This window comes from Microbacterium sp. B35-04 (assembly GCF_010634885.1).
Lineage (GTDB): Bacteria > Actinomycetota > Actinomycetes > Actinomycetales > Microbacteriaceae > Microbacterium.
On record NZ_MWLP01000021.1, the window covers coordinates 56,989 to 107,403 of the forward strand.

The following is a 50,415-nucleotide window of genomic DNA, read 5'->3' on the forward strand; positions in this document are numbered from 1 at the left end:
TCAGGTGGTCGCCGATGGTGCGCATCGGGTTGATGCCGGCGCGCGGGTCCTGGAAGATCATCGCGGCGCCGTGCCGGCGGAGCCCCCGCAGTTGGGGGGCGGTGGCCGTCAGCACGCCCGCCCCGCCGAGCACGACGTCGCCGGTGGTGACGGCGCGCGGGGGAAGGAGCCCGAGCACGGTGCGGGCCGTGAGCGACTTGCCCGAGCCGGACTCGCCGACGAGCCCGACCGTCTCACCCGCGGCGACCGAGAGCGAGATGCCGTGAAGCAGCCGCGTGCCGTCGGCGAGGTCGAGCGTCAGATCACGGATGCCGAGCAGGGCCTCACCGTGCACCGCAGGCGCTTCGGGGATACCTGTGGCGGCCGGCTCGGCGACGGAATCGTGTGCGTTCATGCCGGGATCTCCCCTCCGATGCGGTCGGAGACCTCTTCCCCGATGATGTTGACCGCCACGACGACCACGACCACGGCGACCGCCGGCACGATCGCGGGCAGGAAGTGCCCGCCGATGAGCCCGGCCTGCGCCTCGTTGATCATCGCGCCCCAGTCGGCGGTCGGCGGCTGCACGCCGAGACCGAGGAACGACAGCGCCGCGAGCTCCGCCAGGACGTAGCCGAAGTTCAGCGTCGACTGCGCGCCGACGATCGGGGTGACGTTCGGCAGCACACGGCGCAGTGCGATCCATGGTCCGGAGAACCCCTGCACGCGGTAGGCCGCGACATACGGCCGGGTCCGCTCGGCAGCGACGAGCGACCGCGTCAGGCGTGCCACGAAAGGCGCGTACGCGATGCTCATGGCGATGACCGGCGCCACCAGGCCCTTGCCGAAGAGCGCCACGGCCATGATGGCGATGAGAAGCGACGGGAAGGCGAAGAGCACGTCGAACACGCGGCCGAGTGCGGCATCGATCCAGCCGCCGCGCCAGCCCGCGATCAGGCCGAGAAGGATGCCGAGCACGGTCGACGCGATCACCACGAGGAGCGGCCCGAGCAGCGCCGTGCGCGCACCGTAGATCAGGCGGCTGAGCGTGTCGCGTCCCAGGCTGTCGGTGCCGAGCCAGTGCGCGGCGCTCGGCCCGGCGTTGACCGCGGCGAAGTCGACGGCGTCGGGGTTGTACGGGGCGAGGAAAGGCGCGAAGATCGCGGCCAGCGTCATCGCCGCGACGACGCCCAGCGCGATCGCCAGGGTGAGGCCGGCGCGCCGCCGGCGAGGCGCTCGCAGCACACCGACGGCGAGTGTCGCGGGGCTCGTGCGCTTCGACGCTGCGCTCGGCGCGCCGGTCGCGGGCGGCGGGGTCGTGGAGGTCATCGGGCACCGGCTCCGGCAGCGGATCGAGGGTCGATCCAGGGTTCGAGGACGTCGATCACGGCGTTGACGAGCACGAACGCGGTGACGACGAGGAGGACGATCGCCTGCACGACCGGGAAGTCGAGGCGGTCGACCGACTGCACCAGCAGCGAGCCGATGCCGGCGAGGCCGAAGGCCGCTTCGACGATGGAGCTCGACACGAGAAGGCCGGCCACGAGCATCCCGCTCACCGTCAGAATCGGGCCGACGGCGTTGCGGAAGACGTGGCGACGGACCACGGTGCCGCGTCTGATGCCGCGGCTGATCGCCACCTCGACGTGCTCGCGGCCGAGCTGGTCGATCATCGACGAGCGGGTCACCTTGCCCACGAGCACGACGAACACGATCGCGAGCGCGATGGACGGCAGCACCAGGTGGTACACCGTGTCCCAGAAGCCGTCGCCCGAGCCGAACGAGGGGAACCAGCCGAGCTGCACGGCGAACACCGCGATGAGCACGATCGAGCCGACGAACGATGGGACGGCGCCGAGCACGGTGAGCCCGATCAGGATCGAGCGGTCGGCGACCCGCCCCCGCGAGAGTGCGGCGAGCGCGCCCGCGGTCAGTCCGACGACCGCGATCATCGTGCCTGCCATGACGACGAGGCCGAGCGTGACCGGCAGGCGCTCGCCGAGCACGACGGTGACGTCCTGCCGGTACTGCAGCGAGCGGCCGAGATCACCGTGCAGGAGCCCGCCCACCCACGTCAGGTACTGCTGCCACGGCGGCAGGTCGAGTCCGTACTGCGCGGTGATCTGCGCCACCGCCTCGGGGCTCGGCTTGCGCCCGCGCAGCAGGAACGCGACGGGGTCGCCCGGCACCAGGAACCGCGAGAAGAACACGAGGACGGATGCCAGGAACAGCGTGAGGAGCAGACCTCCGAGCTTGCCGGCGATCCGGCGGACGGCGGTCATGATGCGACGCCGTCCGCGAACGAGGCCAGACGGGGCCCGGCACCCAGCGCCAGGCCCCCGCTCAGGTCACCGCGAGCCAATGGTCGCCGCCCACGGGTAGTAGAGGAACGCCACCGACGGTGCCACGCCGGTCACGCGGTCGCTCAGGAACACGGTCATCGGCCCCTCGAACAGCGGCAGCCAGGGCAGCTGCTCGTTCGCGATGCGCTGCGCCTGAGCCGTGATCTCGCTGCGCTGCGCCGGGTCGTCGATCGCGACGGCCTCGTCGACGAGCGCATCGAAGTCCGGATCGCTCCAGCCGCCGTAGTTGCTGAACTCCCCCGTTCGCAGCACGCCGTACATCTCGAGAGGGTCGGGGCTCGAGAGATACCAGGAGGTGTAGAAGAGGTCGACGCCGTCGCGCGCGGCCGGGTCCGAGAACAGGGCGGTGTAGGCGCTCGGGCTCACGGTCTGGATCGTCGACTTCAGCCCGATCGCCTGCGCGGCCGCGGCCGCACCCTGCGAGATCACGGCGAAGTCGTTGCCCAGAGGTGCCGTCGCGATGACGATCTCCTCACCTGCCACGCCCGCGTCGTCGATGAGCTTCTTCGCCGCTTCGAGGTCGTACGGATACTCCTCGAGCCCGTCGAACGCGTCGTCCAACGCCGCTCCGCTCGCACCCACCCACACCGACTCGGTGGTGAGCGCGTTCGTGACCTCGCCGTAGCCCTGGACCGCGGCATCCAGGATCCCCTGCCGGTCCATCGCCAGGAGCAGGGCCTCGCGCACGCGATCGTCACCGAGCGGGCCTTCGAGATCGCTCACGATCAGACTGCCGACGGCCGTGTTGAGCCCGAAGTAGACGTCGCCCTTGCCGGAGCCCTGCAGCTGCGCGATCGCGTCGGGCGGGATCATCCAGCCGCCGTCCACCTCACCGGATTTCAGGGCGTTGACCCGGGCGTTGGGGTCGGTCATGAAGAGCACCTCGACCTCGCCCGCCCGCGCGCGCAGCGCCTCGTCCCAGTAGTCGTCGTACCGCGTCAGCGTCACCGATTCGCCGGGCTTCCAGGCGGTCAGCTCGAAGGGCCCGGTGCAGTTCACGAGGCCGGTGGAGTTGCCGTAGTCGGCGCCCTTCTCGGCCAGCGACGCGGCCGACTCGACGACGCCGGCCGAGCCGCCCATCGCGAGGTTGAACTGGGAGTCGGGCCGTGTCATCGTCACGGTCACCTCGCGCTCGCCGGTCTGCTCGATCGCGGCGACGTTCTGGTACGCCGAGTACCACGACGAGCCGACCTCCGGGTCGAGGTGGCGGCTCATCGACGTGACGACGTCGGCGGCGGCGAGCGGCGTGCCGTCGTGGAAGGTGACGCCCTCACGGATCGTATAGACCCACGTCTCGGGCGTCGGATGCTCGAACGACTCCGCGAGGCCCGGCGACAGCGTGTAGTCGGGATTGAGGCGCAGCAGCGACTCGCACACGTTCGCGAGCACCTGGTTGTCGGCGTAGTCGAACGCGTAGGCGTAGTCGAGGGAGTACGGCTCGGAATAGCTCACCCAGGTGAACGAGTCGATGTCACCGGACGGCGCAGCCGTCTGGGCGGTGAGCTCCCACTCGGGCGCGGCAGTCGCATCGGGCTCGGCCTCGGCCGGGGTGCACGCCGAGAGGACGAGCGCGCCCACGAGACCGGCGGCTGCCAGAGCGCCGAGGCGATGGACGGCGGATCGACGGGTGGTGCGTCGAGTGGGGATCATGGTGCTCCTCGGGTACGGACGTCGGTGTCGGGTGGAGAACGATCGGGGACGGCGCGTCGTCCGTCAGTGGAGGCTCGGGACGGGCGTCCCTATGGCGGGGTTGCCCAGGTCGGAGGCATCCGGGCTGTCGGCGGTCGGCGACGCCTCGTCGCGGGCGTAGACGCGCTCACCGTCGATCCACGTCGAGACGACCTGACACGCGTACAGCTCCTCGGCGGGGACGGCGAACGGGTTGGGCTCGACGACGACCAGGTTCCCGAGGTAGCCGGCGCGGACCAACCCGGTGTCGTGGTCGCGGTGGTTCACGTAGGCGGTGCCGGACGTGTACGCGGCGAGCGCCGTCGCGAGATCCAGCCGCTGGTGCGCGCCGCCCAGCGGCTCGGCATCCGACAGCGGCGCGACCCGGTTGACGGCGATGTGCACACCGGCGAGCGGATCGGCGCTCGAGACGGGCCAGTCGCTGCCGCCGGCGAGGCGTACGCCGGCGCGCCGCAGATCGCCGAACGGGTACTGACGGGATGCCGCCGACTCGGCGAGGAACGGCAGGGTCAGGTCGTCCATCTGGTCTTCGTGACATGCCCACAGTGGCTGCATGTTCGCGACCGCCCCGACCGCCGCGAAACGCGGTACATCGGTCTCGTCGATGACCTGGATGTGCGCGAGGTGGTGACGCCCGTCTGTGTCGCCGTTCGCCGCGGCCGCCGCCTCGACCGCGTCGAGCGCCTCTCGGACGGCGCGGTCGCCGAGGGCGTGGAAGTGCAGCTGGAAGCCGGCGGCATCAGCCGCGATCGCGTACTCGCGCAGCTTCTCGGCGGGGATGAACGACAGCCCGCGATTCTCGGTGTCGTGCCCGTGACCGTCGCGGTACGGCTCAAGCATCGCGGCCGTGTGGTTCTCGGCGACGCCGTCGACCATGAACTTGATGGAGGTGAGCGAGAACCGGTCCTCGCGACCGAGCTCGGCGATCTCGTCACGGAGGCGGATCATGTCCTCCAGCTGCTCGATGCCGTCGGCTCGCTCCCACCACTGCGCGCCGACGACGTGCGCCTTGAGCGTGCCCTCGGCGAGCGCGCGCCGGTAGGACGCGAGTCCGCCGGCGATTCCCGGGAAGTCGCCGACGAGCGCGTCCTGCCATCCCGTGATGCCCTGTGCGAGCAGGTCTCGCTGCGCCCGCAGCAGCCCGGCGTACGCGAGGTCCTCGGAGACGGTCGGGCGCACGGCGGCGAAGAAGTCGGAGGCGCCCTCGTGGAAGGTGCCCGCAGGAAACCCGTCCGCCTCGCGCTCGATGCGTCCGTCGGCGGGGTCGGCGGTCGCGGCATCGATGCCTGCCAGGCGCATGGCCGCGGTGTTCGCCCACGATGAATGGTGGTCGCGGCTCGCGAGCAGCACAGGCCGGTCGGGAACGATGGCGTCGAGCGCGCCCCGCAGCGGTGCGCCGCTGGCGAAGTGATCCATCGACCACCCGCCGCCGACGATCCATTCGGCATCGGGATTCTCCGCGGCGTAGCGGGCGATCGTGGCAAGGGCATCGGCGGCGTCCTCGGAGCCCGTGAGGTTGCACTGCAGCAGTTCGACGCCGCCCGACATCGGGTGGATGTGCGCGTCCTGGAAGCCCGGCGCCAGCAATGCGCCGGCGAGGTCGACGACCTCGGTGTCGGGACCGATGAGGACGGATGCCGCTTCCTCGCTGCACACCGCGGCGATGCGCCCGTCGCGCACCGCGACGGCGAGACCCGTCAGCGCCTCGCGGCTGCCCGCAGTCACGAGGTCGGAGCTGAACAGCGCGCCTCCGGTGAACACGGTGTCTGCGAACGGCGTCTGTGCGTCGTCAGGAACGGCAGCGGCCACGGGACCTCTCCTTCGTCATCGAGCGGGGTTGCTCGACGATAGACTGACGTCATCGCCGATGTCAACGCTGTTGACCACATTGATGACACCACCGGTATGCTGGGCGCGTCACGGCGTCGAGCCGCGGCTCCGTGGAACGATGGACGGCGACGGTGAAAGCGGGGATCATGGCGGCACGCAGCGGAGCGACGTCCGAGAAGTCCGGCGGCAGGCGCCTGGATCGAGCGATGATCATCGCGGCCGGGCTGGAGCTCGCCGAGACCACCGGCTCGACGACGCTCTCCATCAGGGAGCTGGGCGCCAAGCTCGGCACCGATCCGACCGCCGTCTACCGGCATTTCCGCAGCAAGGACGACCTGATGGGCGCACTGCTCGACGAGCTCACGGTGCGCAGCCTCGCCGCCGTGACCGCGCCGCCAGAAGACTGGCAGGACCGCCTGCGCCAGCTGGCATCCGCCACGCTCAACGAGCTCTCGCGCTACCCGGCCGTCGGCCAGGAGGCCATCGTGCTCACCACGCACGGGCCGGGCGAACTCGATGCGATCGAGTTCATGCTGGACGCCTTCTCACGGGCAGGCCTTGAGGATGAAGACCTCGTGCAGCATTACGCCCTGATGGCGACGCACGTCCTGTCGTCCGCCGCCGGCGTCGCGCGGGCGCGGACCGAGCGCGGCTCCCCCTCACCCTCGAGCTCCAGCCCGTGGTTCGAGGGCCCTCTGCTGGTCGACCCCGTCAACCACCCCCACATCGCGCAGATCTCGCCACAGCTGCTCGCTCTCGAGGATCGCGAGCTCTTCACCCTCGGCGTCGAGTGGATCATCCGCTCCGCCGAACGCTCCGCGATTTCCGCCTGAGCCTCGGCGGCATGCGCATCTGACCTTCTCGCGCACCGATAGTTGACGCACGTCAACCATCGGCGTATAGTTGACCCATATCAACTGTTGACCTACGTCAACCACTCTTGCGCCGCCGTCGCCGCACATCCTCGAATCAACACCAGCGAGAAGGATTCCTATGGCTACGTCCACCCCCGCGACCGGGCCGGTTGCCACTGCCTCCGCCGGCAGCACGGACCCCGCCGCCGGCAGCACGAATGCCGACGAGAAGCGCCATCACCGCCAGGTGCTGCAGGCGCTCACCGGTCTGCTGCTCGGCATGTTCGTGTCGATGCTCGCGTCGACCGTCGTCTCGACCTCGCTGCCCGTCATCGTCCACGACCTGGGCGGCGACCAGGCGGCGTTCACCTGGGTCGTCACCGCGACCCTGCTGACCACGGCCATCTCGACACCCGTCTGGGGCAAGCTCGCCGACCTCTTCAACCGCAAGCTGCTGATCCAGATCGCCATCGTGATCTTCGTGCTGGCCACCGCCGCCGCGGGCTTCTCGCAGGACCCCGGCACGCTCATCGCCTTCCGCGCCGTGCAGGGCATCGGCGCCGGCGGTCTCGCCGCGCTCAGCCAGGTCATCATGGCCGACATCATCAGCCCGCGCGAGCGCGGCCGATACATGGGCCTGTTCGGAGCGGTGATGGCCGTCGCCACCGTCGGCGGCCCGCTCCTCGGCGGCCTCATCACCGACACCATCGACTGGCGCTGGAACTTTTTCATCGCACTGCCGTTCGCCGTCGCCGCGCTCGTCATGATGCAGCGCACGCTGCACCTGCCGTCGCGTCCGAAGGTGAAGGCGCGCATCGACTACTTCGGCATCGTGCTGCTCTCGACCGCCGTGTCGCTGCTGCTCATCTGGGTCACCAACGCCGGCAAGGACTACGACTGGTGGAGCATCGAGACGATCCTCATGGTCGGCGGGGCACTCCTCGCCGCCGTGGTGTTCGTGATCGTCGAGCTGCGCTCCAAGGAGCCGCTGATCCCCCTGACGATGTTCCGCAATCGCACGTTCACGCTCGCGGTCATCGCATCGATCTCGATCGGCATCGCGATGTTCGGCACCTCGGTGTTCCTCAGCCAGTACATGCAGCTCGCCCGCGGCGCCACGCCGACCGAGGCCGGTCTGATGACCATCCCGATGATCGGCGGACTGCTGCTGGCGTCGATCGTGATCGGCGGCCTCGTCACCAAGCACGGCCACTGGAAGCCGTACCTGATCGTCGGCGGCGTGCTGCTCATCGCCGGGTCGTTCCTGCTGTCCACGATCGAGTACGACACCAACTTCGTGCTGGTCTCGCTGTACATGTTCCTGCTCGGCGCGGGCGTCGGCATGACGATGCAGAACCTCGTGCTCATCGTGCAGAACACCGCCAAGCCGAGCGAGATCGGCGTCGCGAGCTCGGGTGTCACGTTCTTCCGCAGCCTGGGCGGCACGATCGGCGTCTCGGTGATGGGAGCCGCATTGGCGACATCCGCCACCGACCTGTTCGCGCAGCGCACGGACGAGATCGGCGCGGCCATCATGACGCTCGGAGAGAAGGGCGCCGCCATCGCTGCGCAGCTCCAGTCGGGCACCATCCCGCAGGTGTCGGCGCTGCCCGAGGCGATCCGCGTGATCGTCGAGGACATCTACGCCCAGTCCATCGCCCACTCGTTCCTGATCGCCGTGCCGCTCGCAGTGATCAGCCTGATCGCGATCATCTTCCTGCCGAACCAGCCGCTCACCCGCATGACGACGAGCGAGCGCGTGCAGGCCAGCGAGGCCGACCTCGCGACCGTCTCGGTCGCCGAGGGCATGGACGCACTGACCGCCACGGCGACGGTGAAGACCCAGGCCGAGTCCTCCGCATCCGCTACGCCCGAGCAGGCGAGCCACGCGGCCGACGAGGCCCGGTCCACCCGGCGCTAGTGTCGAACACGATGACCTCCCCCGACACTCGAGCGGCGCGCACCGAAGCGGTGCGCGCCCTCGAGGCGGAGTTCGGCGAGCTGATCAACCGCTTCCGGCGGATCATCACCGAGAATGCGAACCGCGTGAGCCCGGGCATGCTGCCCGGCGCCTACAAGGTGTTCACCACGATCGTGCGCCGCGAGGGCATCACCCTCTCGGCGCTGGCGGAGGCGCTGACGGCCGACAAGGGCCAGATCAGCCGGACGGTGCGAGAGCTCGAGCAGCTCGGCCTTATCGAGCGCACCCCCGACCCCGATGACGGCCGGTCGAGCCTGCTCTCCCCCACCCGGTTCGGACTGGAGCGCCTCGCCGAAGCGCGCGCGCCGCAGGAGAGCCTGCTCGTCGATGCCCTCGAGGAGTGGCCGGTCGACGACATCCTGAATCTCACGCGCTTGCTGCACGCCCTCACCCTGGGCGAGCGCCCGGCCTCCTGAACCGGCTCGCCACCGATGTCCGCACCGGGTGCGGTCGACCCTAGGGCGCCGTCATGACGACGCCGACGAGCGACAGCAGTCGCTCGACCGCCCGCGCCTCGTACTCGGGGAGCGCCTCGTGCGGGCGGAAGAGCACGAGCTGCTTCAGTCCCTCCATCGCCGCCAGCAGCAGGGCGACCGCGCCGTCCACGTCGTGGCAGGCGATCTCGCCGGCGCCGACGGCTCGGTGCACGAGCCCGAGGAACAGCCGCTCGGTCTCGTCGAGGAACGCCGCCCAGCTTGCTCGCACGTCGGAGTCGACGATCGACTGCGCGACCACCTCTGTCGTGAAGACGCGGTTGCCCGCATCGAACAGACAGCTGTGCACCGAGAAGGCGACCGCCGCACGCAGCTGCTCGAGCGGCGTCGAGGCCGACTCTCGGACGGCCGTCATGTCAGCGCGCCACCGGGCGTAGTAGGCGCGGCATGCCGCGAGGATGACGTCCTTCTTCGACGAGTAGTGCCAGTAGAGACTTCCCTTGGTCACCCCGGCGGCCGCCGCGATGTCGTCCATGCTCACGCGGTCGATGCTGTGCACCGAGAACAGGTCCAGGGCGGCGACGGCGAGCTCCTCGGGCTTCGCGAGGCCTGCGGCGGGGGTCATGTGCTCACCCTACCCACCCATACCGGCCGGTACAGCTACCGCAGCCCGTCACGACCGGGGCGGATGCCGGCGGCCAGGCGTGTGCGCCGGCGCCGGGCATCCCGCACCGTCACACCAGTGCGGCAGGCGACGCGAGCAACGGCACGCGCTCGGTGAAGCCCACGTGGGCGATCTCCCGGCGCAGCCACGCGAGCGAGTCGGCGAGCATCGGGCCTCCCTGCCCCTCGCACTCGATGCTCAGGACGCCGTCGAACCCCCGATCGGCGAGCTGCCGCAGGATCACGCGGATGTTGTCGGCATTGACCCCGTCACCGGCGGCGACGTGGCTGATGGCGATGCCGGTCGCCCCGCCGCGCACGGCGGCGGCCAGCGACTCCGAGACGTCCTTGATGTGAACGTGGTGGATCTTGTCGAGGAAGCGGCCGGCGAACTCGACCGGGTCGTTGCCGGCGATGAACGTGTTGCCGGTGTCGAGGTTGAGTCGCAGCCACGGGCTGTCGCCGCAGAAGTCGAGCATCTCGCCAAGCGATTCGGCCCTCGTGGTGAAGTAGCCGTGCACCTCGATGGTGACGGTCACCTCATGAGCCTCTGCCACGCGGATGATCTCGCCGTAACTGCGCTTCATGAGGTCGAGCGCTTCGCGGTCCGTGAGCCCTTCGGGCTTGTGGAGCCCGTCGGTGGTCGCAACACGGGGACACCCCGCGAGCGACGCCCACGAGATCGCCTTCTGGACGTACGGGACACCGACGCTCATGCCGTCGAGGCCCGACAGTGGATATGCCGCATCGATCTGCGAGAACTCGACGCCGTAGCCCTCCATCTTGCGGCGCAGCAGCACAGGGTCCTCCAGCAGCGAGATGTGGGGGAAGTACCCGAGGCCATGGATCCAGCACGCCCCCTCGATCACCCCCGGCTCGATGTAGTGCACATCGTTCTCCTGCGCCCACACGAGCGCCTGCTCGAAGGACTTGTGGCTGGAGTTGAAGGCATCCGTGTGGAAGCCGATCCCGATCTCGGGCATGGGAACCTCTCTCTGGCAACGTTGCCGACACGAGGCGCAGACCGGTCAGTATGGTCTGTGCACAAGCAGGCGAGCGTGATCCTGCGCCTGCTCGATGATTACCATACTGGCGAGTACTGCGATTCCTCGCAAGAGGACGGACGGTTCAGATCCGGATGAAGTCGTACTCCTGGAACGCCTCGACCTCCGGCACCCACCGGTTCTCGACGAAGTCGACGTGCGACGGATGCGTGTTGTAGGCGTCGTAGGCGTCCTGGTCGGCGAACACCATCGTGAACTGATGGGTGAGCTCGCTCTTCGGGCTCACCTGGCGGTTCACGGCGAACTCGGTGACGCCGGGGATGGCGGTCAGCGTGCGCCGGCCGGTTTCCACGAACTCCCGCTCCTCCTCGGACCCGGGCGCGTGGACCAGCCGGAAGACGACGGTGTGCTCGATGGACATGTACTCCCCTGTGTGGCTGAGGACCTGTGTGGCTGAGGACCTGTGTGGTTGAGGACCTGTGTGGCTGAGAATCTATTGGTTCGAGAAGGCGGCATCGAACGAGGCGTCCGGCGCCTTCCACAGCAGCGACCGCACGAACTCGACCGCCTGCGCGGCCCCGTGCAGTCGGTCCATGCCGGCGTCCTCCCATTCGATCGAGATGGGGCCGGTGTAGCCGATCGCATCGAGCGCGCGGAACGAATCCTCCCACGGCACATCGCCGTGCCCGGTCGAGACGAAGTCCCAGCCGCGTCGCGGGTCGCCCCAGGGCAGATGCGAGCCGAGCACGCCCGCACGGCCGTTGCGCGGCCGCATCCGCGTGTCTTTGCAGTCCACGTGATAGATGCGGTCCTGGAAGTCCCAGATGAACCCCACGGGATCGATGTTCTGCCACATCATGTGCGACGGGTCCCAGTTGAAGCCGAACGCCTCGCGGTGCCCGATCGCCTCGAGGGCGCGCACCGAGCTCCAGTAGTCGTAGGCGATCTCGCCGGGGTGCACCTCGTGCGCGAAGCGCACGCCCTCCGCGTCGAAGACGTCCAGGATCGGGTTCCAGCGGGCTGCGAAATCCTCGAAGCCGCGCTCGATCACGTCCGCCGGCACCGGCGGGAACATGGCGAGGTACGGCCAGATCGACGACCCGGTGAACCCGACCACCACGTCGATCCCGAGTTTGCGCGCCACCCGCGCGGCGCGCTTCATGTCGTCGGCGGCTCGCTGTCGCACGCCCTCGGCATCGCCGTCGCCCCACACGTAGTCGCGCAGGATCGCCTGATGGCGGAAGTCGATCGGGGCATCGCACACCGCCTGACCTGCCAAGTGGTTCGAGATGGCAAAGGCCCTGAGACCGTACCGGTCGAGGATCTCCCGCCGCGAGGCGACGTACGCGTCATCCTCGTCGGCGCGCTTCAGATCCAGATGATCGCCGGATGCCGCGATCTCGAGCCCGTCGTACCCCCACGACGCCGCGAGCCGCGCCACCTCCTCGAACGGCAGGTCGGCCCATTGCCCGGTGAACAGGGTGACGGGGTGCTCGGCCATGGACTCCTCCTCGAGTCGTGCGACGGTCAGTGCTGCTGTGCCTGGAGCGCCGTGAGGTACCTGAGCGACCGCTCCGCCAGGTCGTCCTGACTCGACGCGAGCGGGCGCCAGACCGACGCGGCCACGGCGATCGTGGCGTTCTCGCCCGTGAAGCTCTCCAGCCCCAGGATGCCTTCATACCCGGCTTCGTCCAGCGCCGCCAGCGTCCCCGGCCAATCGGTGTGGTCATCGCCCACCGGTCCGCGATCGCTCCCGCACACCTGCACGTGTGCGATGCGGCCGGCGGCCGACCGGATGGCAGCCTCCGGGCGCTTCTCCTCGATGTTGAGGTGGTATGTGTCGAGCGCCAGTCCGAGTCCGCTGCCGAGCAGCGGCGCCAGCGCGTCGAGCCCTTGCTCGACGGTGTTGATCACGCTCGTCTCATAGCGGTTCAACGGCTCGACGGCGAGCGCGAGCCCAGCCGCTGCGGCCTCTTCCACCAGCGGCTCGATGTTGCGCCGCAGCTGGGCGACCACCTCGGTGCGCTCGTCGCCGGTCATGCGCCAGGTCACGCCCGTCGGGGCATAGAAGGGACCGGCGACGACGGATGCCCCCACCCGGCGCGCTGCGGCGAGGCAGGTGCGCAGGTAGGCCTGAGTGGCTGCGACGTTGCCCGCGCGATCCACGAGCGAGCGGCCGGGTCCCATCGCGCCGATCACGACGGGCCGCAGCTGCAGCGACTCGAGCAGATCACCGGTGCGGCCGGCATCCCAGTCCCCCGCGTTCTCGAGCGGGAGCTCGATCGCCCCGAAGCCCATGCGCGCGATCTTCGGCGCGAGCTCGGCCAGGGTCTCATCGGTCAGTGGCGAGGTCCACACCCACGTGTTGACGCCGATCGTGCGGTGCATACTCTCCTCTTCGTTTATTCGGTGGGCAGCGAGACCGTGTCCCACTTCCTGTCGTTCCGACGACCCGGAAAGCGGTGTCATCGGGACATGATCGGCAGGAAGTGGGACACGGAGACCCGCGGGTTACGGGATCTGGCGCTCCTGCCAGACGTCGGGGTAGCCCGGCAGGTTCTCGCCGCCGAACTTGGCGTAGTGACCGTCGGGCATGCCGTCGTTCGCCTCGAGCCACTCATCGAGCTCGCCGGCCTCGATCGGCACCTGCGGGAGCACCCACTCCTTCGGGACCTCCTCGCCGGCGAAGATCTTCTGCGCCGCCAGGAGCGGCGTGCGCCACTGGAAGTTCGAGTACACCGGTGCAAGACCGGTCAGCTCCGTCTCCTTCCACTTGCGCAGGAAGCTCATCTCGTCCTCACCGGTCATGACCGGGTAGTCCACGCCGGCGTCCTCGAACGCCTCGATGGCCGCGACGGCGCCGTCACCGGCATCCATCCAGATGCCGTGCACGTCGCCCTTGGCGAGCTCGTCGCTGATGATGCTCTTGATCTCGGCGGGGTCCGCACCGGTGAAGTAGTCCACCGCCTCGATCCCGGCCTCGTCGAACAGCTTCTCGGCCGCCGCCCAGCGGTGCTCGAGCACGTCGACGCCCGACAGGATCCTCAACGCGACGACCTTGTCACCCTCCTCGAGGTTGTCGATGAGGAACTCGGCCGTGTCGATGCCCCACGCGAAACCGCCGATGGGGTGGATGAACGTCACCGCGCAGTCGGTCTCGACACCACGGTCGAACACGACGACGGGCTTGCCCGTCTCACACGCGCGCTCGACGGCAGGGGTCATCGCCGCCGTGCTGTTCGGCGAGATGAGGAAGATGTCGCAGTTGCCCTCCGAGATGAAGTAGTCGATGTCGGCGATCTGCGTGTCATCGGAGTCCTGCGCGTCGCGGGTCTCCATCTCGCTAATGACGCCGGCCTCCTGCAGCACCTCCAGCTGCTGGTTCATGGTGATCCAGCCGGTCTGGCGCCACGGGTTCGAGATCGACGCGTTGGCGAAGCAGGCCTTCTTCGGCCCGGTGCTCGCGTACTGCGACGTGTCGACCATCTCGGCGTCGATGTGCTGCAGGTAGGGCTCGTCCTCCGGCCCTTCGGGCACGACTTCGCGCTGTGCCATCTGGGTGTCGAACAACTCCTGGTCGAACCATTCGTTCTCTGCGGGGTCGGATGCCTCCTCCGAGGATTCCGGGGCCACCACGTTCGGGTCGGTCGTACAGCCGGCCAGGGCGATGAGGCCGACGAGCGCCACCGATGTGGTGGCGATCTTCAGTGATCGTCGCATTTCTAGTCTCCTCTGGTTTCTGCGACACCCTCAGCGGCGAGGGCAGGTGATGCGGACGTTCGAGCCGCCGCGCCATCGGGCGCATCGGGCTCCTTCCCCTGGTCGGGAGAAGCGGGTGGGGTCGCGGGGCGGCGGCGTGCGCGGAACGCGACGCCCGAGTACGCGACGGCGGCGATGATGATGACGCCTTGGACGGCATCGCGCAGTGTCGCCGGCACCCCGGCGATGTTCAGCAGCAGGAACAGCGCCTCCAGCACGAAGGCTCCGGCGACGGCGGCGACGATCCAGCCCCGACCGCCACCGAGCACCACCCCGCCGAGCACCACGGCGGTGATCGCGACGAACTCGTAGCCGCGCCCGACCGAGGGGTGGACGCCGGCGTAGCCGACCAGGAGGACGGCGGTGACCGTCGCCGACAGCGACGAGATCATGAACGCCTGCGTCGTCGCCCACCAGTCGCGCGCGCCGGAGTACCGCACCGTCCGGGCGTTGTCGCCGAGCGCGATGAGCACCTTGCCCAGCGGGCGCTTGGTGATCCAGATGCCCAGTGCGAGCCAGCCGGCGAGGATGAGCACCGACCACGGCAGGAAGTCGATGACGGGGATGTCGCGGACGCCGCCGCGCCCGATCTCGCGGAAGCTGTCGGCCGGGTTGCCCGTTGCCGCGCCGCCCGTCCACCACAGCACCAGTCCGAGGAGGGCGAGCATCATGCCGAGCGTCACGATGAACGACGGCACCTTGAGCAGCGTCGTGATGATGCCGTTGATGAAGCCGATGACCAGGCCGAAGACGATCATCAGCAGCAGCACCGGCACGGTGCGCGAGTCGTCCTGACCGACCACGTTGCCGGCGATGATCACCTGGGCCGTGATCAGCGATCCCTGCGACAGATCGAACTCCCCCGCGATGATGACGAAGTACTGGCCGATCGCGACGATGGCGATCGGGGCGACCCGCTGGACGAACCGCATCAACTGCCCGGGCTCGGCGAAGTTGGGGTTCAGGATCATGACGGCGACGAGCAGGACGACGAGCAGCAGGAACACCGCGCCGCGCGGGCTCAGCAGCGTGCGAACGAACTTCATCGCAGCTCACCTCCCGGAGTCGAATCGGGCGTATCGGAACCGGAGGGGTCCGTGTGCGCCTCTGCGGCGAGGTGCGCGGATGCCGCGGCCATAGCGGGTGCCGCGGCCTCGGCGGCGGCATCCCCTCCCGTTCTCGTGCCCCCGGGTCCGAAGCGCGTACGCCGGCGAACGATCGCCCGGCGGCTGTAGACGGCGACCGCGGCGACGATGACGATGCCGCGGACGACGTCCTTGAGGAACGGGTTGACCTGCATGACGCTCATCACGTTGTCGACCACCGCGAAGATCGCGACGCCGCCGATCGTCCCCCAGATCGACCCGCGGCCGCCCATGAGGAGCGTGCCGCCGAGCACGACCGCGGCGATCGAGAGAAGCGCGTAGCCGCCCTGCTGCCCGACCGTCGGGCTGCCGACCCCGAGACGGCTCGCCAACAGCAGGCCCGCGAGTCCCGCGAACACCGAGCACAGCACGTGGGCGGCGATCAGCGGCGGCCGGGTGCGCAGGCCCGACAGGCGCGACACCTCGGGGTCGCCGCCGACGGCGAACAGATGCGCGCCGGTGCGGGTGCGATCCAGGAGGAACCACACGAGCACCGCGAGGGCGAGCATGATGATGGTCGAGACCGGAACCGGGCCGATCCCGGTGGCGCCGATCAGCTGGAACTGCGACGGCACCGAGCCGGCGCGTCCCTCGAAGCTGGTGTTGAGGACGCCCTGGAGGATGAGCCCCACGCCGAGCGTGGCAATGAACCCGTTGACCTTGAGCACCGTGACGATCAGGCCGTTGGCCAGGCCGATGCCGGCGCAGATCAGCAGGGTGAGCGCCACCGCCCAGGGGATGTTGGCCGGGTTGCCGTTCATGGTCGTGGCGCCGATGAGGCTCGCAAGGCTCACGACGTACGTGACCGACAGGTCGAGTGAGGCGCCCAGGATGACGAGCGTCTGCCCGATCGCCACGAGGCCCAGCACGCTCATTCCGGTGAGGATGTCGCGGATGTTGCCGGGGCTGAAGAAGCTGCGCCCGACGGTCGCGACGAGGATCGCGCCCACGATGATGACGACGACGAGGATGCCGAGGACGATGACCGTCTGGTCGACCCGGACGCGCTTCATCGCGCACCTCCTTCCGTCTCGATGCGCGGATCGGCGATCACGTCGTCCGGCGTCTCCTGCGATCCGGTGGCCGCGGTGAGCACCTCGTGCTCGGCCGAGCCGGCGGGAAGCTCGGCGACGAGCTCACCGTCGCGCATGACGAGGATGCGGTCGCTCATGCCGATGATCTCGGGCAGCTCGCTCGACACCATGAGCACGGCCTTGCCCTCGGCGGCGAGCGTGCGCATCAGCTCGTAGACGGCGACCTTCGCTCCGACGTCGATGCCGCGCGTGGGCTCGTCGAACAGCACGACCTGCGGGTCGGTCACGAGCCACTTCGCGAGCACGACCTTCTGCTGGTTGCCGCCTGAGAGGAAGCGCACCTCCTGGTCGAGTCCGCGGGACGACACCTCGAGAGAGCTCAGGATGCCGGGCACGGACTTGCGCGCCGCTCCGGTGCGCCGCGTGAAGACGCTGCGCACGACCAGCAGTGCGTTGTCGAGCACGGACTGCGACAGCGCGAGGCCCTGCGCCTTGCGGTCTTCGGTGACGAGAGCGAGGCCCGCCTTGACCGCCGCACGGGCGCTCTTCAGCCGCAGAGATCGGTCATCCAGGATCATGCTGCCCCGCGTGAAGGTGTCGACGCCGAAGATGCCCTCGACGAGCTCGGTGCGACCCGAACCCTGCAGGCCCGCCACGCCGACGATCTCGCCGCTGCGCAGCACCAAGCTGACGCCGTCCACGTAGGCGTTGCCGCACCCGCGCAGCTCCAGCCGCGGGGCTCCGACGCCAGTGCCCTCGACCGCGCCGGGGAAGTAGGACTGGATGGGGCGGCCGACCATGCGTCGCACCAGCTCCGCGCTCGTGAGGTCGGCGGCGTCATCCGTCGACACCAGCGCGCCGTCCTTCAGGATCGTGATCCGGTCGCAGAGGTCGAAGATCTCTTTGAGGCGGTGCGAGACGTAGACCACGGCCACGCCGCGCGCCGTCAGTCGTCGGATGATCGCGTACAGCAGCTCGACCTCGTGGTCGCTGAGCGCCGCCGTCGGCTCGTCCATCGAGATGACGCGGGCGTCGAACGACAGCGCCTTCACGATCTCGACGATCTGCTGCTCGGCGACGGTGAGGGAGCCCACGCGCGCGGCCGGGTCGATGAACGTGACGCCGAGGTCCTCGAGCAGGGCGCCGGTGCGACGCACCATCGCCTTCTTGTCGATGAAGCCCGCCCGGCGCGGCTCGCGACCGAGGAACACGTTCTGGGCGACGGTGCGCTCGGGCAGCAGGTTGAACTCCTGGAACACCGTCACGAGTCCGGCGTCCATCGCCTGGCGGGGGTGCGTGTAGGCGACCTCACGGCCCTCGAACTCCACCGTGCCGGCGTCGGCCTGATGCACGCCCGCGATGATCTTCATGAAGGTCGACTTGCCGGCGCCGTTCTCGCCGACGAGGCCGTGCACCTCACCTCGACGGACATCCATGTCGATGCCGGTCAGCACGGGCACGCCGAAGAAGCTCTTCGAGATCCCGCGCGCACGCAGCACGACGTCGGTCCCTCCCTGCGGCACCGGGGTATCGGCGAGCATGGTCTCGCTCATGAGGTCACCTCGATCCAAGACTGTGAATGGGCCGCCTCGAGGACGGCGTCGGTCAGCACGGCGGCACGCAGACCGTCGGCGAAGGTGGGGAGACCGTCCGGCGCCTGGCCGGCGATCGCGCTGTACACGTCGGCGACGAAGCCGTCGAAGGCGTCCTGGTACCCCATGGGATGCCCCGCGGGCACGCGCTGGAGCCGCGCAGCGTCGGGGTCGGCGGTGGCGGGGTCGCGCAGCATGAGGCGGGAGCCCTTGCGTGCGCCGATCCACAGCTCCTCCGGTCGCTCCTGATCGAAGCGGAGACTGCGACGGCTGCCGTGCAGCTCGATGACGAGCGCATTCTTGCGCCCCGGCGCCATCTGCGAGACGAGCAGGGTGCCGAGGGCACCGGATTCGGTCTCGATGAGGAGGGCGGCGATGTCCTCGTTGGCCACGCTCCGGCCGGCCCGCTCGTCGAACATCCGGCGCGTCCGCGCGGCGAGGCGCACGATGCGCTCGCCGGCGACGAACTCGACCAGGTCGCACAGGTGCGAGCCGATGTCGGCGAACGCGCGCGACGGACCGCCGGTCGCGGCATCCGCCCGCCAGTCGTCGTCGTTCTGCCGCAGCATCCAGTCCTGCAGGTACGAGCCGTCGAGCGTCAGCAGCGTGCCGATCCGCCCCGAGGCGACGCGCGCGCGAGCCTCACGCACCATCGGGTGGTAGCGGTACACGAACGGCACCGCCGCCACGACTCCGGCATCCTCCGCGGCGCGTGCGAGCGCCCGTGCGTCGGCGACGGTGGTCGCGAGGGGCTTCTCGCACACGACGTGCTTTCCCGCCGCGAGTGCTGCTGCCGCCAGGGGCGCGTGCGTGGCGTTGGGCGTGCAGATGTGCACGACGTCGACATCGGATGCTGCGAAGACCCCGGCCGCGTCGTCTTCGACCCGCGCGACGCCGAGCTCTCGGGCCACCGCCTCGGCGCGGCCCCGGCTCGAGGACGCGACGACTGTGAGCTGCGCACCCGCCCGCCGCGCGGCGGCGGCGTGAACGCGCCCCATGAATCCGCCGCCCACGAGCCCCGTGCGCACTGTGTCGACACCGATGTCGATGACTTCCGTAGTCATGCGGCGATCATGTCACGGGGACGTCGACTTTTGCTAGCACTTCGACAAAAGTGATCAGGTCGTGATGTTAAGTCACTGGCGCTCGCACCAGAAGCGTGTGCTTTACTGTCGCCATGGTCGACGCAGTACGCGGCAGCGGAGCCGCCGGCGGCAACGGCGCGGGCGAGATCTTCCAGATCCTCCGCGACGGCCGTGCGCGCACGAAGGCCGAGCTCGCGACACTCACCGGCCTCGCCCGCTCCACCGTTTCGAGCCGCGTCGACACCCTCCTGGCCGCCGGTCTGGTGCGGCCCGCAGGCGAAGCCGCCTCGACCGGAGGACGCCCGCCCGCCCGTGTCGCCTTCAACCCGATGGCGGGCATCGTGATCGCCGTGGACCTCGGCGCCACGCACGCCACGGTCGCACTCGCCGACCTCGCGGCGAACATCCTCACCACCAACACGCATCCGCTGGACATCGCCGACGGACCCGAGACCGTGCTCGACACGGTGATCGCCGAGGGCGCCGCGCTGCTCGAGGCACGCGGCATCGTCGCGTCGCAGGTGGTCGGCGTCGGGATCGGGGTCCCCGGCCCCGTCGAGCACTCCACGGGCCGCCCGACGAATCCGCCCATCATGCCCGGCTGGGACCGGTTCGATGTGCCGCACTACGTGCAGCGCACCTTCGACGTGCCGGTCCTCGTCGACAACGACGTGAACATCCTCGCCCTCGGCGAGCAGGCCCTCAGCTGGCCGGGGGTCGCCGACCTCATCTTCGTGAAAGTGTCGACCGGCATCGGCGCCGGCGTCATCTCGGGCGGTTCGCTGCAGCGCGGGGCCCAGGGTTCCGCAGGCGACATGGGGCACGTGCAGGTGCCCTACAGCCACGACTCCCCCCGGCCGCCGGGCGACCAGCGCGACCTGGAGGCGATCGCGAGCGGCACGGCGATCGCGGCCGACCTGCGCGCTCAGGGCATCGACGCCGCCGGAAGCTCAGACGTCGTGGCGCTCGTGCGGGCCGGCCACCCGGCGGCGATCACGGCGACACGACAGGCGGGTCGCGAGGTCGGCGAGGTCCTCGCCACGGTCGTCAACATGCTCAACCCCTCGGTGATCGTCATCGGCGGCAGCGTGGCCCGGGCGGGCGAGCACCTGCTCGCCGGCGCCCGCGAAGTCGTGTACCGGCGCTCCATTCCGCTGGCGACGCAGCATCTGGGCATCGTGCAGTCCCAGGCCGACGAGACCGCCGGCGTGCTCGGCGCGGCGATCATGGTGATGCAGCAGGTGCTCTCGCCCGAGGCCGTCGAGCGGCGGGCGCCGCGAGCCTGACACCGGCGCGCCGGCGAGCCGGCGGAGGACGGATGCCGCGTCCCGGGTCGGCGCGCGGCCAACAACGCTCGTCCGGGTGCGCGTCCGGGAGCGCGTCCGGCGGCGCGTCCTCGCGCGTGGGGTGTCGGTCGATGCGTTCGCGGCACGGTAGCACCGGCGTAACACGGGCGAGACGAACGCAGGGTTGACTGGGCTTCACCGGGTCACGTTCTGGTGCCGATGACGGCACGCCCGCGGAAGGAGTGCGTCATGAGGATCCGACCGCTGCGATCGACACCCGATGCGCCGCTCGCGCCGGTGGCTGAGCCGCCCGCCGCGATGCGGGCGGTGGTCGTGGATGGCCCGGGCGAGCCGGACGCGCTGCGCGCGGCATCCGTTCCCGTCCCCTCCCCCGTGCTCAGTGAACTGCTGGTGCGGGTGGTCGCCGCGGGGGTCAACCCGATCGACGCCAAGACGCGCGCCGGAGCGGGCGTGTCAGGCGCGATCGACGCCTACCCGGCGACGCCGGGCTACGACTTCAGCGGCATCGTGGTGAAGAGCCCGTACGAGTCGCACCCCTTCCCGCCCGGCACCGAGGTGTTCGGCATGGCGTCTTTCCCGCGTACGGGCGGCACGTACGCCGAGTACGTCGTGGCGCCGTCGCTGTCGGTCGCGCGCAAGCCCGCGGCCCTCTCGCACGTCGAGGCGGCAGGTGTGCCGCTCGCCGCGCTCACCGCCTGGGGGCTGGTCGTCGAGACCGCGCACGCGCACGAGGGCCAGCGGATGCTGATCCACGCCGGCGGCGGCGGCGTGGGCCACTTCGCCGTGCAGTTCGCCGCCTACTTCGGCGCCCACGTCACGGTCACCGCATCGGCGCGCAACGCCCCCTGGCTTCGCGAGCTCGGAGCCTCGGTCGTCATCGACTACACGACGACGAGGTTCGAAGAGGTGGTCGGCGAGGTGGATGTCGTCATCGACCTGGTCGGCAACGTCGGCGGCGACACCGGCACCCGCTCGCTGAGCGTGCTGCGACCCGGCGGGCTGTACGTGCTCGTGCCGACCGGCTCGTGGCCGGGCTACGCCGACGCCGCGGTCGACGCGGGGGTGCGCGCCACGTCGTACAAGGTCATCCCCGACGGAGGGGCGCTGGCGACCATCGCCCGGCTGCTGGACTCCGGCTCGGTGCAGGTCTACATCGAGAGCGTCTTCGAGCTCGCCGAGGCGCCCGACGCGCACCGCGCGATCGAGACCGGCCACACCCGCGGCAAGGTCGTCCTCCGCGTCAGCGACGGCTGACCCCCCCGCCCCCTCACCCCTCGCCTCCTCGCCCCTCGCCGTCGTTCCGTTGGCCGTCGTCTCGCTGAATCGGTTCACTTGCGCTGGATGTACGTCAGAACGCCCGTTCGGCGTTCGTTCAGCGCAAGTGAACTGATTCAGGCGGGCGTGAGCACACGGCGGCCCTCCGCGACGATCGTCTCGGCGATCGCGTCGAGGAGCGGAGAGCGCAGGTTCCACTGCTGCCAGTGCAGCGCGACGTCCACGGGCGCGCCGCCGAGCAGCACGAGCTCGCCCCGGTGGAGCGCGTCGTGGGACTGGAAGCGCGGCAGCATGGCCCAGCCGAGTCCGAGCCGCACAGACGTGGCGAAGTCGTTGGAGGCCGGCACGTAGTGCCGCGGCGGGTGCGCAGGATCGACGCCCTGCTGTGCGAGCCACTCGTTCTGCAGGTCGTCGCGGCGATCTAAGTCCACGAGTGGCGCGTCCGCCAGCGCCGCCCGGCGATCGCCTCCCAACCACCGCTCGACGTATGACGGCGTGGCGACGGCCTCGTAGCGCATGGCGCCGAGCACCGAGGCGCGGCATCCTGCCACCGGCGCGGCGCGTGAGGTGACCGCGCCCATCACGGTTCCCGATTCGAGCAGTCCGGCGGTGAAGTCCTGGTCGTCGCGATGCAGATCGAAGACGACGGGATGCCGCTCCCCCAGCCGTGCGAGCGGCTCGAGGAACCACGTGGCCAGCGAGTCGGCGTTGACCGCGAGCGGCACGCTGGTGAGCGCGGTCTCGCCGTCATCCGCGCCGAGCTCGGCGAGCGCGTCGTGTTCGAGCAGCGCCAGCTGCCGGGCGAGGCGGATCACCGACATGCCCGCCTCCGTCGGCCGCACCGGCTTGGAGCGCACCAGCACGAGACGCCCGAGCTGCTCCTCGAGGGTCTTGATCCGCTGGCTCACCGCCGACGGTGTGACGTGCAGGCGCCGGGCGGCCGCGTCGAGCGTGCCCTCGTCGACGACGACGGCCAGGGTCTCGGCAAGTTCGAACGGAATGCGCATCTTCAGTCTGGCTAATGGTACTGAAGATCCATGAGCTGGACTACGGAAGCCCCGGCTCGTACCGTCGAAGGGTGCTCACCCCCGTTCTGTCCGGCCTCGGCCTCGGCTTCTCGCTCATCATCGCCATCGGCGCACAGAACCTGTTCGTGCTGCGCCAGGGCCTGCGCCGTGAGCACGTGCTCGCTGTGGCTGCGATCTGCGCGATCTCGGACGCGATCCTCATCGCCCTGGGCGTCTCGGGCATCGGCCTGGTGCTGGAGGCGGTGCCGTGGCTGGTCGACGTGGTCCGCTGGGCCGGCGCACTGTTCCTGGTGACGTACGGCGTGCTGGCCGCACGGCGCGCCTGGAAGCCCACCGGCGCCGGGCTCAGCGCGTCGGACGGGCCGGATGCCGGCACCGAGATCGATCCCGAGCCCGCGCTTCGCTCGGGAGCGCCGGCCACGGCTGCCTCCCCGGGCGCCGCCGGTGGCCCCGACGCACAACCGGTGCACGGCGCGAGCGTGGGGGCGACCTCGCGTCGAGCCACTCCCGCACGCACAGCCCTGCTCTCGGTGATCCTCACCGGCCTCGCGCTCACCTGGCTCAACCCGCACGTGTACCTCGACACGGTGTTCCTGCTCGGCACGGTCGCCAGCACGCACGGCGACGCGCGCTGGCTGTTCGCCGCCGGGGCGATCGCCGCGAGCCTGATCTGGTTCTTCGGCCTCGCCTTCGGCGCGCGACTGCTGAGCCGCTGGCTGTCGACTCCCCGCGCATGGCGGATCCTCGACGGGGTGATCGCCGTCGTGATGATCGCACTGGGCGTCTCGCTCGTGCTCCCGACCGCGGGCTGATCGGGGGTCAGGCCTCGATCTGCTCCTTGCGGGCGGTCACGAGGGTGCGCACGACCTCGTCGGGCAGCGGATGCTCCGGCTGATAGCGGATCGTCCCCTTGTCCAGCCCGATCCCGGGATGCTCCGCCAGCGCGTCGGCCACCGCCGTCACCGCCGCCGGGCTGAACGGGTAGACGCCGATGTGCTTCTTGGCGCGCATGACCGACACCAGCGGCTTGCCGCGGTACACCAGCGCCGGCATCCCGTATCCGAGTCCCTGTTCGGCGTCGGGCGCGACGTCGCGGGCGATCGCGTAGATCTGCTCGATCGATGGCCGGTCTGCCGGGTCGAGTTCTGCGAGGAGGTCGTCGACGGTTCCCATTCCGGCATCCTGTCATTCCCCTCTCGCTCGCGACACCCTGCGCGCGGCACGATGGAGGCATGAGACGCGTGCACGTGACGGTTCGCGGCGAAGTGCAGGGGGTGGGCTACCGCTACACGCTGCGCATGATCGCGCGCGACGCGGGGGTTGCCGGCTGGGTGCGCAATCGCGCCGACGGCTCGGTCGAGGCCGAGCTGGAGGGCACGCCCGGGCAGGTCGACGAGGTACTCGCCTGGATGGCCGAGGGCCCGCCCGGGTCGGTCGTCGAGAGCGCGACGGTGACGGATGCTGACCCCACCGCGGAGCGCGGCTTCGAGGTGCGGCCGACCCGCTGACACGCACCCGAGGCGCGCATCCGCACGGTTTCAGTCGTCGAGCGGGTGGAGGATGCGGTCGACGAAACGACGCGTGCGCTCCTCCTGCGGGTTGGTGAAGAGCTGCCTCGGGGCACCGCGCTCGACGACCACGCCGTGGTCGAAGAACAGCACCTCATCGGCGACCTGGCGCGCGAATCCGAGCTCGTGCGTCACGATCACCATCGTCCAGCCCTCGTCTGCCAGCTCCTTGAGCACGACCAGCACCTCGCCCACGAGTTCGGGATCCAGCGCACTGGTCGGCTCGTCGAAGAGCAGCAGCTGCGGCCGCAGAGCGAGCGCGCGGACGATTCCGACCCGCTGCTGCTGACCTCCCGACAGCTGGAACGGAAAGACGTCGCGCTTCTCCGTCAGCCCGACGCGCTCGAGGAGTGCCTCGGCCCTCGCGATCGCCTCGGCCTTGGGCACACGATGGGCGTGCACCGGCCCTTCGATCACGTTCTGCAGCACGGTGCGGTGCGGGAAGAGGTTGTGGTGCTGGAAGACCATCGCCGATCGGTCGCGCAGTGCCGCTCGGTCGGCCTTCGAGACTCGCGTCGAGAAGTCCAGCGAGGGGCCGCCGTCGAAGTTCACGACGCCCGCGTCAGGTGTCTCGAGGCCGTTGAGCGAGCGCAGGACGGTGGTCTTCCCCGACCCGCTCGGGCCGATGAGCACCACGACCTCGCCACGCCTCACGGAGAAGTCGACACCGTCGAGCACGCGATTCGAGCCGAAGCTCTTCGTGAGGCCGGTGACCTCCAGCAGAGGCCGATCGTCGGCCGGCGCCGGCGGCGCAAGCGGATCGGCCGGGAACTCAGTGGGCGACATATCGGTCGAGCCTCCTCTCCACGGCGCTCTGCCCGGTCGAGAGGATCAGGCAGAAGATCCAGTAGATGAACGCGGCCTCCAGATAGATCACCATGAACTCGAACGTGAACGCAGCGATCTGCTGCGCCTCACGAAACAGCTCCGAGACCAGGATCAGCGATGCCAGTGAGCTGTCCTTCACCAGGGAGATGAAGGTGTTCGACAGGGGTGGCACCGAGACGCGCGCCGCCTGCGGAAGCACGATGCGTGCGAGCGTGCGACCGTGCGAGAAGCCCACCGTGTGCCCGGCCTCCCACTGCCCTTTGGGCACCGACAGGATCGCGGCGCGGATCACCTCGGCCGCGTATCCCCCGACGTTGAGCGAGAAGGCGATGATCGCGGCCGGCCACGGATCGATGACGATGCCGACCGACGGCAGCCCGTAGAAGATCACGAAGAGCTGCACGAGCAGCGGCGTCCCACGGATCACCGAGATGTAGAACCTGGCGATGCTCGACACGACGGGGTTCGACGACAGCCGCATGAGCGCCACTGCGAGCGCCAGCACGAGTCCGATCGCGAACGAGGCCAGCGCGAGTGGGATCGTGCCCGTCAGACCTGCCCCCAACAGCGGCAGGAACGAGTCGACGACCAGCGTCCAGGTGTTCGCGTCATCCATGGACGATCCCCTCCCCGCAGTCGGCGTGCCGTCCGGGCCGCATCCGACGGCAGGCGGCTCACGCCGGATGGCCTACTGAGTGACGTCGGCCCCGAAGTACTTGTCGCTGATCTCTGCGAGCACGCCTTCCTCACGCAGCTCGGCGAGCGCCTCATCCACCGCGTCGACGAGTGCCGTCTTGTCCTTGGTGAAGGCGAACGCGTTGTGTGCGGGGTCGTCGGTCTCAGCCGCGATCTTGAGACCGGTCGGACCCTCACTCTTCTCGTAGTCGAGGAAGGTGAGGTTGTCGTTGATCGTCGCGTCGACGCGCCCCTGCTGCAGCAGAGCGACGGCCTGAGCCCACCCCTCGACGGCTTCGACGGTGGCGCCGCTCTCCTGGGCGAGCTCGTACCAGTTGCTCTGGAGCGACTGGGCCGTGGTCTTGCCTTCGAGGTCGGCGAAGCTGGTGATCGAGTCGTCGTCCTCGAGCACGACGATCACGCCGGGCGAGACGGTGTACGGCTCGCTGAACAGGTACTTCTCCTCGCGCTCGGGGTTGATCGACACCTGATTCGCGATGACGTCGAAGCGCCCGGCGTCGAGGCCCGCGAAGATCGCATCCCACTGCGTCTCCTGGAACTCGACCTCCAGCCCGAGCTTGTCGGCGACGGCCTCGGCGATCTCGACGTCGAAGCCGACGAGCTCACCCGACTCGTCGTGGAACGTGAACGGGCGGTAGGTGCCCTCGGTGGCAACCGTCAACGTGCCCTCGGTCACGAGGCCGAGGTCGTCGCCTTCTGAGGTCGAGGCGGGATCGGCGGAGCCGCCGCTGCACGCCGTGAGAGAAAGCGCGGCGGTGGCTGTGAGAACGAGGGCGGTGAGGCGACGCGACATGAGTGGTTCCTGGGGTCGTGGCGGCGGAAGGGTGATCCGCGGGGACGTTCCAGTACAACACGGCCTGCGGCGCCCTGGGCGGCCGTGTGACGCTCCGTTGCTGGACCTGTGGGCGTCTCACCGCCGGTCCGGGCCACCCGGGAGGCCTTCCGCCAACTCTGCGAAGACCTCTGCCGCATCGTCGCTCGTCGAGAGGCCTGCAGCCTGGCCGGCCCACAGCGAGACGAGATCGCCGTCGCCGCGTCGCCCGGCCTCCGCACGGAACTGCCCGGTGAGCCAGTTCTGCGCAGGGAACGGCGCGATGACGCCCGACGTCTCGATCGTGCGCATCGCGCGGTTCGGGATGCCGCGAGCCAACCGACCGCTCATCGCCCGCGTCAGAACGGTGGCGGTGTCCTCGGCGCCCTGGATCGCTTGGCGGTGCGCGTCGGTCGCAGCCGACTGGCGCGTGCGGAGGAACGCCGAGCCGACCTGCACCCCCGCCGCGCCGAGTGCGAACGCGGCGGCGACGCCCCGGCGGTCGGCGATCCCGCCGGCCGCGATCACGGGAACTCCGACGGCGTCGACCACCTGCGGCACGAGCGCGAAGGTGCCCACGAGCGACTGCTCCGCCGGGCGAAGGAACGAGACGCGATGACCTCCCGCCTCAGCACCTGTGGCCACGATCGCGTCCACGCCCGCGGCGTCGAGCGCGACCGCCTCGGCGACGGTGGTCGCGGTGCCGATGACACGGATGCCGCGGCTGTGCGCTGCCGCCACCAGACGCTCGGACGGGACGCCGAAGACGACGCTCAGCGCCGCGGGCGCGGCATCCAGCACTGCGGTCAGCTGCGCGGCGACGTCGGGGAGGAACTCGAGCGGCGGGGCGGGGTGGGCGAGTCCCAGCTCGTCGAAGAGCGGCGCCACCGCCTCGATCGCGGGGCCGAGGTCGACCTCCGCCGGGGTGACCTCATCGCCGGTCGGCAGCCAGAGGTTGACGGCGAACGGGCGCGAGGTCGCCGAATGCAGTGCGGCGATGGTGTCGCTGATGCGGTCGGCGTCGTAGCCGTAGAGTCCGTACGAGCCGAGCCCTCCGGCATCGCTGACCGCCGCCGTCAGCTCGACCGACGACAGCCCGCCGAAAGGGCCGAGCACGATCGGCGCGTCGATCCCGAACAAGTCCTGCAGCGTCCTGGCCATGCCCCGACGCTACCCCGCCCGGCCGGGTGGCCGGGCACCTAGGGCGGCACGACGAAAGGGCGGTACGACGAAGGGGCCCCACCCGAAGGTGGAGCCCCTTGCGTGCGAATCCGACGAAGCGTCAGACGATCGCGTTGACGTCCAGCGGGATGCCGGGGCCGAACGTGGTCGACACGGCGCCCTTCTGGATGTAGCGACCCTTCGAGCTCGAGGGCTTCAGGCGCACGATCTCTTCGAGAGCGACCTTCAGGTTCTCGTCGAGCTGCTCCTCCGAGAACGACGCCTTGCCGACGACGAAGTGCACGTTGGCGTGCTTGTCGACGCGGAACTCGATCTTGCCGCCCTTGATCTCCTCCACGGCCTTGGCCGGGTTGGGGGTCACAGTGCCGGTCTTGGGGTTCGGCATGAGGCCACGGGGGCCGAGCACCTTACCCAGTCGACCGACCTGGCCCATGAGCTCGGGCGTCGAGACGGCCGCGTCGAACGCGGTCCAGCCACCGGCGACACGCTCGATGAGCTCGGCGCCGCCGACCTCGTCCGCACCCGCGGCGATCGCGGCCTCAGCGGCCGGACCGGTCGCGAACACGATGACGCGGGCGGTCTTGCCGGTGCCGTGCGGGAGGATGACGGTGCCGCGCACCATCTGGTCGGCCTTGCGGGGGTCGACCGAGAGCTTCAGCGCGACCTCGACGGTCGAGTCGAACTTGGCCGAGCCGGTCTGCTTCGCGAGCGCGACGGCTTCGGTGGGGCTGTAGAACTTGTCTGCCTCGATCTTGGCAGCAGCGGCCTTGAAGGCCTTGGACTTGGTAGCCATGTTTCCTCTTCCCCTCAGTCCTCGACCGTGATGCCCATGGAACGGGCGGTGCCGGCGATGATCTTCGAGGCGGCCTCGATGTCGTTCGCGTTCAGGTCGGGCTGCTTCGTCTCAGCGATCTGACGCACCTGCTCCTTGGTGAGCTTGGCGACCTTGACCGTGTGAGGGGTGGCCGAGCCGCGCTGGACGCCCGCAGCCTTCTTGATGAGCTCAGCGGCCGGCGGGGTCTTCAGGATGAACGTGAAGCTGCGGTCCTCGTAGACGGTGATCTCCACGGGGATGACGTTGCCGCGCTGCGACTCGGTCGCGGCGTTGTACGCCTTGCAGAACTCCATGATGTTGACGCCATGCTGACCGAGCGCGGGCCCGATCGGCGGCGCCGGGTTGGCGGCGCCGGCGTTGATCTGAAGCTTGATCAGGCCGGTCACCTTCTTCTTCGGTGCCATTCTTCTTTCCTTTCATTCGAGCGGCACTTCGACAGGCTCAGTGACCTGTGAAGCATCCGTTCTCCCGCGCACTCGGCGTTTCCGAGCAGCGGTTCCCCCGGGAGACCCGGGAAGTCTGGTGTTGTGGGTTTCGACTCGGCCGCTTCACGGCCTCGCTGAACCTTGTAGCTTCGCTACAGCTTGGTGACCTGGTCGAAGCTGAGCTCGACCGGGGTCTCGCGCTCGAAGAGCGAGACGAGAACCGTGAGCTTGCCGCTCTCGGGCTTGATCTCGCTGATCGTGCCGGGCAGGCCCGCGAACGAGCCCTCCTTGATCGTGATGGTCTCGCCGACCTCGAAGTCGACCTCGGCCGGGATGACGCGGGTCGCGGCGGCGGCGCCCTTCCTGGCCGCACCGCCCTTGGCGCCGGCGACCTCCTTGACCTCCACGAGGCTCTTCAGCATGTTGAAGGCCTCTTCGAAGCGCAGCGGCGTCGGGTTGTGGGCGTTGCCGACGAAGCCGGTGACGCCGGGCGTGTGACGCACGACCGACCAGGTGTCCTCGTTCAGGTCCATGCGCACGAGCACGTAGCCGGGGATCCGGACGCGCGTGACCATCTTGCGCTGACCGTTCTTGATCTCGACGACGTCCTCCATGGGGACCTCGATCTGGTAGATGTCGTCCTCGACCTCGAGCGTCGACTTCCGCTGCTCGATGTTGGCCTTCACCTTGCGCTCGAAGCCGGCGTAGGAGTGGATGACGTACCACTTGCCAGGGAGGGTGCGCAGCTCGGCGCGGAACGCCTCGTAGGGGTCCTCGTCCTCGTCGTCGTCCGAGCCCTCGTCGTCCGAGTCCTCGTCGGCCTCGTCCTCGAGCTCGGGAGCCTCTGCTGCGTCAGCCGGGGAGACACTCGCCTCGACCTCGTCCACGACGGCGGCTGCGGCATCCACCTCTTCGACGAAGTCCTCGTCCAGCTCGGGCTCGTCCTCGTCACCGTTCACGTCGGGACCGTCGTACGGGGTCACCTCGTCGGCGGCCTCGGCCGCACGCTCGGCGACCTCCTCCGCGAGGGAGTCGTTGATCACCTCGGCTGCTGCCTCGGTCTCTGCCGTCTCGTCAAGATTGAGAGCGTCGTTCACGATCGCGTCCGCCTCCGGGTCGTCGATGTCGATGTCGTCCAGGTCGGAGTCGTCTTCGTCATCACCGTCGTCGACGATGTGGATCGCGACGTGCTCGGCCGCTTCGACCGAGCGCTCTTCCTCGGCAAGGACGTTGCCCTCCTGGGCTTCGTCGTCCTCCGAGGACTGCTCTGCGGCGGTCGCCCAATCGGCGTCGTCGACATATCTTTCAGTCACGTGAGTTCTCTTCCGTTCCGTGCGCTGCCGGACCTGCGGTCCGCCCGTGTCGTGGCTCCTGGCGTCAAGCCGAAGCGCTCGGGGATCAGGCGGGCACTCCGAAGACGTACGTCGTGATCCACACGAACAGCACGTCCAGGCCGTAGACGAGTGCCATCATGACGACGACGAAGCCGAGCACCACCGCCGTGTACTTCAGCAGCTCCTGGCGCGTCGGGGTGACGACCTTGCGGAGCTCGGCGAAGACCTGACGAACGAACAGGGCGATACGAGCGAAGACATTGGGCTTCTTCTCGCGGGGTGCCGCCGTTCCCTCAGCGGGGACGACCTCGCCCTTCGGCTCGTCCTGAACCATCGATGCCACCTGATTACCTTCCGTGAGCCGACACGGGTCGACCACATTTTGTTATCAACGCAGGATGTGTTGCGCTGACGCGCAGGGCGGACAGGAATCGAACCTGCAACCTGCGGTTTTGGAGACCGCTGCTCTGCCAATTGAGCTACCGCCCTAGAGACCCGGAGGTCTCGTGAAGTCCGCACTCTTCACCTCTCACCGTGGTTTGAGGATCCGCGCCCGACAACGGGCACAGCGAAAGAATGCAGACTTCAACTGCACGTTCCAGTGTACGGCATGCCCGCAGGACCCGCGAACCGAGGCCACTCCCGGGCGGGGCGTCCGGGGGTCAGTACTGCTGCACGCCGTAGCGGTCCGGCTCGGGCGCACGCTCGAACGCGCGGCCCGACAGCGAGGTCGGTTCGACGCGCACATACGTGTACTTGAGCGTCGGAATCCAGGGGCGGAGCCCCAGTCCGTCCGCGCGCTCGACTTCCTCCGAGCGGTCCAGCGGATGGGCGCGACCACGGAGGATCACGCTCCAAGCGTCGGTGTCGGTGTGGTCGTCGACCTCGAAGAGCACCTCGTCGTTGACCGTGAGCTCGAACAGCTTGCTGCCTTGCGCCGTGCGGAACAGCACGCTCTCGCCGTCGACGACGTAGTTCACGGGGAAGATGTCGAGCACCTCGCCGACGTGCGTCACGAGGCGCCCCAGCTCCTGCGTGCGCAGGCGCTCCCAGCACTGCTCATCGGAGAGGGCGACGACGGGATCCGGTGTGTCTGCCATGACTCCATCCTCGCGCGCCCGGGTGTCTCGCGACACCCCCGGGAAGGCGGCATCGTGCGAAGGCGGCGCCGACAAAGCTCTCGCCGGGGCGCGGGGCTCTGACACGTTTCGTCTCGCTTCGCTCGCTCAACGACCGGGATTCGGTCGTTGAGCGAGCGAGCGCCAGCGAGCGAGACGAAACGCGCCGAGCTGACGAGGAACCTCAGACGCCGATGCGGATGAGCTTCTTGTTGACGAACTCGTCGGCGGCGAGCAGACCCATCTCGCGCGCGGTGCCGGAGCGCTTGACGCCGCCGAAGGGCAGCCCCGGCTCGTCGGCGAGCACGACGTTGACGTAGACCATGCCGGCGTCGATCTTGTCGGCGACCCGCTTCGCCTGCTCCTCGTCCGTCGTGAAGACGTACGACCCCAGGCCGTAGCTGGTGTCGTTGGCGAGCGCCACGGCGGCGTTCTCGTCGGCGACCCGGTAGACGACGCCGACGGGGCCGAAGAACTCCTCGCGGTACGCGTCCATGTCGCTCGTGACGTCGGCGAGGACCGTACCGGGGTAGAACGCGCCGTCGCGCGTGCCGCCGGTCACGAGGGTGGCGCCCTGCGACACCGCCTTGTCGACCTGCTCGGCCAGGCGCTCGGCGGCCGTGAGCGACGACAGCGGACCCAGCACGGTGTCGTCGGCGAACGGGTCGCCGACCTTCGCACCCGACATCGCCGCCGTGAACTTCTCCAGGAACGAGTCGTACAGGCCGTCGACCACGATGAAGCGCTTGGCCGCGTTGCACGACTGCCCCGTGTTGTCGAGGCGGGCGGCGACCGCGGCCTCCACCGCGCTGTCGAGATCGTCGGTCGAGAGCAGGATGAACGGGTCCGACCCGCCGAGCTCGAGCGCCACCTTCTTGAGGTTGCGCCCCGCGATCTCGGCGACTGCCGCACCGGCGCGCTCGGAGCCCGTCACGGACACGCCCTGCACCCGGCGGTCCGCGATGACGGTGGCAGCCTGGTCGTTCGTCGCGTAGACGTTCGTGTACACGCCCTCGAGCCCTGCGTCGGCATAGATCGCCGCGATCGCAGCGGCCGACTCGGGGCACTGCGGTGCGTGCTTGAGGAGGATCGTGTTGCCCACCACGATGTTGGGCGCCGCGAAGCGGGCGACCTGGTAGTACGGGAAGTTCCACGGCATGATACCCAGCAGCACGCCGAGAGGCGTGCGGCGGATGACCGCGGTGCCCTCGCCGTCGATGTCGATCGGCTGGTCGCCGGTGATCTTCTCGGCGTGGTCGGCGTAGTACTCGGTGATGTCGGCCGCGAAGTCGACCTCGCCGAGTGCTGCCTCGAGCGGCTTGCCCATCTCGCGCACGATGATCGCGGCGAGGTCGTCGCGGCGCTCACGGTGCAGGTCGGCGACCTTGCGGATGCGCGCTGCGCGCTCGGCGACCGGCTGATCGCGCCACGTGCGGTAGGCGGCATCCGCGTGCGCGATCGCGGTCTCGAGAGCCTCGTCGGTGATGGTCGGATACGTGGCCAGGGTCTCGCCCGTGGCCGGGTTGACGACGGCGTAGTCGGTCATGCTTGCACTCCGATCGGATGGATTGTGGACAGTCTGCTCGTCAGCGGCGGGCGCGTCGAAGGCTTTCGGGGGCATCGATACCGAGTGTCTCACCGCGGAAGAACGCCGGACGCTTGATCGCCCGCCAGATCATGATCACGACGCCGACCAGGATGACGGTCACCCCGAGCACGAACACCAGGCCGAGGCCGAAGATGCTCGATCCGCTGCCGTACGCCGGGTCCATCGAGTCGATGAGCGTCGTGACGAACAGCACCGCGAGGATGGCCCCGCCCACCAGCGGGAACAGGAAGGTGAAGAAGAAGCTGCGCACCGAGTCGAACCACTGCTTGCGGAAGTACCAGACGCATGCGAACGCGGTGAGGCCGTAGTAGAAGCAGATCATCATGCCGAGCGACAGGATGGTGTCGGTGAGGACGTTCTCGCTCACCACGCGCATGACGGCGTAGAACACCGACGCCACGACCGCCGAGACCACCGTCGCGTAGCCGGGGGTGAAGAACCGCGGGCTCACCCGGGCGAACTTCTTCGGCAGTGCGCCGTAGTGGCCCATCGCCAGCAGCGTCCGCGCCGGGCCGACGGCCGTCGACTGCAGCGAGGCGGCCGAGCTCGACAGCACCGCGAGCGACACGAGGAACGCCAGCGGGCCGAGGATCGGGTCGGAGAGCGCGAAGAACACGTTCGCCGAGATGTCCTCGTTCGCCAGTCCCAGCGGTCCCGTGCCGACGCCCGCGAACATGATGAGGCCGATCGAGAGCAGGAGGTACAGCGAGACCACGATGACGACGGTGAGCATCGCCGCTCGACCGGGGGTCTTCTCCGGGTTCTTGGTCTCCTCGTTCATGGTGAGGACGACGTCCCAGCCCCAGAAGATGAAGATCGAGAGCGACAGGCCGGCGGCGAACGCGCTGAACGTCGGCACCTCGAACGGGTTGAACCACGACCAGGAGAACGCGGTGGGGTCGGGCGCCTCACCGTCGACCGCCTTGATGATCGCGACGACCGCGAAGAGCACCAGCACGACGATCTGGAAGCTGACCAGGACGTACTGGAACTTCTGTGTCGTCTGCATGTCGCGGTACGAGACGAGCGTCGCGCCGAGCATGAACAGCAGGCACACGGCCACGTTGATGAAGGGGTTGAAAGCGAGGTCGGCGATGTCGGGGTTGCCCGTGAGCTGCGAGATCAGCAGGAACAGGAACTCCACAGCGATGCCGGCGAGGTTGGACAGCACGATCACGGTGGCGGCGATGAGGCCCCAGCCCGTCATCCAGCCGATCCACGGGCCGAAGGCCCGCACGCCCCACGTGAAGGAGGTGCCGGAGTCGGGCATCGCCCGGTTGAGCTCGCGGTAGCCGAACGCCGTCAGCAGCATCGGGATGAAGCCGACGAGGATGATGGCGGGCACCTGCGTGCCGACCACCGCGACCGTCGGACCGAGCGAGGCGGTGAGCGTGTAGGCCGGGGCGATCGTCGAGATGCCGATGACGACGGCACCCACGACGCCGACGGCGCCGGCGCTCAGACCCTTCTTCGACAGTCCGCGGGCGCCCGCACCCGATGCCGGTGGCGCCACGGCGCCGGTGGGCTGGGAAGTGCTCATGCGCGTCCTCCTTCTTCGGCGCCGGCGCGCGACAGTGCGCGGGCGCTCTCCCTGTCGTACGTGCGCGGCACCACGACCATCGGGACGGGAAGCTCGTGCAGCATCTTGGCCGCGGTCGAGCCGAGGAACAGGCGCCGGTGCTGCGCGAGGCGGCTGGATCCGACGACGGCGAGCTCGCCGGGCTCCCAGGCGAGATGGGCGACGGCGTCTTCGATGCTCTCGCCGCGCGCGACGACCACATCTGCGTCCAGGCCGGCGGGAAGGGCGTCGAGGGCCTTGCCCAGCACGTCGTCGGCGTGGGCGGCGCCGGCGATGCGGATCACACCGGTGTCGACGCCGGCCGGCAGGTCCACCGACACGAGCGACAGCAGCCGCAGCTGCGCGCCGGTAGCCGTGGCGATCGCGACGCTGGCATCGAGCAGCGCGCTCGCGCCGGGGCGTGTGCCGATCGCGGCGGTGACGCGGCTGACGCCGGTGATCTGCGTCCGGCGTGTGCCCTCGGGTGCGAGTGCGACGGCGACGTCGGCGGAGTGCAGCAGCTCGGTGGCGACGGTCCCCAGCCGGTGGCGGCCGCGGAGTCCGCCGTTGGCCGCGCCGACGACGACGAGGGATGCCTCGAACTCGTGCGCGGCGGCGATCAGGCCCTCGGCGAACGAGTCACCGAACCGCACGTGCGAGCTGTGGGCCACGGCATCCGGAATCGACGCCGCCGCCTCGGCGAGCCACGTCTCGGCCTGCCCCTGGAGGTAGCGGTCGTAGCTCGCGTCCGGCGGGGTGATGACGCTGCGGTCCTCCCCCGGCAGCACGAGCACCACGTCGAGCGCTGCCGACGTCGCGGCGGCGAGACGCACCCCCAGCGCGACCGCGTCGGCCCCGGCATCCGTCGCGGTGTAGCCGACGACGATGCGCGCGGTCATCGGCGCGCCGCTTCGACGATGTCGGCGGCGACCAGGCGACCCATGCGGATGGCGCCGTCGACGTGCTGGTAGCCGGCGCCGGCCATGTCGCTGCACGCGAAGTGGATCCGGCCCACGGGGGTGCGGAGGTCGGCGCCGTAGCGGGCCAGACCGCCGAGGTCGAAGCTGGCGGCGTACGCGCCGCGCGTCCACTCCTCGGCGCCCCAGTCGCTCTCGAAGTACACCAGCGGGTCCTTCGCCTCAGGGCCGTAGTAGTGCGACAGCGACTCGAGGATGCGCTCCTTGCGCTCCTCGGCGGGTACGCGGAACAGGTCGTCGGCGTTGCGGTCCGAGACGAAGCCGACGAGGGTTCCACGGTCGTCGCCGTGGTTGGTGTTGTCATACGCCTCGTGCGAGATCTCGTACGGGCTGAAGGCTGTGCCCGACAGCCCCTGCTCGCGCCAGAACGGGCGGTCGTAGACGGCGTGCACCTTGATGACGAAGCCCATCGAGATGTGCTGGTGCATCTGCTGCTTCAGACGCGGGAGGGCGGGCTGGAATTCGATCCACGGATAGAGGATCGGCGCGTGCGCCAGGATGACGAAGCGCGCACGCACCGCGAGGCCGTTGTCGGTGACGACCCGGACCCCGTCGTCGGACCAGTGCACCTCGGTGACCGGCTGGCCGAGGATGACGTCCTCGCCCAGGCGCTCGGCGAGGAGCAGCGGGACCTGCTGCAGGCCGCCGACGACGCGCTCGTCGAGGATGAAGTCGGCGTCGACGAGGTGCGAGAAGCTGCCGGCGCTGGCCGCCATGAGCAGTGCCTGCAGCGCGGAGAACGCGTACGCGGGCTTGGTGAGCATGGCCCCGGCGATGAAGAGGGCGATGTTGTCGCGCGCCTCCTGGTCGTCGGTCTGCTCCTCGAGCCACGCCTCGAACGAGATGCGGTCCAGGGCCTCGGCATCCGGGTGCTCCCACGGCTTGTCGGGGTCGACCTGCGCGACGAGCCCGTCGAGCACGTCGATGAGCCGCACGATCTCCTTCTCGGTCTCGGGCGCGACCGGGAAGATCTCGCCCGTGAACCGCTGGAGCTCGCCGTCGCGGCCGATGTAGACGGAGTCACCCTCGCGGTAGCGGCTGTAGGTCTCGAGGCCCAGTTCGGCGAGGGTCTCCTTGAGTGCGTCCTGGTCGGGCGAGACCCACTGCCCGCCGACCTCGAGCATGGCGCCGTCGATGACGTCGGTCCAGAGGCGCCCCCCGACGCGGTCGCGCGCCTCGAGGACGACGACGGAGAGGCCGGCCTTCTTCAGCTCGTTGGCGGCGGTGGTGCCGGCGGCGCCGGCGCCGACGATCACGACGTCACGGGTCAGCTCGGTCATTGGGGCTCCTTCGTCAGGTTCTGCGCCGGGGTGAGCGCAAGAGCGGGGGTGTGCAGCATCCGTGTCCCGAAATCCACCGCTCTGAGGCCCTGTTTCGGGCGAAACCGGGACATGAGGGCGAGAAATCGGGACATCGTGCCAGAGCGGGGCGGGGAAGGATGCCGCGGCCGGCGGATCTGCACCGGCCGCGGCGTCCGGAATCAGCTGTCGGCGAGCGCTGCCGCGACGACATCCAGGCCCTCGTGGAGCAGGTCGTCGGTGATCGACAGCGGCGGCAGGAAACGGATCACGTTCCCATAGGTGCCGCAGGTGAGCACGATGACGCCCTGTGCGATGGACGCCTTCGCGACCGCGGCGGTGAGCGCGGCATCCGGCTCACCCGTCGCGGGGTCGACGAATTCTGCGGCGATCATGGCGCCGTGGCCGCGCACGTCGCCGACCCGCGGGTCGGCGGCCTGCAGCTGCTGCAGGCGTCCCTTGAGGAGCGTCTCGATCTCGCGCGCCCGCTCGAGCATGCCGTCATTCTCGAACACGTCGATCGCCGCGAGCGCCGCGGCGCAGGCGATGGGGTTGCCGCCGTAGGTGCCGCCGAGGCCCCCCGCGTGGGAGGCATCCATGATCTCGGCACGGCCGGTCACGGCCGCCAGCGGCAGGCCCCCGGCGATGCCCTTGGCGGTGGTGATGAGGTCGGGGACGATGCCGAACACCTCGCTCGCGAACATGCGGCCGGTGCGGGCGAACCCGGTCTGGATCTCGTCGGCGATGAAGACCACGTTGTTGGCCCGGCACCAGTCGACCAGGGCGGGGAGATAGCCCTCGGCGGGGACGATGAACCCGCCCTCGCCCTGGATGGGCTCGATGACGACGGCAGCGAGGTTGTCGGCGCCGACCTGCTTCTCGATGACGGAGATGGCCTTCTTCGCCGCCTCGGCGCCGGTGAGCCCGTCACGGTACGGGTACGACAGGGGTGCCCGGTAGATCTCTGAGGCGAACGGCCCGAACCCGCTCTTGTACGGCATGGCCTTCGCGGTCAGCGCCATCGTGAGGTTGGTGCGGCCGTGGTAGCCGTGGTCGAACGCTACGACCGCCTGCTTGCCGGTGTACTTGCGGGCGATCTTGACGGCGTTCTCCACCGCTTCGGCTCCCGAGTTGAACAGGGCGCTCTTCTTGGCGTGGTCGCCCGGCGTGAGGCGGTTGAGGGCCTCGGCGACCGACACGTACGAGTCGTACGGCGCGATCATGAAGCACGTGTGGGTGAACTGGGCCACCTGCTCCTGCACCGCCTTGACGACCTTCGGGTGCGCGTTGCCGATCGTGGTGACGGCGATGCCCGAGCCGAGGTCGATGAGCGAGTTGCCGTCGGCATCGACGATCACCCCGCCCCCGGCGGCGACGGCGTGCACCGGTGCCGTGTGGCCGACGCCCGCGGCGACGGCATCGGCCTTGCGGTCGATCAGCTCGAGGGAGCGAGGACCGGGGATGCTGGTGACCAGGCGACGCTCCTGCGGAAGGGTCGGACCGCCGAGGGGCGTTTCGGTGACGATGTCGGCTGCGCTGCTCATGGTGGGGAGCGTATGTCGCTCCGCGGAGCGCTCGCACCCTCCCCGCTGTACATTCTGTCCGCCTTGCTGTACGAACCGTACACTCGGATCATCATGGATGCCGACGCCCCCACTCTTCGTGCCCTGCTCGCCCGGCGCGATCTGCGGCTCTCCCTCGCCGGCGACGACCTGGAGCCCAGCGCCCCCGACAGCGCTCTGGACAAGGCGATCCGCTGGGTGCACAGCTCGGATCTCGCCGACCCGACGCCGTTCCTCTCGGAGGGGCTCGTGCTGCTGACCACGGGCACGCAGTTCCCGCACGGGGACGACGCGCCCGACGTCTACCGCGCGTACGTCGGCCGCCTCGCGGCCCGCGGCGTGGTCGGCCTCGGGTTCGGCACCGAGGTGGTGCGCGCCGGCATCCCGCCCGCCCTCGTCGACGCGTGCCGGGACGAGCAGATGCCGCTGTTCGAGGTGCCGTACCGCACGCCGTTCATCGCGGTGGCCCGCGCCAATGCCGAGGCGATCGCCGCCGAGGCGTACGCCCGCCGCAGCTGGGCGCTCGCCGCGCAGCGCGCCATCGCGCTGGCGGCACTCCGCCCCGACGGCCTCGGTGCGACTGTGGCCGAGCTCGCCAAGCAGCTCGACACGTGGGTGGGCATGTTCGACGCCGCCGGCGAACTGGCGCGCGAGCACCCCGCCGGCGCGCTCGACGCCGACACGGCCGCCGCACTGCAGCGGGAGGTGACCGGCGTGCTGCATCGCGGAGCCCGGGCGGGGTCGTCGCTGCACATCGGCGAGACGCCCTTCACGCTGCAGACGCTGGGCCGTGGCGGGCATCTCCGCGGCGTGATCGCGATCGCCGCGGGCGACCTCGACCAGGAGGGGCGCGTCGTGGTCACCGCCGTCATCGCGATGGCGGGCCTCGCCCTCGAGCAGCAGCAGGGCCTCGGCCGTGCCCGCAGCGCGCTGCGCGCAGGCCTGGTGCAGTCGCTCCTCAGCGGCGACCCGGGGCTCGCCCGGCGCACGTCGCGCGAGCTGTGGGGGCCGCTTCCGGCCGCGCCGGTCATCGTGGCGGTGACGGATGCCGCAGCCGCCCGTGTCGACGGCATCGCCGAGCTGCTCGAGCTCTGGGCCGACGAGAAGCGCGGTGCGCTGTTCTTCGGGCGCGGGGACGACGGGCTCGTGCTGGTGGTGCCGGCGGACGACCCCTCGAGCCTCCACGACCTCGTCGACCGCTTCGACGTCCGGATCGGGATGTCGGACCCCGCGGCCTACGACGCCTTCGCCGCCGCACTCGGGCAGGCGCGCGTCGCCCGCGACCGCGGCGTCGGTGCCGTCACGGCATTCGCCGAGGTCTCGCGCGGCGGCGTGCTGTCGGCCCTCACCGACGACGCACGGGCGCTCGCGCGCGCCGAGCTGGCGCCGCTGCACGACCACGACGCCGCACAGGGGACCCACCTCGTCCAGACGCTGCAGGTCTGGCTCGACGCGGACTGCTCGCACGAGGCATCCGCTCAGTCCCTCGGCGTGCACCGCCACACCGTCCGCACCCGTCTCGCGCTCATCGAACGGGTGCTCGGCCGCGACCTCTCGTCGTTCGCGACCCGCGCCGAGCTGTGGGCGGCCCTGCGCGCCCTCGACGCCTGACCCTGCTCGAGTCGTCGCCGGCTCTCGCTCCGCGTCGAGATCGCGCGAACTCGTCCTGGACATCGGGGCAGCCTGTCGCGGTCCGACCGATACTCGCGACAGATCATCGGGACGCCGCACGGGCGGGACGCGCGAGGATGGGCGCATGCCTCTGAGCCCCGTGCGCAATGGTGACGTGTCGTGGTGGTGGCGGAGCCTCGGCGGCCTGCCGGCGTCGAGACCACCGCTGCCCGACGACCTCGACGCCGACGTCGCGATCGTGGGCGCCGGCTACACCGGCCTCTGGACCGCGTACTACCTCAAGCGCGCCCAGCCGTCCCTGCGGGTGGTCGTGCTCGAGCAGCGGTTCGCCGGGTTCGGGGCATCCGGTCGCAACGGCGGATGGCTCACGAACACCGTGACCGGCGGGCGTGAGCGCTACGCCGAGACCCATGGTCGCGACGCCGCGATCGCCCAGCAGCGCGCCCTCAACGAGACGGTCGACGAGGTCATCGCCGTCGCCGCCCGCGAGGGCATCGACGCTGACATCGTCAAGGGCGGCGAATTCGGCGTCGCCCGCACGCCCGCACAGCTCGCGCGGCTTCGGGCGAGCGCGGCAGCCGAGCAGTCGTGGCCCCATACCGATGTGGAGGTGATGGATGCCGCGGCCGCGGCATCCCGTATCCGCATCGCCGGCGCGCTCGGCGCCACCTGGCACCCGCATTGCGCGCGCGTTCACCCGGGCAAGCTCGTGCGCGGGCTCGCCGAAGCGGTCGAGCGGCTCGGCGTGCCGATCTACGAGCAGACGCAGGTGCGCGAGATCTCGGCGGGCAGGGCGGTCACCGACCGGGGCACGGTCCGGGCGGCCCACGTGCTGCGGGCGACCGAGGGCTTCACGGCCGACCTCCGCGGCGAGCATCGCACCTGGCTGCCCATGAACTCGTCGATGATCGTCACCGAGCCGCTGCCGCCCGCGTTCTGGGCGGCCGTCGGCTGGAACGGCCGCGAGACCCTCGGCGACTTCGCACACGTCTACATGTACGCGCAGCGCACCGCCGACGACCGCATCGCCTTCGGCGGGCGGGGCGTGCCGTACCGCTACGGCTCGCGCGTCGACACCGACGGAGCGACGCAGGAGCGCACCATCCGGTCGCTCGCGGCGCTGCTGCACGGCTTCTTCCCTCAGGCCGCGGGTGCTTTCTTTCCTCAGGCCGCGGGCGCTTTCTTCCCGGATGCCGCCTCCCTCCCGATCGCCCACGCCTGGGCCGGGGTGCTCGGAGTGCCGCGCGACTGGGCCGCGACCGTCGTCCACGACCGAGCCAGCGGCCTCGGCTGGGCGGGCGGCTATGTCGGCACCGGCGTGACGGCGACGAACCTCGCCGGCCGCACGCTCGCCGACCTGGTGCTCGAGCGCGACACCGAACTCACCCGGCTGCCGTGGGTCGGGCATCGAGCGAAGCGCTGGGAGATCGAGCCCCTGCGCTGGACCGCCGTCAACGCGATCTACACCGCATACCGGATGGCCGACCGGTTCGAGGCAGCTGGGTCGTCTGCGCGCACCGCCTGGCCCGCCCACGTCGCAGACGTCGTCGCCGGCCGCCACTGACGCGCGCACGCCGCCGCGCGGCGCCCCACATCCGTCGCTCAGAACAGGCTTTGGCGGTCTCCCCCGGCTGCGGGCGGGTCGTCGGGGCGCCGCTGCTAGCACCTCGGTGCCTGCCGCGCCAGGCGGTTCGTCGGCGCGCCGGGCGGAGGCATCCTGCCTGATGAGGCGATTCTCATCCCTAATACCTTTCATGTGTCAGGTATTAGCGCTATCGTCAGAGGGCGGCGCCGCGTGCGCCGACACAGCGGAGGCAAGGACGCCGCGCGGATGCGGCGACGACCGATGGAGGCGTCAGGACCGATGACACGATCAGTACGCAGGACCTCACGATGGGCGGCGGTCGGAGCGACCGCGCTCGTGGGCGCATTGGTGCTCGCAGGCTGCGGGCGCACGGACGACGGTGGTGGCGGAGGAGACGGCGGGGGCGGCGAGGCGATCGACGACTCCCCTGCTTCGGGCACCGTCGAGGTCTGGGCGATGGGCAACGAGGGCGAAGTCCTCGACGAGCTCGCCGCCCGGTTCGAGGAGGAGAACCCGGATGTCACGATCGAGGTGACGGCCGTGCCGTGGGAGAGCGCCCACGACCGCATCGCGACCGCGATCGCCGGCGGCGAGACCCCCGACATCACGATGCTGGGCACCACCTGGGTCGGCGAGTTCGCCGCGACCGGCGCCTTCGAGCCGACGCCCGACGGACTGGTGGACGAGTCGTCGTTCTTCGAGGGCTCGTGGGACACCGCCGTCGTCGACGACGTCGCCTACGGCGTGCCGTGGTACGTCGACACGCGCGTGCTCTACTACCGCACCGACTTCGCCGAGCAGGCGGGTGTCGAGCCGCCGACGACGTGGGACGAGTACAAGGAGTTCACGAAGGCCCTGCAGACGGCCGGCGCCCAGTGGGGCGTCTCGCTGCCCCCGGGCGGATTCGACTCGTGGCAGTACGTGACGCCGCTGGCCTGGCAGCAGGGCGGCGACATCATCAACGACGACGGCACCGAGTTCACCCTCGACAGTCCGGAATGGGAGGAGGCCTTCGCCTTCTACACCAGCTTCTTCGAAGAGGGGATCGCCGAACCGCGTCGCCTCGAGGGCGGCGAGATCGAGCAGGCCTTCATCAACGGCGAGGTCGGCGCCTTCTACAGCGGCCCGTTCCACGTCAGTCTGCTGCTCGACCAGGGCGGCGAGGAGTTCGCCGACAAGTTCGGGGTCGCCATGGTGCCGGGCGCCGACAGCCGTACCAGCTTCACCGGCGGCGGCAACCTCGCGGTGTTCGAAGAGACCGACAACCGCGATGCGTCGTGGAAGTTCGTCCGGTGGCTGAGCGAGCCCGAGACGCAGATCGAGTGGTACGACATCTCGACCGACCTCCCGAGCGTCCAGTCGGCCTGGGACGACGCGACGTTCGCCGAAGACCCGTACCTCAGTGTGTTCGGCGAGCAGCTGCAGGACTCGAAGGCACCGCCGGCGATCGCGACCTGGGCGCAGGTGTCGGCCGTGATCGACCAGGAGCTCGAGAAGGCGACACGCGGTGAGACCACACCCGCCGACGCCGTGGCCGCGATCCAGCAGCAGGCGTCGTCGATCGGCACCGGAGAGTAGGTCCGCGCGTGGCCACTCTCGCTCCGCCGGCCACCCGCCGTGGCGCTCCCCCTTCGGGGGCGTCACGGCGCGCCCGGCGCATGACGCTCACGGCGTGGCTGTTCGCCGCCCCGTTCGTCGTGCTGTTCCTCGTCTTCATGGCGGGGCCGATCATCGCGTCGCTCGGCATGAGCTTCACCGACATGACGACGCGCGACCTGCAGACGCCGTTCCAGGTCGACCTCGTCGGGTTCGACAACTACGTGCGACTCTTCCAGGACCCGCGGTTCCTGCGGTCCCTGGGCAACACGCTGACCTTCGTGATCGTGGCGGTGCCGCTGACCATCGCTCTGGCGCTGGTCGTCGCCCTGGCACTCGACAAGGGCATCCGCAAGTTCCGCACCGTGTTCCGGGTGGGCTTCTACACGCCGGTCGTCACCAGCATCGTGGCGATCGCGATCGTGTGGCGCTTCATCCTCCAGCCGGACGGCCTTCTGAACGGCTTCCTCGCCTGGTTCGGCATCCAGGGTCCGGATTGGCTGCAGTCGACCACCTGGGCGCTGCCGTCGCTCATCATGATGGCGGTCTGGCGCAACATCGGCACGCTGATGGTGATCTTCCTGGCCGCCCTGCAGGGCGTGCCGCGCGAGCACCACGAGGCGGCGATGGTCGACGGCGCGAACGCCTGGCAGCGCTTCTGGAGCATCACGATCCCCGAGATGCGTCCGGCGCTGCTGTTCGCGGCGGTCATCACCGGCATCGGGTTCCTGCAGTTCTTCGAGGAGCCGTTCGTCATGACCCGCGGCGGACCGCTCGACGCGACGCTGTCTACCGCGATGTACACGTACCAGCAGTTCGGCTTCGGCAACTACTCGTACGCAGCCGCCGCGAGCTACGTGCTGTTCCTCGCGATCGTGCTGCTCTCGCTGGTCCAATTCCGCCTGCTCGGAAGGAGGGACTGACATGACCGCGGTCGCACCCGTGCCCGTGGCGGCGCCCGACTCCGAGCCGACGAGGCCAGCACGCCGCCGGCGCCGCCTCGAGGGGCGCACCCGCTGGTGGCTGTACATCGTCCTCGGCCTCGGCCTCGTGGCGATGATCATGCCGTTCATCTGGATGATCCTCGGCGCGTTCAAGACCGATGCCGAGATCCGCCAGTACCCGACGGACTTCTGGCCCAAGGAGCCCACGCTCGACAACTTCGTGACGCTGTTCGCGCGCCTCGACTTCGCGACGTTCTTCTTCAACAGCGTCGTCGTCGCCGTCTTCGTCACGCTCGGCAACATCGTCTTCTGCTCGATGGTGGGCTACGCGCTGGCCAAGCTGGAGTTCCGCGGCAAGAAGCTGCTGTTCGCGCTCGTGCTGTCGACGCTGATGGTTCCGGGCGTGGTCACCTTCGTCCCGCTGTTCGTCCTCACGGCGAACCTTGGTCTGGTCAATTCGTATCCCGGACTCATCCTGCCGTTCCTCATCACCCCGCTCGGCGTGTTCCTCATGCGGCAGTTCATGCTCGGGCTCCCCGATGAGCTGATCGAGGCGGCGCGCATCGACGGGGCGAGCGAATGGCGCATCTTCCTGCGCGTCATCATGCCGCTGTGCGGGCCGGCGATCGCGACGCTGACGATCCTCACGTTCCTCGCGAGCTGGAACAACTTCCTCTGGCCGCTCGTCGTCGCCACCACCGAGGACATGTACACCCTCCCGGTGGCGCTCGCGCTGTACTCGGTGGGGCAGAACGCCGCACGCTACGGCCTCATGATGGCGGGCGCCGTCGTGGTCGTCGTGCCCGTGCTGATCGTGTTCGTCGCGCTGCAGCGCTACTTCGTGCAGGGCATCTCGCTCACCGGCATCAAGTGAGCTGACGGATGCCGCGGCATCCGTCGTCTCGAAAAGAAAGGATCATCGACACGATGGAGTTCCCCGAAGGGTTCCTGTGGGGTGCGTCGACCGCGGCGCACCAGATCGAGGGCGGCAACGTCAACTCGGACTGGTGGCAGCGGGAGTGGGGGCACCTCCCGGGGCCACCGGTCGAGGCGCCGTCGGGCGACGCGGCCGACAGCTACCACCGCTACCCCGAGGACATGGCGCTGCTCGCCGACGCGGGCCTGGCCGCCTACCGCTTCAGCATCGAGTGGGCGCGGATCGAGCCGGAGAAGGGCTGGGTCTCACGCGCGGCGATCGACCACTACCGCCGCATGGTGGCGACGGCACGCGACCTCGGCCTCGAGCCGGTGATCACCCTCCATCACTTCACCAATCCGGCCTGGCTCGCCCGGGAGGGCGGATGGCTGACGGATGCTTCGGTCGATGCGTTCCGGCGCTATGTCGAGGCCGCCCTTCCCGTGCTCGAGGACGTCGAGCTCGTCTGCACCATCAACGAGCCGAACATGGTCTCGGTGCTGGCCGACCCGGAGGTGGGCTTCCCGTCGATCGGCCTGCCGCCCGGCGTTCCGGACGTGACGGACCGGCTGATCGCCGCGCATCGGGGCGCGCTCGAGCTCGTCCGGTCGGCGGGTGCACGGGCGGGCTGGTCCGTCGCGACCCAGGCCTATCAGCCGGAGCCCGGCGCCGAGCAGGTCGCGGCGGACTACGGCCGGTCGCGCGAGGACGTCTTTCTCGACGCCGCGGAGGGCGACGACTGGATCGGCGTGCAGGCGTACACGCGCACGAAGATCGGGCAGGGCGGCCCGCTCCCGATCCCCGACGACGCGGAGCGCACCCTCACCGGGTGGGAGTACTTCCCCCCGGCGGTCGGCGACGGCATCCGCAACGCCTGGGCCCGGGCGAAAGCCCCGGTGTACATCACCGAGAACGGCATCGCCACGGCTGACGACGCCCGCCGCATCGACTACACCACCGGGGCGCTCGAGGCGGTGCGGGAGTGCATCGCCGAGGGCATCGACGTTCGGGGGTATCTGCACTGGAGCGCCCTCGACAACTATGAGTGGGGCAGCTTCCGACCGACGTTCGGGCTGATCGGCTGGGACCCCGAGACATTCGAGCGCCGGCCGAAGGCGAGCCTCGCGTGGCTCGGTCGGGTGGCGCGCGCGAACGGACTGCCCGCCTGACCCGCGAGCCCGCTCCCGGGGATGCGCGGTCGGGTGTTCGCAGCTCAGGCAGGATGCCACCCGGCTGCGGGGGCCGAGACGCCGCGCCCTACGGCTGCCTGAGTTGCGAACACCTGCGGCGGTGCGTACAGACCGGCCGCACCGTCAGTCGCGTGGGACGAGGTAGCCGCGCACGAACTCCTCGAAGAGCGGCACCATGTCGACGGACTCGTCGAGCAGCCACTGCAGCTGGATGCCGTCCATGACGGCGCTGATCAGGCGTGCCGCCAGGGCAGGGTCGACGTCGTCGCGCACCTCGCCGGCCTCCTGGCCCGCGCGCAGGAGATCCCCCGCGCGCTGAGCCGTTGAGCGATACCGGTCGGCGAATTGCTCGTGCGAAGGATGCTCCGAGTCGGTGGCCTCGGCCGACACGATGGCGTACAGCGAGGTGAGCCCGCGCGTGGTCTTGTTGTACGCCACCACCCGTTCGGCCTGCTGGAGGAGCGTGTGCTCGGCGGGGTCGCCCGCGGCGGCACGCACCTTCTCGTCGCGCTGGCGCAGCACCTCGGCGAACAGCTCCTCCTTGTCGGCGAAGTGGTGCATCAGCCCGGCAGGCGTGAGCCCTACCCGCTTGGCGATCTCGCGCAGGGATCCGCTGTGGAACCCGGTGCGGGAGAACACCGCCAGCGCCTCGTCGACGATGGCCTGCCGGCGTGCCTGCCCCTTGGCATAGCTGCCGCGCGGGCCGCGCGGCGCCGCCTTGTCGACCTGCTCGTCCGCGGTCACCATTGCCTCCCGTCCGCGCCGGCGCCACACACCGGCGGGTCACTCATCGCTGCCGCGGGCGTCCGCTCACCACGTCGACCCGAAGTCCTGCTGGCGCATCGCGGGCCGCAGGAGCCGCTCCATGTCACGATCCACGAAGTAGTCCTTCAGCGTATCCCCGGTGAGGGCGTTGCCGATCGCCGCCATGACCATGGCCTGGTCGAGCGACAGGTATCGCTCGGCGATCGTGCCGGTGCCCGTCGCGACGGCGTCGTAGAAGCCGCCGGGGCCGTACGCGCCGAGGTCGGTCTCGATCCGGCTGAGGTTGTCGATGGCCCCTTCCCGGTCGTACGGCAGCGCGAGGAACGCCGCGTGCGGCGTGACGACGCCGTCGCCGTACTCCGGATCGGGGTTCGTGCCGGTGCTGCAGCCGGGGTGGTCGACGTCGATGTCGGTGTGCTCGACATCCGAGAAGTACCCGTCGGAGCGCATGCCGGCGATGTCCACGCCGTATTCGGAGTAGCCGCCGAACGGGTTGCTCGCAGGCGAGAAGCCCCAATAGCCGTAGCCCGCGTCCTCCAGGCCGTGGTATTCCTGTACCGCAACCGTGATGGGGTGGTTGAGGCGCCACGAGCGCGGACCCCAGGTCGTCTCGGGCACGAGCAGGTCGGGCATGAGCGCCTCGAACATGCTGCCGCCCCAGGCCGGCACGAACGACATGCCGGCGTAGGAATACACGCCCTCCCACACCTGGAAGCCGTCGTATGTGCGGTACTCACCCGTGGGCAGCTGCTCCTGCCAGTCCCAGTCGCAGCCCGGCGGCATCGTGCGGTGCGTGCCGTAGAGCGCGGTCGGCGGGATCTGTCCGTTGGCGATGCCGAGGTACGTCGCGATGCGGCTCTCGCTCACCGTCGTGTCGTAGTGGTGGCAGGTGTAGTACGCCGTCTCGCCGGAGCCGTTGTACATCGGCGCCGCGACGCTGCAGTCCGGGGGCGGCACCTCCCAGAACCCGCCGCGGTTGGTGCCGGCCGGCAGCGCGGGCGCGCCCTCGGGGTTGAAGAACGCCGAGAAGTCCATCGTCCGGTACAGCGCGTCCGCCTGGGCCGCGAGCGAGGGCTCCGCCTCGCGCACGATGCGCAGCGCCGAGGCGAGCCAGCCGTTGTCGACGGTGCTGAGGAACGGGTGCACCGGATCGCCGGAGTCCGGCCACGTGGTGAGCTTGGCGCCCGTTGCCGGGTCGTACCAGTTGTAGTACATGCCGCTGGCGTCGTTTCGCTCCAGCGTCTCGAGGGTGTCGAGAGTCGTCGCGATGCGGTCGCGCGCCTCGTCGGCGCCGATGATGCCGAGGTCGCGCGCCGTCACGGCCGACCAGAGGTAGCCGCCGATGTTGGTGGGAGACGTGTAGGCGCCAACGGTCTGCAGATCGCCCGTGACGTTGTCGGAGGGCAACCCCGTGGCACGGTCCGTCATGGCGGCGAGAGATGCCCAGGTGTCTTCCGCCCACCGTTGCAGCGTCTCGTTGCCGGGTCTGCCGCCGCCGTTGCCATGACCGCCGACAGCCTGGGCCGATCCGCCGACCGCCAGTCCCGCGACCACCAGTCCGGCCGCAGCCACCGTGCTCACCCATCGCTTCATCGCGCTCTCCTCGTCGAAAGCGGCTCCGTCGGACGGAACCGTCGGTGCGCAAAACCTAACACGCGTCAGGTATTGGCTGAACCCCCGGCATCCGGTCTCTCATGCGCTTCTCACGGGATGCCGCTGCGCCGCGCCCGGACCGGTCTCAGCGCGGAGCGTGCGCCTCGAGGAACTCGTAGACGTCGGTCGTGTCCACGCCGGGGAACGACCCGGTCGGCAGGGTCGCGAGGAGGGTGCGCGGGGTGCGCACGTTGGGCCACGACTGCTCGCGCCAGGCGGCCTCGAGCTCGGCCGGCGCGCGGCGGCAGCACGCCTCCACCGAGTGGGTCGAGACGCCGCGGTTGGGAGTGTCGCGGCCGAGGAACCACTTCGTGTCGTCGAACCGCACGCCGACGCTCACCGAGTGCGCGCCTTCGCTCGACAGCTCGACGCGCGCGGTGCACCAGTACGTGCCGTTGCCGGTGTCGGTGTACTGGTAGTACGGGTTGAAGTGGTCGTCGACGTCGAAGACGACGCGCGAGGTCCACTTGCGGCAGCACATCTGCCCCTCGATCGCGCCCAGGCGGTCGGTCGGGAAGTTGACGTCGTCGTTCTCGTACACCTTCGTGATGACGCCCGACTCGTGCACCTTGAGGAAGTGCACCGGCAGGCCCAGGTGCACGGTCGCGAGGTTCGTGAAGCGGTGCGCGGCGGTCTCGTACGACACCGAGTAGGCGTCGCGGAGATCCTCGATCGAGATCGAGCGGTCCTTCTTCGCCTCCTGCAGGAACGGCACCGCGTGCGCCTCGGGGATCAGGAGGGCACCCGTCAGGTAGTTCGTCTCCACGCGCTGGCGCAGGAAGTCGGCGTACGAGGTGGGCTCGCGGTGTCCGAGAATGCGGCTCGACAGGGCCTGCAGCACGGCCGTGCGCGGGTCGCCCTTGGTCGTGAGGCGGCTCGACAGGTACAGGCGCCCGTTCTTGATGTCGGCCACCGACCGGGTCGTCTGCGGCAGGTCGGGCACGTAATGCAGCGTGAAGCCCAGATGGGCGGCGATGTCGGATGCCGTGCGCTGCGTCAGCGGACCGCCCGGGTGGTCGACGGCGTGGAGGATCCCCCGCGCCTGCTGCTCCAGCTCGGCGAAGTAGTTGTTCTGCGTGCGCATGAGCCTGCGCAGCGCCACGTTCGCACGGCGGGCCTCCTCCGGGGTGGCGGCCCGCTCGTCGCGAAGGCGCTCGATCTCGCCCTGCAACGCCAGCATCGCCTTCAGCGCCTCGGTCGGCACCGTCTTGCCGATGCGGAACGGCGGGATGCCGAGCGCCTGGAATGTCTGACCCCGCATCGCCCGCTCGAGCGAGATCTCGAGCGTCGCGCGCTCGTCGAGCGGTTCGG

General features: G+C 69.8%; 47 protein-coding genes and 1 tRNA gene (1 of these 48 only partly in view). 13 read left to right on the forward strand and 35 right to left on the reverse strand.

Translation table 11 applies throughout. The annotated features are described in order from the left end of the window. The 5 genes from B1729_RS06220 to B1729_RS06240 form a co-directional block, all read right to left on the reverse strand. Positions 1 to 394 carry the beginning of an ABC transporter ATP-binding protein gene (locus B1729_RS06220; RefSeq protein ID WP_163631355.1) on the reverse strand. The gene continues 1,532 nt to the left of window position 1, outside the view, so 394 of the gene's 1,926 nt are visible here — the first part of the coding sequence; it begins with the start codon at positions 392 to 394; its stop codon lies off the left edge, out of view. Next, the gene (locus B1729_RS06225; RefSeq protein ID WP_163619913.1) at positions 391 to 1,308 is read right to left on the reverse strand and encodes an ABC transporter permease; all 918 of its coding nucleotides are present in this window, start codon (positions 1,306 to 1,308) and stop codon (positions 391 to 393) included. The genes B1729_RS06220 and B1729_RS06225 overlap by 4 nt, the downstream gene beginning before the upstream one ends. Continuing rightward, a complete protein-coding gene (locus B1729_RS06230; RefSeq protein ID WP_163619914.1) occupies positions 1,305 to 2,261 on the reverse strand; it encodes an ABC transporter permease in 957 nt (318 codons plus the stop codon). Before B1729_RS06230 ends, B1729_RS06225 begins: the two co-directional genes overlap by 4 nt. A 66-nt stretch (positions 2,262 to 2,327) precedes the next feature. Next, positions 2,328 to 3,992 carry an ABC transporter substrate-binding protein gene (locus B1729_RS06235; protein WP_163631357.1) on the reverse strand — a complete coding sequence of 555 codons (1,665 nt, stop codon included), beginning with the start codon at positions 3,990 to 3,992 and terminating at the stop codon, positions 2,328 to 2,330. 63 nt (positions 3,993 to 4,055) lie between these two features. Further along, complete coding sequence (locus B1729_RS06240; protein ID WP_204318875.1) at positions 4,056 to 5,840, reverse strand: amidohydrolase; 1,785 nt, start codon at positions 5,838 to 5,840, stop codon at positions 4,056 to 4,058. 167 nt (positions 5,841 to 6,007) lie between these two features. Between B1729_RS06240 and B1729_RS06245 the strand changes: the two genes are divergently transcribed. The 3 genes from B1729_RS06245 to B1729_RS06255 all read left to right on the forward strand — a co-directional run bounded on the left by B1729_RS06245 (position 6,008) and on the right by B1729_RS06255 (position 9,112). After that, the gene (locus B1729_RS06245) at positions 6,008 to 6,694 is read left to right on the forward strand and encodes a TetR family transcriptional regulator (protein WP_163619917.1); all 687 of its coding nucleotides are present in this window, start codon (positions 6,008 to 6,010) and stop codon (positions 6,692 to 6,694) included. A 160-nt stretch (positions 6,695 to 6,854) separates the two neighbouring features. Next, entirely contained in the window at positions 6,855 to 8,636 is a 1,782-nt protein-coding gene (locus tag B1729_RS06250) for an MDR family MFS transporter (RefSeq protein ID WP_163631359.1), read from the forward strand. A gap of 11 nt (positions 8,637 to 8,647) precedes the next feature. Further along, entirely contained in the window at positions 8,648 to 9,112 is a 465-nt protein-coding gene (locus B1729_RS06255; RefSeq protein WP_163631361.1) for a MarR family transcriptional regulator, read from the forward strand. 40 nt (positions 9,113 to 9,152) lie between these two features. Here B1729_RS06255 and B1729_RS06260 read toward each other — a convergent pair whose 3' ends face one another. From B1729_RS06260 to B1729_RS06305, 10 genes are all read right to left on the reverse strand, one after another. After that, positions 9,153 to 9,755, reverse strand: coding sequence for a TetR/AcrR family transcriptional regulator (locus tag B1729_RS06260; protein WP_163631363.1), 603 nt, complete (start codon positions 9,753 to 9,755; stop codon positions 9,153 to 9,155). Between the two features lie 109 nt (positions 9,756 to 9,864). Continuing rightward, positions 9,865 to 10,776, reverse strand: coding sequence for a sugar phosphate isomerase/epimerase (locus B1729_RS06265; protein WP_163631365.1), 912 nt, complete (start codon positions 10,774 to 10,776; stop codon positions 9,865 to 9,867). Positions 10,777 to 10,921: 145 nt separating this feature from the next. Next, positions 10,922 to 11,218, reverse strand: coding sequence for a Dabb family protein (locus B1729_RS06270; protein WP_163619927.1), 297 nt, complete (start codon positions 11,216 to 11,218; stop codon positions 10,922 to 10,924). Between the two features lie 72 nt (positions 11,219 to 11,290). Further along, on the reverse strand, positions 11,291 to 12,298 hold the full coding sequence (locus B1729_RS06275) for a sugar phosphate isomerase/epimerase (RefSeq protein ID WP_163619929.1): 1,008 nt from the start codon (positions 12,296 to 12,298) through the stop codon (positions 11,291 to 11,293). 26 nt (positions 12,299 to 12,324) lie between these two features. Beyond that, positions 12,325 to 13,185 (reverse strand): sugar phosphate isomerase/epimerase, encoded by an 861-nt coding sequence (locus tag B1729_RS06280; RefSeq protein ID WP_163619930.1) that lies wholly within the window; start codon positions 13,183 to 13,185, stop codon positions 12,325 to 12,327. Positions 13,186 to 13,308: 123 nt separating this feature from the next. After that, positions 13,309 to 14,517, reverse strand: a complete 1,209-nt coding sequence (locus tag B1729_RS06285) for a substrate-binding domain-containing protein (protein ID WP_163631367.1) — start codon at positions 14,515 to 14,517, stop codon at positions 13,309 to 13,311. A 2-nt stretch (positions 14,518 to 14,519) separates the two neighbouring features. Continuing rightward, positions 14,520 to 15,602, reverse strand: a complete 1,083-nt coding sequence (locus tag B1729_RS06290; protein WP_163631369.1) for an ABC transporter permease — start codon at positions 15,600 to 15,602, stop codon at positions 14,520 to 14,522. After that, entirely contained in the window at positions 15,599 to 16,714 is a 1,116-nt protein-coding gene (locus B1729_RS06295) for an ABC transporter permease (protein WP_163631371.1), read from the reverse strand. The genes B1729_RS06290 and B1729_RS06295 overlap by 4 nt, the downstream gene beginning before the upstream one ends. Beyond that, a complete protein-coding gene (locus B1729_RS06300; RefSeq protein WP_239539450.1) occupies positions 16,711 to 18,288 on the reverse strand; it encodes a sugar ABC transporter ATP-binding protein in 1,578 nt (525 codons plus the stop codon). The genes B1729_RS06295 and B1729_RS06300 overlap by 4 nt, the downstream gene beginning before the upstream one ends. Further along, positions 18,285 to 19,391, reverse strand: a complete 1,107-nt coding sequence (locus B1729_RS06305) for a Gfo/Idh/MocA family oxidoreductase (protein ID WP_163619938.1) — start codon at positions 19,389 to 19,391, stop codon at positions 18,285 to 18,287. Before B1729_RS06305 ends, B1729_RS06300 begins: the two co-directional genes overlap by 4 nt. Positions 19,392 to 19,504: 113 nt before the next feature. Between B1729_RS06305 and B1729_RS06310 the strand changes: the two genes are divergently transcribed. Both B1729_RS06310 and B1729_RS06315 read left to right on the forward strand, forming a co-directional pair. Beyond that, entirely contained in the window at positions 19,505 to 20,698 is a 1,194-nt protein-coding gene (locus B1729_RS06310) for an ROK family transcriptional regulator (RefSeq protein ID WP_163619940.1), read from the forward strand. Positions 20,699 to 20,947: 249 nt separating this feature from the next. After that, positions 20,948 to 21,973: an NADP-dependent oxidoreductase gene (locus tag B1729_RS06315; protein ID WP_163631373.1), complete on the forward strand. Its 1,026-nt coding sequence runs from the start codon at positions 20,948 to 20,950 to the stop codon at positions 21,971 to 21,973. Between the two features lie 137 nt (positions 21,974 to 22,110). Here the strand turns inward: B1729_RS06315 and B1729_RS06320 are convergent, their stop codons facing one another. Next, on the reverse strand, positions 22,111 to 23,001 hold the full coding sequence (locus B1729_RS06320; RefSeq protein ID WP_163631375.1) for a LysR family transcriptional regulator ArgP: 891 nt from the start codon (positions 22,999 to 23,001) through the stop codon (positions 22,111 to 22,113). Positions 23,002 to 23,072: 71 nt separating this feature from the next. On the opposite strand from B1729_RS06320, the gene lysE reads away from it, so the two are divergent. Then, complete coding sequence (gene lysE / locus B1729_RS06325; protein WP_239539453.1) at positions 23,073 to 23,834, forward strand: L-lysine exporter; 762 nt, start codon at positions 23,073 to 23,075, stop codon at positions 23,832 to 23,834. A 7-nt stretch (positions 23,835 to 23,841) separates the two neighbouring features. On the opposite strand, the gene B1729_RS06330 is transcribed toward lysE, so the two are convergent. Then, on the reverse strand, positions 23,842 to 24,195 hold the full coding sequence (locus B1729_RS06330; RefSeq protein WP_163619947.1) for a DUF1801 domain-containing protein: 354 nt from the start codon (positions 24,193 to 24,195) through the stop codon (positions 23,842 to 23,844). A gap of 59 nt (positions 24,196 to 24,254) precedes the next feature. Between B1729_RS06330 and B1729_RS06335 the strand changes: the two genes are divergently transcribed. Beyond that, positions 24,255 to 24,530, forward strand: coding sequence for an acylphosphatase (locus B1729_RS06335; protein WP_163619949.1), 276 nt, complete (start codon positions 24,255 to 24,257; stop codon positions 24,528 to 24,530). Between the two features lie 30 nt (positions 24,531 to 24,560). Here the strand turns inward: B1729_RS06335 and B1729_RS06340 are convergent, their stop codons facing one another. The 15 genes from B1729_RS06340 to gabT form a co-directional block, all read right to left on the reverse strand. Then, positions 24,561 to 25,376: an amino acid ABC transporter ATP-binding protein gene (locus B1729_RS06340; protein WP_163631379.1), complete on the reverse strand. Its 816-nt coding sequence runs from the start codon at positions 25,374 to 25,376 to the stop codon at positions 24,561 to 24,563. Next, positions 25,363 to 26,034, reverse strand: coding sequence for an amino acid ABC transporter permease (locus tag B1729_RS06345; RefSeq protein ID WP_163619953.1), 672 nt, complete (start codon positions 26,032 to 26,034; stop codon positions 25,363 to 25,365). The genes B1729_RS06340 and B1729_RS06345 overlap by 14 nt, the downstream gene beginning before the upstream one ends. A gap of 72 nt (positions 26,035 to 26,106) precedes the next feature. Beyond that, positions 26,107 to 26,907 (reverse strand): amino acid ABC transporter substrate-binding protein, encoded by an 801-nt coding sequence (locus tag B1729_RS06350; RefSeq protein WP_163631381.1) that lies wholly within the window; start codon positions 26,905 to 26,907, stop codon positions 26,107 to 26,109. A gap of 117 nt (positions 26,908 to 27,024) precedes the next feature. Continuing rightward, complete coding sequence (locus tag B1729_RS06355) at positions 27,025 to 28,086, reverse strand: DUF561 domain-containing protein (RefSeq protein ID WP_163619957.1); 1,062 nt, start codon at positions 28,084 to 28,086, stop codon at positions 27,025 to 27,027. Between the two features lie 121 nt (positions 28,087 to 28,207). After that, positions 28,208 to 28,900, reverse strand: coding sequence for a 50S ribosomal protein L1 (gene rplA / locus B1729_RS06360; protein WP_163619959.1), 693 nt, complete (start codon positions 28,898 to 28,900; stop codon positions 28,208 to 28,210). Between the two features lie 14 nt (positions 28,901 to 28,914). Beyond that, complete coding sequence (rplK, locus tag B1729_RS06365; RefSeq protein ID WP_163619961.1) at positions 28,915 to 29,346, reverse strand: 50S ribosomal protein L11; 432 nt, start codon at positions 29,344 to 29,346, stop codon at positions 28,915 to 28,917. 173 nt (positions 29,347 to 29,519) lie between these two features. After that, positions 29,520 to 30,680 (reverse strand): transcription termination/antitermination protein NusG, encoded by a 1,161-nt coding sequence (nusG, locus tag B1729_RS06370; protein ID WP_163631383.1) that lies wholly within the window; start codon positions 30,678 to 30,680, stop codon positions 29,520 to 29,522. 85 nt (positions 30,681 to 30,765) lie between these two features. Continuing rightward, a complete protein-coding gene (gene secE / locus B1729_RS06375) occupies positions 30,766 to 31,035 on the reverse strand; it encodes a preprotein translocase subunit SecE (RefSeq protein WP_163619996.1) in 270 nt (89 codons plus the stop codon). Positions 31,036 to 31,117: 82 nt separating this feature from the next. After that, positions 31,118 to 31,190: transfer RNA gene (locus tag B1729_RS06380), tRNA-Trp, on the reverse strand. A 173-nt stretch (positions 31,191 to 31,363) separates the two neighbouring features. Then, entirely contained in the window at positions 31,364 to 31,801 is a 438-nt protein-coding gene (locus B1729_RS06385) for a pyridoxamine 5'-phosphate oxidase family protein (protein ID WP_163619965.1), read from the reverse strand. A 202-nt stretch (positions 31,802 to 32,003) separates the two neighbouring features. Beyond that, positions 32,004 to 33,365 carry an NAD-dependent succinate-semialdehyde dehydrogenase gene (locus B1729_RS06390; protein ID WP_163631385.1) on the reverse strand — a complete coding sequence of 454 codons (1,362 nt, stop codon included), beginning with the start codon at positions 33,363 to 33,365 and terminating at the stop codon, positions 32,004 to 32,006. 40 nt (positions 33,366 to 33,405) lie between these two features. Continuing rightward, positions 33,406 to 34,968 carry an APC family permease gene (locus tag B1729_RS06395; RefSeq protein WP_163631387.1) on the reverse strand — a complete coding sequence of 521 codons (1,563 nt, stop codon included), beginning with the start codon at positions 34,966 to 34,968 and terminating at the stop codon, positions 33,406 to 33,408. Then, positions 34,965 to 35,885, reverse strand: coding sequence for a universal stress protein (locus tag B1729_RS06400; RefSeq protein ID WP_163619971.1), 921 nt, complete (start codon positions 35,883 to 35,885; stop codon positions 34,965 to 34,967). Before B1729_RS06400 ends, B1729_RS06395 begins: the two co-directional genes overlap by 4 nt. Continuing rightward, positions 35,882 to 37,243: an NAD(P)/FAD-dependent oxidoreductase gene (locus B1729_RS06405; protein WP_163631389.1), complete on the reverse strand. Its 1,362-nt coding sequence runs from the start codon at positions 37,241 to 37,243 to the stop codon at positions 35,882 to 35,884. Before B1729_RS06405 ends, B1729_RS06400 begins: the two co-directional genes overlap by 4 nt. A gap of 200 nt (positions 37,244 to 37,443) precedes the next feature. Beyond that, positions 37,444 to 38,805, reverse strand: a complete 1,362-nt coding sequence (gene gabT / locus B1729_RS06410) for a 4-aminobutyrate--2-oxoglutarate transaminase (RefSeq protein WP_163631391.1) — start codon at positions 38,803 to 38,805, stop codon at positions 37,444 to 37,446. A 93-nt stretch (positions 38,806 to 38,898) separates the two neighbouring features. Between gabT and B1729_RS06415 the strand changes: the two genes are divergently transcribed. The 6 genes from B1729_RS06415 to B1729_RS06440 all read left to right on the forward strand — a co-directional run bounded on the left by B1729_RS06415 (position 38,899) and on the right by B1729_RS06440 (position 46,665). Continuing rightward, entirely contained in the window at positions 38,899 to 40,434 is a 1,536-nt protein-coding gene (locus B1729_RS06415; protein ID WP_163619977.1) for a PucR family transcriptional regulator, read from the forward strand. A 145-nt stretch (positions 40,435 to 40,579) separates the two neighbouring features. Continuing rightward, positions 40,580 to 42,019, forward strand: coding sequence for an FAD-binding oxidoreductase (locus tag B1729_RS06420; protein ID WP_204318876.1), 1,440 nt, complete (start codon positions 40,580 to 40,582; stop codon positions 42,017 to 42,019). A 300-nt stretch (positions 42,020 to 42,319) separates the two neighbouring features. Then, complete coding sequence (locus tag B1729_RS06425) at positions 42,320 to 43,618, forward strand: sugar ABC transporter substrate-binding protein (protein WP_163631393.1); 1,299 nt, start codon at positions 42,320 to 42,322, stop codon at positions 43,616 to 43,618. Between the two features lie 80 nt (positions 43,619 to 43,698). After that, on the forward strand, positions 43,699 to 44,559 hold the full coding sequence (locus tag B1729_RS06430; RefSeq protein ID WP_163620000.1) for a sugar ABC transporter permease: 861 nt from the start codon (positions 43,699 to 43,701) through the stop codon (positions 44,557 to 44,559). A 1-nt stretch (position 44,560) separates the two neighbouring features. Next, positions 44,561 to 45,454, forward strand: coding sequence for a carbohydrate ABC transporter permease (locus tag B1729_RS06435; RefSeq protein WP_163619981.1), 894 nt, complete (start codon positions 44,561 to 44,563; stop codon positions 45,452 to 45,454). A gap of 53 nt (positions 45,455 to 45,507) precedes the next feature. Beyond that, the gene (locus B1729_RS06440; protein ID WP_204318877.1) at positions 45,508 to 46,665 is read left to right on the forward strand and encodes a family 1 glycosylhydrolase; all 1,158 of its coding nucleotides are present in this window, start codon (positions 45,508 to 45,510) and stop codon (positions 46,663 to 46,665) included. Between the two features lie 144 nt (positions 46,666 to 46,809). On the opposite strand, the gene B1729_RS06445 is transcribed toward B1729_RS06440, so the two are convergent. The 3 genes from B1729_RS06445 to B1729_RS06455 all read right to left on the reverse strand — a co-directional run. Further along, positions 46,810 to 47,430 (reverse strand): TetR/AcrR family transcriptional regulator, encoded by a 621-nt coding sequence (locus B1729_RS06445; protein ID WP_239539455.1) that lies wholly within the window; start codon positions 47,428 to 47,430, stop codon positions 46,810 to 46,812. A 66-nt stretch (positions 47,431 to 47,496) separates the two neighbouring features. Further along, positions 47,497 to 49,044, reverse strand: coding sequence for a glucoamylase family protein (locus B1729_RS06450; RefSeq protein ID WP_163631397.1), 1,548 nt, complete (start codon positions 49,042 to 49,044; stop codon positions 47,497 to 47,499). A gap of 145 nt (positions 49,045 to 49,189) precedes the next feature. Next, on the reverse strand, positions 49,190 to 50,415 hold a 1,226-nt coding region (locus B1729_RS06455; protein ID WP_163631399.1), incomplete at its 5' end, for an XRE family transcriptional regulator.

Coding starts and splice junctions, on each gene's coding strand:
- B1729_RS06225 (WP_163619913.1), bottom strand. CDS start 1,308: ATGACCTCCACGACCCCGCCGCCCGCGACCGGCGCGCCGAGCGCAGCG.
- B1729_RS06230 (WP_163619914.1), bottom strand. CDS start 2,261: ATGACCGCCGTCCGCCGGATCGCCGGCAAGCTCGGAGGTCTGCTCCTC.
- B1729_RS06235 (WP_163631357.1), bottom strand. CDS start 3,992: ATGATCCCCACTCGACGCACCACCCGTCGATCCGCCGTCCATCGCCTC.
- B1729_RS06245 (WP_163619917.1), top strand. CDS start 6,008: ATGGCGGCACGCAGCGGAGCGACGTCCGAGAAGTCCGGCGGCAGGCGC.
- B1729_RS06250 (WP_163631359.1), top strand. CDS start 6,855: ATGGCTACGTCCACCCCCGCGACCGGGCCGGTTGCCACTGCCTCCGCC.
- B1729_RS06255 (WP_163631361.1), top strand. CDS start 8,648: ATGACCTCCCCCGACACTCGAGCGGCGCGCACCGAAGCGGTGCGCGCC.
- B1729_RS06260 (WP_163631363.1), bottom strand. CDS start 9,755: ATGACCCCCGCCGCAGGCCTCGCGAAGCCCGAGGAGCTCGCCGTCGCC.
- B1729_RS06265 (WP_163631365.1), bottom strand. CDS start 10,776: ATGCCCGAGATCGGGATCGGCTTCCACACGGATGCCTTCAACTCCAGC.
- B1729_RS06270 (WP_163619927.1), bottom strand. CDS start 11,218: ATGTCCATCGAGCACACCGTCGTCTTCCGGCTGGTCCACGCGCCCGGG.
- B1729_RS06275 (WP_163619929.1), bottom strand. CDS start 12,298: ATGGCCGAGCACCCCGTCACCCTGTTCACCGGGCAATGGGCCGACCTG.
- B1729_RS06280 (WP_163619930.1), bottom strand. CDS start 13,185: ATGCACCGCACGATCGGCGTCAACACGTGGGTGTGGACCTCGCCACTG.
- B1729_RS06285 (WP_163631367.1), bottom strand. CDS start 14,517: ATGCGACGATCACTGAAGATCGCCACCACATCGGTGGCGCTCGTCGGC.
- B1729_RS06290 (WP_163631369.1), bottom strand. CDS start 15,602: ATGAAGTTCGTTCGCACGCTGCTGAGCCCGCGCGGCGCGGTGTTCCTG.
- B1729_RS06295 (WP_163631371.1), bottom strand. CDS start 16,714: ATGAAGCGCGTCCGGGTCGACCAGACGGTCATCGTCCTCGGCATCCTC.
- B1729_RS06300 (WP_239539450.1), bottom strand. CDS start 18,288: ATGAGCGAGACCATGCTCGCCGATACCCCGGTGCCGCAGGGAGGGACC.
- B1729_RS06305 (WP_163619938.1), bottom strand. CDS start 19,391: ATGACTACGGAAGTCATCGACATCGGTGTCGACACAGTGCGCACGGGG.
- B1729_RS06310 (WP_163619940.1), top strand. CDS start 19,505: ATGGTCGACGCAGTACGCGGCAGCGGAGCCGCCGGCGGCAACGGCGCG.
- B1729_RS06315 (WP_163631373.1), top strand. CDS start 20,948: ATGAGGATCCGACCGCTGCGATCGACACCCGATGCGCCGCTCGCGCCG.
- B1729_RS06320 (WP_163631375.1), bottom strand. CDS start 23,001: ATGCGCATTCCGTTCGAACTTGCCGAGACCCTGGCCGTCGTCGTCGAC.
- B1729_RS06330 (WP_163619947.1), bottom strand. CDS start 24,195: ATGGGAACCGTCGACGACCTCCTCGCAGAACTCGACCCGGCAGACCGG.
- B1729_RS06335 (WP_163619949.1), top strand. CDS start 24,255: ATGAGACGCGTGCACGTGACGGTTCGCGGCGAAGTGCAGGGGGTGGGC.
- B1729_RS06340 (WP_163631379.1), bottom strand. CDS start 25,376: ATGTCGCCCACTGAGTTCCCGGCCGATCCGCTTGCGCCGCCGGCGCCG.
- B1729_RS06345 (WP_163619953.1), bottom strand. CDS start 26,034: ATGGATGACGCGAACACCTGGACGCTGGTCGTCGACTCGTTCCTGCCG.
- B1729_RS06350 (WP_163631381.1), bottom strand. CDS start 26,907: ATGTCGCGTCGCCTCACCGCCCTCGTTCTCACAGCCACCGCCGCGCTT.
- B1729_RS06355 (WP_163619957.1), bottom strand. CDS start 28,086: ATGGCCAGGACGCTGCAGGACTTGTTCGGGATCGACGCGCCGATCGTG.
- rplA (WP_163619959.1), bottom strand. CDS start 28,900: ATGGCTACCAAGTCCAAGGCCTTCAAGGCCGCTGCTGCCAAGATCGAG.
- rplK (WP_163619961.1), bottom strand. CDS start 29,346: ATGGCACCGAAGAAGAAGGTGACCGGCCTGATCAAGCTTCAGATCAAC.
- secE (WP_163619996.1), bottom strand. CDS start 31,035: ATGGTTCAGGACGAGCCGAAGGGCGAGGTCGTCCCCGCTGAGGGAACG.
- B1729_RS06385 (WP_163619965.1), bottom strand. CDS start 31,801: ATGGCAGACACACCGGATCCCGTCGTCGCCCTCTCCGATGAGCAGTGC.
- B1729_RS06390 (WP_163631385.1), bottom strand. CDS start 33,365: ATGACCGACTACGCCGTCGTCAACCCGGCCACGGGCGAGACCCTGGCC.
- B1729_RS06395 (WP_163631387.1), bottom strand. CDS start 34,968: ATGAGCACTTCCCAGCCCACCGGCGCCGTGGCGCCACCGGCATCGGGT.
- B1729_RS06400 (WP_163619971.1), bottom strand. CDS start 35,885: ATGACCGCGCGCATCGTCGTCGGCTACACCGCGACGGATGCCGGGGCC.
- B1729_RS06405 (WP_163631389.1), bottom strand. CDS start 37,243: ATGACCGAGCTGACCCGTGACGTCGTGATCGTCGGCGCCGGCGCCGCC.
- gabT (WP_163631391.1), bottom strand. CDS start 38,805: ATGAGCAGCGCAGCCGACATCGTCACCGAAACGCCCCTCGGCGGTCCG.
- B1729_RS06415 (WP_163619977.1), top strand. CDS start 38,899: ATGGATGCCGACGCCCCCACTCTTCGTGCCCTGCTCGCCCGGCGCGAT.
- B1729_RS06420 (WP_204318876.1), top strand. CDS start 40,580: ATGCCTCTGAGCCCCGTGCGCAATGGTGACGTGTCGTGGTGGTGGCGG.
- B1729_RS06425 (WP_163631393.1), top strand. CDS start 42,320: ATGACACGATCAGTACGCAGGACCTCACGATGGGCGGCGGTCGGAGCG.
- B1729_RS06430 (WP_163620000.1), top strand. CDS start 43,699: ATGACGCTCACGGCGTGGCTGTTCGCCGCCCCGTTCGTCGTGCTGTTC.
- B1729_RS06435 (WP_163619981.1), top strand. CDS start 44,561: ATGACCGCGGTCGCACCCGTGCCCGTGGCGGCGCCCGACTCCGAGCCG.
- B1729_RS06440 (WP_204318877.1), top strand. CDS start 45,508: ATGGAGTTCCCCGAAGGGTTCCTGTGGGGTGCGTCGACCGCGGCGCAC.
- B1729_RS06450 (WP_163631397.1), bottom strand. CDS start 49,044: ATGAAGCGATGGGTGAGCACGGTGGCTGCGGCCGGACTGGTGGTCGCG.